The organism is Prosthecobacter fluviatilis, from assembly GCF_042655725.1.
GTDB lineage: Bacteria > Verrucomicrobiota > Verrucomicrobiia > Verrucomicrobiales > Verrucomicrobiaceae > Prosthecobacter > Prosthecobacter fluviatilis.
On record NZ_JBHSMQ010000016.1, the window covers coordinates 1 to 57,671 of the forward strand.

The 57,671-nt window shown below is 59.3% G+C and carries 39 protein-coding genes (1 of these 39 running past the window's edge); 25 read left to right on the forward strand and 14 right to left on the reverse strand.

Going from position 1 to position 57,671, the window contains the following annotated elements:
- Window positions 1-236: 236 nt before the first annotated feature.
- Both ilvE and ACFQDI_RS24580 read left to right on the forward strand, forming a co-directional pair.
- Entirely contained in the window at window positions 237-1,124 is an 888-nt protein-coding gene (ilvE, locus tag ACFQDI_RS24575; RefSeq protein WP_377172041.1) for a branched-chain-amino-acid transaminase, read from the forward strand.
- A gap of 145 nt (window positions 1,125-1,269) precedes the next feature.
- Complete coding sequence (locus tag ACFQDI_RS24580; protein WP_377172043.1) at window positions 1,270-1,974, forward strand: L,D-transpeptidase family protein; 705 nt, start codon at window positions 1,270-1,272, stop codon at window positions 1,972-1,974.
- 45 nt (window positions 1,975-2,019) lie between these two features.
- Here the strand turns inward: ACFQDI_RS24580 and ACFQDI_RS24585 are convergent, their stop codons facing one another.
- The 3 genes from ACFQDI_RS24585 to ACFQDI_RS24595 form a co-directional block, all read right to left on the reverse strand.
- Entirely contained in the window at window positions 2,020-3,336 is a 1,317-nt protein-coding gene (locus ACFQDI_RS24585; protein WP_377172045.1) for a sodium:proton antiporter, read from the reverse strand.
- A gap of 83 nt (window positions 3,337-3,419) precedes the next feature.
- Window positions 3,420-3,899 (reverse strand): YpsA SLOG family protein, encoded by a 480-nt coding sequence (locus tag ACFQDI_RS24590; RefSeq protein ID WP_377172047.1) that lies wholly within the window; start codon window positions 3,897-3,899, stop codon window positions 3,420-3,422.
- Window positions 3,900-3,950: 51 nt separating this feature from the next.
- The gene (locus tag ACFQDI_RS24595) at window positions 3,951-4,982 is read right to left on the reverse strand and encodes a hypothetical protein (RefSeq protein ID WP_377172049.1); all 1,032 of its coding nucleotides are present in this window, start codon (window positions 4,980-4,982) and stop codon (window positions 3,951-3,953) included.
- Window positions 4,983-5,104: 122 nt separating this feature from the next.
- Between ACFQDI_RS24595 and ACFQDI_RS24600 the strand changes: the two genes are divergently transcribed.
- Window positions 5,105-6,292, forward strand: coding sequence for a fatty acid desaturase family protein (locus tag ACFQDI_RS24600; RefSeq protein WP_377172051.1), 1,188 nt, complete (start codon window positions 5,105-5,107; stop codon window positions 6,290-6,292).
- A 10-nt stretch (window positions 6,293-6,302) separates the two neighbouring features.
- On the opposite strand, the gene ACFQDI_RS24605 is transcribed toward ACFQDI_RS24600, so the two are convergent.
- A complete protein-coding gene (locus tag ACFQDI_RS24605) occupies window positions 6,303-15,113 on the reverse strand; it encodes a thioester reductase domain-containing protein (protein WP_377172053.1) in 8,811 nt (2,936 codons plus the stop codon).
- A 150-nt stretch (window positions 15,114-15,263) separates the two neighbouring features.
- Here ACFQDI_RS24605 and ACFQDI_RS24610 point away from each other — a divergent pair, with 150 nt between their 5' ends.
- The 7 genes from ACFQDI_RS24610 to ACFQDI_RS24640 all read left to right on the forward strand — a co-directional run bounded on the left by ACFQDI_RS24610 (window position 15,264) and on the right by ACFQDI_RS24640 (window position 27,255).
- Complete coding sequence (locus ACFQDI_RS24610) at window positions 15,264-17,630, forward strand: ABC transporter permease (protein ID WP_377172055.1); 2,367 nt, start codon at window positions 15,264-15,266, stop codon at window positions 17,628-17,630.
- 17 nt (window positions 17,631-17,647) lie between these two features.
- Window positions 17,648-20,014, forward strand: a complete 2,367-nt coding sequence (locus tag ACFQDI_RS24615) for an ABC transporter permease (protein ID WP_377172057.1) — start codon at window positions 17,648-17,650, stop codon at window positions 20,012-20,014.
- Window positions 20,015-20,156: 142 nt separating this feature from the next.
- The gene (locus ACFQDI_RS24620; RefSeq protein ID WP_377172059.1) at window positions 20,157-21,116 is read left to right on the forward strand and encodes a type II secretion system minor pseudopilin; all 960 of its coding nucleotides are present in this window, start codon (window positions 20,157-20,159) and stop codon (window positions 21,114-21,116) included.
- Between the two features lie 131 nt (window positions 21,117-21,247).
- A complete protein-coding gene (locus tag ACFQDI_RS24625) occupies window positions 21,248-22,330 on the forward strand; it encodes a hypothetical protein (protein WP_377172061.1) in 1,083 nt (360 codons plus the stop codon).
- Window positions 22,317-22,862, forward strand: coding sequence for a hypothetical protein (locus ACFQDI_RS24630; RefSeq protein ID WP_377172063.1), 546 nt, complete (start codon window positions 22,317-22,319; stop codon window positions 22,860-22,862). Before ACFQDI_RS24625 ends, ACFQDI_RS24630 begins: the two co-directional genes overlap by 14 nt.
- Before the next feature lie 32 nt (window positions 22,863-22,894).
- Window positions 22,895-25,288 carry a secretin N-terminal domain-containing protein gene (locus ACFQDI_RS24635; protein WP_377172065.1) on the forward strand — a complete coding sequence of 798 codons (2,394 nt, stop codon included), beginning with the start codon at window positions 22,895-22,897 and terminating at the stop codon, window positions 25,286-25,288.
- Between the two features lie 104 nt (window positions 25,289-25,392).
- Window positions 25,393-27,255 carry a hypothetical protein gene (locus ACFQDI_RS24640; protein ID WP_377172067.1) on the forward strand — a complete coding sequence of 621 codons (1,863 nt, stop codon included), beginning with the start codon at window positions 25,393-25,395 and terminating at the stop codon, window positions 27,253-27,255.
- A gap of 30 nt (window positions 27,256-27,285) precedes the next feature.
- Here ACFQDI_RS24640 and ACFQDI_RS24645 read toward each other — a convergent pair whose 3' ends face one another.
- Window positions 27,286-28,695 carry a sulfatase family protein gene (locus ACFQDI_RS24645; protein ID WP_377172069.1) on the reverse strand — a complete coding sequence of 470 codons (1,410 nt, stop codon included), beginning with the start codon at window positions 28,693-28,695 and terminating at the stop codon, window positions 27,286-27,288.
- Between the two features lie 143 nt (window positions 28,696-28,838).
- Here ACFQDI_RS24645 and ACFQDI_RS24650 point away from each other — a divergent pair, with 143 nt between their 5' ends.
- Complete coding sequence (locus tag ACFQDI_RS24650) at window positions 28,839-31,121, forward strand: hypothetical protein (RefSeq protein WP_377172071.1); 2,283 nt, start codon at window positions 28,839-28,841, stop codon at window positions 31,119-31,121.
- A gap of 53 nt (window positions 31,122-31,174) precedes the next feature.
- Here the strand turns inward: ACFQDI_RS24650 and ACFQDI_RS24655 are convergent, their stop codons facing one another.
- Complete coding sequence (locus ACFQDI_RS24655; RefSeq protein WP_377172073.1) at window positions 31,175-32,575, reverse strand: hypothetical protein; 1,401 nt, start codon at window positions 32,573-32,575, stop codon at window positions 31,175-31,177.
- A 21-nt stretch (window positions 32,576-32,596) separates the two neighbouring features.
- On the opposite strand from ACFQDI_RS24655, the gene ACFQDI_RS24660 reads away from it, so the two are divergent.
- The 3 genes from ACFQDI_RS24660 (at window position 32,597) to ACFQDI_RS24670 (ending at window position 36,474) form a co-directional block, all read left to right on the forward strand.
- The gene (locus ACFQDI_RS24660) at window positions 32,597-34,918 is read left to right on the forward strand and encodes a hypothetical protein (protein ID WP_377172075.1); all 2,322 of its coding nucleotides are present in this window, start codon (window positions 32,597-32,599) and stop codon (window positions 34,916-34,918) included.
- Entirely contained in the window at window positions 34,915-35,481 is a 567-nt protein-coding gene (locus tag ACFQDI_RS24665; protein ID WP_377172077.1) for a hypothetical protein, read from the forward strand. The genes ACFQDI_RS24660 and ACFQDI_RS24665 overlap by 4 nt, the downstream gene beginning before the upstream one ends.
- A gap of 135 nt (window positions 35,482-35,616) precedes the next feature.
- Window positions 35,617-36,474 (forward strand): sugar phosphate isomerase/epimerase family protein, encoded by an 858-nt coding sequence (locus ACFQDI_RS24670; RefSeq protein ID WP_377172079.1) that lies wholly within the window; start codon window positions 35,617-35,619, stop codon window positions 36,472-36,474.
- On the opposite strand, the gene ACFQDI_RS24675 is transcribed toward ACFQDI_RS24670, so the two are convergent.
- Window positions 36,475-37,578, reverse strand: a complete 1,104-nt coding sequence (locus tag ACFQDI_RS24675) for a Gfo/Idh/MocA family protein (protein WP_377172081.1) — start codon at window positions 37,576-37,578, stop codon at window positions 36,475-36,477.
- A 44-nt stretch (window positions 37,579-37,622) separates the two neighbouring features.
- A complete protein-coding gene (locus ACFQDI_RS24680; protein ID WP_377172083.1) occupies window positions 37,623-37,982 on the reverse strand; it encodes a DUF3147 family protein in 360 nt (119 codons plus the stop codon).
- A 99-nt stretch (window positions 37,983-38,081) separates the two neighbouring features.
- On the opposite strand from ACFQDI_RS24680, the gene ACFQDI_RS24685 reads away from it, so the two are divergent.
- On the forward strand, window positions 38,082-39,326 hold the full coding sequence (locus ACFQDI_RS24685; protein WP_377172085.1) for a di-heme oxidoredictase family protein: 1,245 nt from the start codon (window positions 38,082-38,084) through the stop codon (window positions 39,324-39,326).
- A gap of 86 nt (window positions 39,327-39,412) precedes the next feature.
- Here ACFQDI_RS24685 and ACFQDI_RS24690 read toward each other — a convergent pair whose 3' ends face one another.
- A complete protein-coding gene (locus ACFQDI_RS24690) occupies window positions 39,413-40,660 on the reverse strand; it encodes a serine/threonine protein kinase (protein WP_377172087.1) in 1,248 nt (415 codons plus the stop codon).
- 88 nt (window positions 40,661-40,748) lie between these two features.
- Between ACFQDI_RS24690 and ACFQDI_RS24695 the strand changes: the two genes are divergently transcribed.
- From ACFQDI_RS24695 to polX, 5 genes are all read left to right on the forward strand, one after another.
- Complete coding sequence (locus ACFQDI_RS24695; protein WP_377172089.1) at window positions 40,749-41,855, forward strand: ABC transporter ATP-binding protein; 1,107 nt, start codon at window positions 40,749-40,751, stop codon at window positions 41,853-41,855.
- A gap of 269 nt (window positions 41,856-42,124) precedes the next feature.
- Entirely contained in the window at window positions 42,125-42,712 is a 588-nt protein-coding gene (locus ACFQDI_RS24700; RefSeq protein WP_377172154.1) for an ABC transporter permease, read from the forward strand.
- Between the two features lie 38 nt (window positions 42,713-42,750).
- Complete coding sequence (locus tag ACFQDI_RS24705) at window positions 42,751-43,479, forward strand: ABC transporter permease (protein WP_377172091.1); 729 nt, start codon at window positions 42,751-42,753, stop codon at window positions 43,477-43,479.
- Entirely contained in the window at window positions 43,476-44,252 is a 777-nt protein-coding gene (locus ACFQDI_RS24710; protein ID WP_377172093.1) for a YdcF family protein, read from the forward strand. The genes ACFQDI_RS24705 and ACFQDI_RS24710 overlap by 4 nt, the downstream gene beginning before the upstream one ends.
- Before the next feature lie 75 nt (window positions 44,253-44,327).
- A complete protein-coding gene (polX, locus tag ACFQDI_RS24715) occupies window positions 44,328-46,073 on the forward strand; it encodes a DNA polymerase/3'-5' exonuclease PolX (protein ID WP_377172095.1) in 1,746 nt (581 codons plus the stop codon).
- Between the two features lie 126 nt (window positions 46,074-46,199).
- Here the strand turns inward: polX and ACFQDI_RS24720 are convergent, their stop codons facing one another.
- The 3 genes from ACFQDI_RS24720 to ACFQDI_RS24730 all read right to left on the reverse strand — a co-directional run bounded on the left by ACFQDI_RS24720 (window position 46,200) and on the right by ACFQDI_RS24730 (window position 49,311).
- On the reverse strand, window positions 46,200-47,027 hold the full coding sequence (locus tag ACFQDI_RS24720) for an NlpC/P60 family protein (RefSeq protein WP_377172097.1): 828 nt from the start codon (window positions 47,025-47,027) through the stop codon (window positions 46,200-46,202).
- A 26-nt stretch (window positions 47,028-47,053) separates the two neighbouring features.
- Window positions 47,054-48,355, reverse strand: coding sequence for a M20 metallopeptidase family protein (locus ACFQDI_RS24725; protein WP_377172099.1), 1,302 nt, complete (start codon window positions 48,353-48,355; stop codon window positions 47,054-47,056).
- A 77-nt stretch (window positions 48,356-48,432) separates the two neighbouring features.
- Window positions 48,433-49,311: a hypothetical protein gene (locus ACFQDI_RS24730; protein ID WP_377172101.1), complete on the reverse strand. Its 879-nt coding sequence runs from the start codon at window positions 49,309-49,311 to the stop codon at window positions 48,433-48,435.
- Between the two features lie 169 nt (window positions 49,312-49,480).
- Between ACFQDI_RS24730 and ACFQDI_RS24735 the strand changes: the two genes are divergently transcribed.
- Entirely contained in the window at window positions 49,481-50,227 is a 747-nt protein-coding gene (locus ACFQDI_RS24735) for a lysozyme inhibitor LprI family protein (RefSeq protein WP_377172103.1), read from the forward strand.
- Window positions 50,228-50,246: 19 nt separating this feature from the next.
- Window positions 50,247-50,525 carry a VF530 family protein gene (locus ACFQDI_RS24740; protein WP_377172105.1) on the forward strand — a complete coding sequence of 93 codons (279 nt, stop codon included), beginning with the start codon at window positions 50,247-50,249 and terminating at the stop codon, window positions 50,523-50,525.
- A gap of 36 nt (window positions 50,526-50,561) precedes the next feature.
- On the opposite strand, the gene ACFQDI_RS24745 is transcribed toward ACFQDI_RS24740, so the two are convergent.
- The gene (locus ACFQDI_RS24745) at window positions 50,562-51,314 is read right to left on the reverse strand and encodes an ABC transporter ATP-binding protein (RefSeq protein WP_377172107.1); all 753 of its coding nucleotides are present in this window, start codon (window positions 51,312-51,314) and stop codon (window positions 50,562-50,564) included.
- 154 nt (window positions 51,315-51,468) lie between these two features.
- Here ACFQDI_RS24745 and ACFQDI_RS24750 point away from each other — a divergent pair, with 154 nt between their 5' ends.
- Window positions 51,469-53,121 carry an alkaline phosphatase family protein gene (locus ACFQDI_RS24750; RefSeq protein WP_377172109.1) on the forward strand — a complete coding sequence of 551 codons (1,653 nt, stop codon included), beginning with the start codon at window positions 51,469-51,471 and terminating at the stop codon, window positions 53,119-53,121.
- Window positions 53,122-53,195: 74 nt separating this feature from the next.
- Here the strand turns inward: ACFQDI_RS24750 and uvrA are convergent, their stop codons facing one another.
- The gene (gene uvrA, locus ACFQDI_RS24755; RefSeq protein WP_377172111.1) at window positions 53,196-56,087 is read right to left on the reverse strand and encodes an excinuclease ABC subunit UvrA; all 2,892 of its coding nucleotides are present in this window, start codon (window positions 56,085-56,087) and stop codon (window positions 53,196-53,198) included.
- Window positions 56,088-56,209: 122 nt separating this feature from the next.
- Here uvrA and ACFQDI_RS24760 point away from each other — a divergent pair, with 122 nt between their 5' ends.
- Complete coding sequence (locus tag ACFQDI_RS24760) at window positions 56,210-57,169, forward strand: hypothetical protein (RefSeq protein ID WP_377172113.1); 960 nt, start codon at window positions 56,210-56,212, stop codon at window positions 57,167-57,169.
- Between the two features lie 283 nt (window positions 57,170-57,452).
- Window positions 57,453-57,671, forward strand: the beginning of a protein-coding gene (gene hisD, locus ACFQDI_RS24765; RefSeq protein WP_377172115.1) for a histidinol dehydrogenase. Its footprint extends 1,068 nt past the window's final position; 219 of the gene's 1,287 nt are visible here — the first part of the coding sequence; its start codon is at window positions 57,453-57,455; its stop codon lies beyond the right edge, outside the window.

The window sequence follows — 57,671 nt, forward strand, 5'->3', positions numbered from 1 at the left end:
GGTTCTTGAGACCCCAGTCATACTGGTGGCAGCCCTTGAGGAAGAAGCCTGGGGCCTCCTGGGGGACGTCGGTGAAGAATTCCTTTTCCTTCTTGTCTGCAGCGCTGGTTTGGATGTCGGCCATGGTATTTTAGGGTGCGGTTTGAACGGGCGCGCAGGATGGGCGTGAATCGGTCCTGCGCAAGCACATTGCCTGCGCTTGCAAAACCCTTCAGCCTGTGGATTCTACATATCCCATGTCCGCTAATCTCCTTATATACCTTGATGGCAAGCTCGTTCCTGAATCCGAGGCGAAGATCTCCGTCTTCGACCACGGTCTGCTTTATGGAGATGGCGTATTTGAAGGCATTCGCATTTACAATGGCCGTGTTTTTCGGCTGACTGAGCATCTGCACCGCCTCTACGACTGTGCCAAGGCCATCTGCCTGACGGTGCCGCTTTCCTTTGAAGAGATGGAAAAAGCCACGCTCGACACGGTGGCCGCCAACAACCTGCGCGATGGCTACATCCGTCTGGTGATCACACGTGGTGTCGGCTCCCTGGGGCTGAACCCTTACCAGTGCCCGAAGGCCAGCGTGTTCATCATCGCCAGCAGCATCACGTTGTACCCGGCGGAGCGTTATGAGAAGGGGCTGGAGCTGATCACCTGCGGCACCCGCCGCCCGAACTCCTCCGCGCTGAGCCCGCAGGTCAAGAGCCTGAACTATCTCAACAACATCATGGCCAAGATCGAGTGTCTGCAGGCCGGGTGCGACGAGGGCATCATGCTCAACGACCAGGGCTTTGTGTCCGAGTGCACAGGGGACAACGTCTTCATCGTGAAGAACGGCAAGGTTTTCACGCCGCCGGTCTCTTCCGGTGCGCTTGACGGCATCACCCGCCGTGCAGTGATGGAGCTGCTCGCTGAAATGGGCAGCCCCTGCACTGAAGCGGTGATGACCCGTTTTGACATCTACACCGCCGACGAGTGCTTCCTGACCGGCACCGCCGCTGAGGTGATCCCGGCCGTGAAGTATGACCGCCGCCCAATCGGCGACGGTACGCCTGGCAAGCTCACGCAAGAACTGACCAAGCGCTTCAAGGTGCTGGCCAACAGCACCGGCACACCTGTGACGTATGCATGAGGGGGGCAGATTCTGATTGGAAAATGGTGCCCACAATGCAAGTTTTCCTAGAATGAATTCGAAAAATCCATTCATCTTTTGGGGCAGAGGGCTGCTGCTGCTGGGGTGGTCCATGGCCGGTCTTGGCTGTTCAAATTCTGAGCCCGTGGCAGAAAACCCACTCAGCAGCCGCGCGTGGTGGAAGGGGGATGGGGTCGTTGGAAAACCCAGGATAGTGATCAACCTCAGCACGCAGCGTGTGCAGTATTACAAGGGAAAGGAGCTTGTCGGTGTATCGCCGATCTCCTCCGGACGTGAGAGTCATGGCACGGTGACGGGCTCTTACAGGATTTTGGACAAGGACATCGACCACCGCTCCTCGCTCTTTGGATCCTACGTGGATAAAGAGGGCAATTTAGTGCAGGGAGATGTGGACACCCGCACGGATCCTGCACCTCCGGGAACGAAGTATTTGGGGGCGAATATGCGCTACTTCATGCGCATCGTGGGGGGCATTGGCATGCATGAGGGGTATCTGCCCGGGTATCCTGCCTCTCATGGCTGCATCCGCCTGCCCACCAAGATGGCTGCCATTTTTTTCAAGGAGACGCCAACGGGGACGCCGGTCGAAATCATGGGTGAAAGCGCTCTGGCAGCGACGGAGTCAGAAATCCCAATCGGTGTGGACAAGATCACGGATGTGGCAAGCCCGGAGACCAAGCGTGACGTCAAAAAAAAGTCTAAAGAGCCTTTGAAAGGCCAGCCTAAAACAACTGTGCGCCGTGCTGTCGTAGATGCGTCAAAGCCTTCATGGTTCAAGTGGACCCGGAGGCCACCGCGTGGGGCGACCATTTATTTGAGCGAGGAGTGATGTTAAACATCACGCTCAGAGAGCGGGCTGGCTGGGAGACCAGGCTTACTTTACCATGACCCAGCCCACGACGGTGAGAATGGGGAGCAGAATAGGAATGGAGAAGCGGAACATGTAGGCCAGGAAGGATGGGGAATGGACCTTGGATTTGTCGGCGATGGACTTCACCATGAAGTTGGGACCGTTGCCGATGTAACTGCCCGCCCCGAAAAAGACGGCCCCCAGAGAGATGGCGATGAGGTGCGGAGCGTGGCTGGCGGCGAATTTTACGACATCTGCATGGGAATCGACAGAAAGATGCTCCTGGCCCATGGCTGCGGCAAGGAAGGAGAGGTAGGTGGGGGCGTTGTCCAGAAAGGCGGAGAGCGCACCCGTGGAGAAGTAATACTCCATGGGGCTGCTGATATCCACAGCCTGCCCGCTTTGCAGAATTTGCAGGGCTGGGATCATGGTCAGAAAGATGCCAATGAACAGAAACCCGACTTCTTTGACCGGTCCGAAATTGAAATCGTTTGCCTCGTGGACTTCGGGCTTGGTGGTGAAGTATGACGCCACGGCTGCCGCAAACATGAGCAGGGCGGGGATGGAGAAAACGCCGAGCAGGGTGGTTTCCTGAACACTTTTGGGCAGGAAGACGGCAGCCAGCACCACTCCAAGCCACAGGATGTTCAGCAGTCCACGGAAGAACCAGTCCTCCTGCGCTGTTTCCATGTCACGAACATCCTTGGGAATGCGGCTGAAGTTTCGCGTGTCGAAAATGAAAAAGACAACAAGAAGCAGGGTGACGGCCAGCGCCCAAGCCTGCCAGCAGTGCTGGAGCACCCAGAAGAAGGAAACGCCACGCAGGAAGCCGAGAAAGAGCGGCGGGTCTCCGATGGGGGTGAGGCAACCGCCGACGTTGCTGACAATGAAGATGAAGAAAACAATGTGAAAATGGGTGATGCGGAATTTGTTCATCTTGATCCACGGACGGATCAGAAGCATCGAGGCCCCAGTGGTGCCGATGAAATTGGCCAAAACGGCTCCGATGAGGAGGTAGAGAGTGTTGACCATGGGGGTGGCTTCACCCTTGACGCGAATGTTAATGCCTCCGGAGATGACAAACAGTGATCCCACCAAGGCCATAAAACTGACATATTCATGAGCTGCATGGTGCAGAGGATGCCAGTCGTGCTGGACGAAGGCGTAGTAAGCTGCGGTGACCAGTCCAAGTCCAACGGCGACCTTGGGGTAGTGATGCTCCCAAAAATGCGCTGCGAACAGAGGCATCAGGGCGATGCAGAGAAGAAGAATGGCAAAAGGTGCGAGCAGCCCCGCTGGGGGCAGGACGACATGAGCCGTGGAAGTGGCAAGAGTCAGCATGAACTGCGGAATAGGAGATCTGAACAGACGTTAAGGTGTATTTGGGGCTACCGAAAGCTGTGAGAGCAGTCGTCAGAGTGAGTCTATTCCGGGCGGCGTTCCAAAATGGCCTTGGCTTTTTCGAGCTCTCCGGTGGCCCAGTCGCTCACACCTGGCTCATCGGCGTCTGTAGAGCCGGTGATGTGCATGCGGCGGATATAGTGCTTGTCCATGAAAGCGACGATTTTTTCTGAAACACCGAGGATGCCGCGGTGCACGTGGAGGACAGGTTTTTTCTGTTTTTTGGCAGAGCTGACGGCCTTCTGTGCGGTGCCTGCAGCTTTGGGATTCAGGGTGAAGACAAGTGTGGCTTCCGCGTCTCGTACATTTGAAGTAACAGCCTCCAGCACGTTTTCTGTCTCGCCTTCCTTGAGCTTGTAGCGGGGGTCCAGCGGTTCTTCAGAACCGAAAAGGCCTTTGGGGCACCAGCCGCCGTGGGGGCATTCGTGTTTCAACGCCCACTCCAGTGCAGCGCGTTCGACGCCTGTCTGGGCGCCTGTGATGATGACAAGTTTGAAAGCCATGGAACGGTCAGAAGAAATCAGGACAGCGCCCACGGCAAGCACGATCTCGCTTTATTCCAAGTGACGGCCCAGCATAAGGTCCAGATTTCGCTCCACGATTTCTCCCATGGACTTGCAGGTGTCGAAGGCATGAGAGCTGTGGTACTGGCCGAGCTCGGAGCGTAACTGGACGACTTTTTCAAAGGGCTCGACTGCGTTGTTTTTCATGCAGTGCAGCAGGGAGGTGATGCGTTGGTGCTCAGAGAGGTAGCGGCGGGAGATGAGGCTGCGCTCCTCCTCCTGGTACTGCTTCATGGTGGGGAAGTTCAAGCAGGATGAGCAAAGCTGGACGACAGGGTTGTTCTCCTTGAAAAACTGCGGGAGGTAAAGGCTTTTGCGGCCTTCATAGCTCTGCTGGTCAAAGTCAATAGCGCGGACCCGATACTGGACCTCTTCGAAATCCGGGGTCATGTCCACGACGTAGTTGTAGCTGCGCATGTCTCCGAGAAGGCGGATGAAGCAGCGCTCGCTGAATTTGACAAATTCCTTGGCCAGACGGACGCCATTGAAGTCAGGCCGGCCGAGATAGTCGCGAATGAAGGCGTCTCCGGGAACGCCGGCTATATGCTCCTCAACGAGGGTGCCTCCGCGATGCATCAGATAGTTGATGCGGTTCGGGGAGAGCAAGTGCTCAAGTTCCAGCCCATAGACGCGGGACGCGTCAGCTGTTTTTACATAAAAATGGTCGTAGTTGTCATTGTACTGATTGACCACGCGGACCCTGAAGGGGCGGGAGTTGCCAAATTCACAGTAGTCCACGCGTTCAACGTAGAGATGCGGGACGGCGTGAAAGTCCCCAGTGCGGAGCAGGGAGTAGATGCTGGTCAGCTTCGGGTAGAGCTCCTGCTGAAGTTCGCGCGGGTAGAGAACGCTGCTCCAATATGTGGCATTGCCCTCTTTGTCGAAAAGCGGGTAGCTTTCGGAGAAATTGCGCAGTTCATCATAGTGAGTGGGAAGCGAGTAGCAGCGGCCGAACTGGTCGAGATAAGAAATCAGCTCGTCCGTGACGGTGATGAAATTTTTGCGCTTGGTGATCTCGTTCATGCCGGGGTGTGTGTCGCATTTCGCATTCCAAGTATCAAGAATGGAAAAAAGAAGACAATCGTGGTGGGATGATTCCTTGATTGAGGCTTGATTCTGCACTTTCTTTCTGAACCTTCACCTATGTGAAACTTTTAAATCACCAGCGACTTCGAGAATGGTCTAAACTGCGGTCCTGGCGAAATTTTGGCTGGCTGCTGGCAGACTATGGCTGCCTGCTGCTGGGATGTGGATGCGCAGTGTGGTTTTATACTTCACGCAGCGACCTGGGAGTGCACTGGGCCTGGGATGTGCCTGCGGTGATGCTGGTGGTTTTTTTTGTGGGTGTTTTGCAGCACCGTATTGCCCTGATGGGGCATGAGGCTTCCCATGGATTGCTGCTGTCCAGCCGGAAATGGAATGATCTGCTGGCAAACCTGCTGATTTTTTATCCGCTGTTTTCTGACATCAGGCTCTACCGCCAGAGGCATCTGGGGCACCATCTGCACCCGAATGATCATGAACAGGATCCGAATCTGTTCGGGGGCAAGATGAAGTGGGTCTATGGCAGGTTCCCTATGGGCAAGAAAAAATTTGCATGGTGTTTCTACCTCATGTTTTTCTGGCCTCCTTTTGTGCTGAGAAATCTGAAGGATTTGTTTCTGACATTGACTGCAGGAACACGAAGCAAGGCCGACGGCGTGGATTCAAGGAGGTGCCGGATTCCTTTCCTCGGGCGGCTGTGGTTCATCCTTTCATCTCTGGTGCTAGTGTCTTTCGCCTGGGCCGGAATCCCCAGCTTGCCTTTGATTGGCTTTATGTTTCTGGTGGCGGTGCTGGTGTGGGCCTGGATTCCAGCAGCGGCATTCTGCGGCGAGACAAAGGGGGATGGAGGGGCGATGAAGCGGGGCGCACTGCTCAAGCTCGTCTTCAATGCGTTTGGCCTGCTGGTCCTGAGCGGGCTGAGCCAGCGGTTCGGCGGTCAGGTGGTCGCTGGTTTTGTGGTGCTCTGGATTTGTCCGTTGATCTATGTTTTTCCGTACCTGATGCTGCTGAGAGAGGTCTATCAGCATGCCAATGCCGGGACGGGAGACCTGGACAACACACGCATCATGCATGTGGACATCTTCACACGCTGGGCGCTGCTGGGCTATGGCAATGACTACCACGCGGTCCACCACCTTTACCCGAACATCCCACATGACCGTCTGGCTGAGGTGCATGCTGCCCTGGCCAAAGAGTCTGCCGAATACGCCTCCTGCGTGGCAGAGAGTCACGGCGTGGTTCTTGCACCCCAAGGCAGGCGCAGCATTTTGGACATGCTTGCAGAGTAAGCTGTGTTCGTCAGGCTTTTGGAGCGGGCAGAAAATGGATTTGAGCGAGGTAACGAAGGTACACCTGCATGCGTGTCTGAGTTATTGGCGGGCAGGTGATGCCTGTGCCTGTGAGGTCCTGCAGCATGTTGCTGCAGAACTGCGCCGATTGTTCCTGAACAAGATTGGAAAGCACCTGGCGAGGAATGAACAGCTGATAGACGGCAACGGGATTGTACTGAATCTCGAGACTGCTCTGGGCGAGTTCGCCCTCCCATTGTTTTTCGGGTACCTCGCGTATGGGGTAGCCGCAGGCTCGTGAGTGGTGCAGCAGCTCGCGGAAGCCTGGTGCGGAAGGATTGATAAGGTGGTAAGTACGCCCGGAACCTGCAAGACCGAGCGACAGCTTCGTGATAGCGGCCGCCACAAAATCGACAGGGGTGAGGAGGCTGCTGTAGCTGGAGTCTGGGCCCGTGCCGCTGGCGATGCAGGTTTTGAGGAAAAGCCAGATGATGTTATCAGTAGGGCATATGCCGGTCTGATCATCTCCCACGAGGAGGCCGGGACGAAAAACGTGGACCGGCAGACCTTTGGCGCGTGCTTGTACAAAAAGCTGTTCCGAGACCCAGCGGCTCTGACTGTAACCTACGAGGAGTTTGTCATAATGCGGCAGCGGTGAGTCTTCGCGCAGAGGCCGCTCTGCAGCTGCTTCACCAGCAGCGAGGACGCTGGCACTGGAGAGGTAGTGCACGGGTTTGAGCCTGCCCTGGGTGGCCAGGCGGATGATTTCCACAGAGCCCATGACATTGACCTTCCGCAGCTGTCCATAGGCTGCGATGTGGTTGATGTGCGCCTCAGTGTGATGGATGGCATCCAGGGTGAGTGCGAGCTGATCAAAGAGTGCTGGGTCGAGCCCGAGCAAAGGCAGCGCCAAGTCTCCCAGCACAGGAATGATGCGCTGGCTGAAGGACTCCTGCCAGCAGCCATGCTTCCTCAAGTGTGCCTCGATCTGCCGTGAGGCCTCCGTCGTATCTGCAACGCTAATGAGGCAGTGCACTTTGGCAGGGGTCTGCAGCAGCAGATCACGCAGCAGGTAGGCACCGAGGAATTCCAGGGCACCTGTGAGGAAGAGGTGCTGCGGCCGCTGAATCTGTGCCTCCGAGACGGAGTTTGGGGCAAAAGCAATGTTCCAGTGCGCAAGGTCGGCATCCTGTACCAGTTCGCTTTCAGCGGTGGCAGCAGGCTGAGATTCTTGTGCTGGTGCGGTGGATTCTGTTTTGCCGCCAGTCAGTGTGTGGAGCAGGATCTCCGCAAGTTTCAGTGCGGTTGGCGCTCCTCCCATGAGCTGTCCGGTGGGGATGGCGATGCCTGTCTGGCTTTCGATCTGATGAATGAGCTCGACTGCCATGAGGGAGTCGATGCCAATCTCATTGAGAGGGCGTTTGGAGTCGATCTTGGCCGGGGAGGTGCGCAGGATCTTGGCCACCTGCTCACGCAGGAAGGTCTCCAAAATGCCGATTTGGTCTGCTGGTGCGGCACTTAGAACGGCATTACGCAGCCAGTTGGCGTCGTCAGACTGATGGTTCTTGAGCGCATCTTCGGTGGTAAGCAGCGCATAACGTGAAGTCGTGATGATGGCGGGTGTGACTGAAGCCCACTTGGACCAGTCAATGCGTGAGACCATCATCTGGCTGATACCCGGCTGCTGCATGAGGCGACCGAGAATGGGCAGAGACTCTGCCGGGGTGATTCCTGACCAGCCAATGCGTGCAAAGTGCTCCTCCAGCTTTTTATGGCGTGCGACGTAGCCGACGCCGGCCATGACACCCCAGTTGATGGTGAGTGCGGGGAGGCCCTGCATGCGGCGGTGATTTGCCAGGGCGTCAAGGAAGGCGTTTGCTGCCGCGTAGTTTGCCTGGCCGGGGCTTCCAATGATGGAGGCCACCGACGAGAACATGACGAAATGATCAAGCGCAAGATGCTGAGTCTGCACGTGCAGATTCCAAGCACCGTTGATTTTTGGCGTGGTGACCTTTTGAAAACGCTCCGCATTGAGCTGGGAGATCAGGCCGTCATCCAGGACCATTGCCACATGAAAGACACCGCGCAAAGGAGGATGTGAATGCGCGATTTCCTGGAGAAGCGATGCCACGCTGGAAGGGTCGCTGACATCGGACTGGATCACGGTGATTTTTGCGCCTGCAGCCTGCATCGCTGAAACGCCCGCCCGAGATTCCTCCGTGGAGGCACCGCTGCGGCTTGAAAGCACAAGATTGCGAGCACCTCTTTCCACCAGCCACTGTGACATGGCGAGGCCAAAGCCGCCCAGTCCTCCGGCAACGAGGTAGGTGGCCTCAGGATTTAATCGAAGCGCAGAGTCCGGTGCTTCGGCACTCAGCGAGACTTTGGAGCCGGACATGGTGAGCACCACTTTGCCGATCTGCCTTGCCTGCGTGATGTAACGGAAGGCGTGAGCTGCATCCGCTGTGGCAAAGGTGCGGTATGGGAGCGCTGGAAGCTTGTGTGAGTTGAACAGCTTTTTCAGGCTGGTCATGAGGGACTTCGAATTGCGCGGATCGAGCGCATGTCCGAGGTCAATCGCGTGATACGAAAGGTTTTTGCGGAAGGGGAAAAGGCCGACCTTGGTGTTGCCATAGATGTCCCGCTTGCCGATTTCGAGGAAGCGCCCGTACTGGCGCAGCAGGGAAAGGCTCTGGTGGATGGCTTCACCTGCAAGCGAATTGAGCACGAGGTCAATGCCTTCGTCCTGGGTGATGCGCCTGATCTCTCCTGCAAAGGCAAGGGTGCGTGAATCCAGCACATGCTCGACGCCGATCTTTTTGAGGAATGCACGCTTTTCCTCACTGCCTGCAGTGGCGAAAATCTCAGCGCCGACAGCCCTGGCGATGCGGACCGCCGCCTGGCCGACGCCGCCGGTGGCGGCGTGGATGAGCACGCGCTCTCCCCGGGTCATACGGCCCTGATGCGAGAGCGCGTATGAGGCGGTCAGGTAAGTGACCATCAGGGTGGCAGCCTCTTCCATGGTGAGGTGTGCGGGCTTAAGCAGCACGGCGTGCTCCACCGTGGTGACGTGAGTGCCGAAGCACCCTGCCGCCAGGGCCATGACTTCATCACCGGGCTTGAACTGTGTCACGCCTTCACCCACACGGACGATGCGGCCGGCACATTCGTCGCCGAGCAGCATGGCATCTGCCGCTTCGGCTGGGTAGATGCCAAGAGCTTTCATCACATCCCGGAAATTCAGCGCAGCAGCGCAAATCTCGATTTCGACTTCCTTGGGGCCAGGTGCATGTCGAGTTTTTGCACGGAAGACCAGCTTGTCCAGCGAGCCGGGCTTGGCGGACTCCAGACGGAAGCATTGCTCTGCGGTGAGGGTGGAAGTGTCAGATTGAGCCAACTGGTCCAGAGAGCCATGCACCAGACGGTGGGCATAACGAGCTTCACCGCGCCAGGAGACCTCCGCTTCCTCATCCGTATGAAGCAGTTCTTTGACAAGTATGGTGCTGTCCTGGGCACTGGGAATGGCATCGAGATCAACCGTGCGGCAGTGCAGGTCGGGGTGCTCGCTCATGATGACGCGTGCCATGCCATGCAACGGCGACTGCGTGAGCGAGAGTGAGGACATCTGGCCGCCGGCAGGCTGTGCACCACGAGTGACCAGCCAAAAGCCGGGCAGCGAGGCTTGGCCAGATGCAATCAGGGCCTGTGTGAGATACAGCGGGCTGTGGCAGACGAGTGTCTGAGATTGCGCGAGTGCCGTCGTGTTGAGGTCCGAGGCCGAGGGGGCGTCGAGACTCCAAAGATGGACGGCACCGCGCAGGATGGTGGCCGGTGGAAGTTCAGAAAGCAGGCGGGCATGGTCCTCCGCTGCGGATGCTCTCAGCGAAACCTCATCGGCTGAGATACGTGCGAATTCATCTGCCGGGATGACTACCTGGCAGGTGTCGCCACGCTGGCGCAGAGACGCGGCCAGTTTATGCCCCAGCCCCTGCTGGTCGGCAAAGATCAGCCAGAATCCGGGTTCTGCAGATGGTTCAGCGGGGGGGGCGGAAGCCTGCTGCAGTTCGGGGCCGCGTGCCAGGAGGACAACTTGCGAGGCGCTGCTGTGATTGGTAGCATCCGCAACGGTTTCGACGCTGGTAAACCCTGCTGAGACGAGGAGCTGCTGCCAGTCTGCAGAAGGCAGCAGGGGATGCTGCGAGCGCAGGGCCGTGTCCTGGAAATGCCACCAGCGTGAATCTGTGCCGCATACCACATCATGCCACGGTGTGGGGCGCTCGATTTCCAGCGTCAGCAGCAGGCCGCCTGAGGAGAGCAAATGACGCACATGCTGAAGCGAACGCTGCACATTCTGCGTCAGCGACAGCGAGTTGGACAGGATGATGATGTCGAAACGTTCATCGGCAAAACCTTGCTCCGCCGGCGGCAGATCCAGATCAAGCACGCGATACTGGACGGAGGCATAATCGCTGAATTTTTTCCCTGCCTGGTCGAAGCCGCGATCCGAGACATCCGTGAAGCAGTACTGGACGAGAGCGTGTGGCAGGCGTGGCAGGACGCTGGAGGCGACGCCACCCGTGCCTGCGCCGATCTCCAAAATGCGGATGCTACGTCCTTCCGGGGCATGGGCCAGCGCTGCAGAGACCGCCTCGCCAAGGATGTGATTGTAAACACGGGTGAAGACGGAGGCTGACTGGTAATGCTCAAGCATGTTGGCAGAGAGCACTGCCGAAGAGTCGCATTTTCCGCGCAGAAGATTGGCCAGGCCCGCCGTGCAGCGGTCCAGCAGGATGAGTTCCGGATGAAAGGCCGGGAAGTAGAAGACCAAGTCCTGCCATGCCTTGTCGCGATTCAGCGTGGTGGGCTTGCCCACGACCTTCCAAGTTGGGGCAGCGGCGGATGTGTCTGGCTGCAGCCACCCTTCCGTTTCCAGCAAGGTGAGCAGGCGGTGGATGAAGCGTTCATGGGCGGGATCCACCTTGGCACGTTTCAGGAATGCGGGCAGTGAGATGGATTCGCCGGGTTTGGGGCGCCAACCAAGCTGTTTGAACACTGCCACAATGGAGCTGCGGCAAAGCTGGAGGAAACGCGGCTCCCACTCCTGATAGCGGGCGTTCATGCCCAGCTCTGCGCTGAAGCGAGAGGCGTGAGCGCGGAGGGTGGCTGCCAGGGGGGCGTTATCCGGCAGATAATCAGCGGAGGTGTGCGCCACCGGCAGGCTGGCGAGCGGTTTGAGCTGCCACTCGGACTGGTAGAGCCAGTCGGCCTGGGCACCTGAACCTGGTGCGCTGCTCATGGCGGTGTGCTTGCAAAGGAAGCCAGTGATCTCCAGCTGCACATTGCCGGCATCATCGAGAATGTAGAGGTCGATGACGATGATCTTTCTGGCAATGGCCTGCGTCCTGCGGACGTAGGCCCAAACTTTGGCGCCAGGCTTGGAGTAACAGCGGATGCGCTCCATGCGCGCAGGCAGGTAGAGACCGTCTGCAGGAATGGCGATGGTGGGGTGGATGCAGGCGTCGAGCAGCGCTGGGTGCACCATGTAGCGGTCCATTTCTGCCACGACGGCTGCGGGGAGTGCGATCTGGCCGAGGGCTTCGTCCTGGCCTGCCCACACATGTGACAGCCCCTGAAACTGCGGGCCATAGTGCAGCTCGGCTGCGGCGGCTGCTTGATAGAAGGCTTTGCCGTCCAGCTCCAAAAGGCAACGTTGTTTGATCGCTGTGAGATCAAATGCCGCGGGCTGTCTGCGTTCGGGCTCGGCGCGCAGCCGGCCAGTCACGTGCTGCATCCAGCTGGGGGGGGCCTCTGTAAGCGTGCTCTGAATGACAAAAGTGTTTTCCTCCGGGAGGCAGGAAATCTGAAGCAGCGGCACATCATCACCTGCGGGCAGGATGCAGCCGCGATGAATTTCGAGCTCCTCGATCAGCACCGGCTTGTCCGGATGCAATTCACGACCGGCGGCCAGTGCCATGTCCACATAGCCTGCTCCAGGGAAGATGAGGTGCTGGCCCACACGGTGGTCTTTGAGCCAGGTCAGCACACTTTTGTTCAACGCAGTTTCCCAGGTGGGATGAAGTCCGGGAAGTGCAAGGGAGATGAGCGGATTCAACCCTGGGCGGGTGCGCAGCTGGAGCGAAAAAGCGGGTTCGTGCCAGAAGCGCTCTTTCTGCCATGGGTATTCGGGGAGTCGCAATGCAGAGCTGGCCTGAGGGTAGAGAGAGGACCAGTCCACCTCGTGGCCGTTCACATGCAAATTTCCAAGGGTGCTGAGCAGCGTCGTGCGCTCCGGCTTCTGGCGGCGCAGGGAAGGCAGCACGAGACCTCCGACCTCAGCTTCAGCAAGGCATTCGGACATCGAATTGGACAGCACGGGGTGCGGACTGATCTCCAGGAAGTGCGTCTGTCCTGCTGCGATCACAGCATCAATGGCGGGTGCGAAGAGCACGCTCTGCCGCACATTGTGCCACCAGTAGCCAGCGTCGTAGTCGGTGCCTTCGGCCAGCTTGCCGGTGACGGTGGAGTAAATTTTAACCTTGCCGGGCTGAGGCTGGAGACCAGCCAGAGACTCGGCAAGCTCCTGCCGCACAGGGTCCATGTGGGCGCTGTGGAAGGCGTAGTTCACAGGCACGTAGCGTGCGAAAAGCTGGCGCTGCTCGACTGCGTGAAAGATTTCATCCACGGCATCACTGTCTCCGGAGATGGAGACCATCCTCGGGCCATTGACTGCAGCGAGAGATGCCCTGCTGCCATAAGGGGTGATCAGCGCTTCTGCCTCTTCGCGGGTCAGCGCTGCGGCGATCATTTTGCCGCGCAGCGGGGTCTTTTCCATGCAGCGTCCGCGATGGTGGATAACGCGCACAGCCTCGGGCAAGGAAAGGGCTCCGCATATGTGCGCGGCTGCGACTTCCCCCATGCTGTGACCGACGACCGCGTAAGGCTGCACCCCCCATGACTGCCAGAGTGCCGCCAGTGCCACCTGCAGGGCGAAGAGGGCGGTTTGCGCGATCTGAGTTTCGTTGAGACGTGTGGTCTTTTCGTCACGCAGCAGTTCATCCAGAAGTGAGCAGCCCCCTAGTTTCAGCAGCTCATCATGGCAGGTCTGGATGGTTTGACGAAACACGGGCTCCTGCTCGAGAAGCTCACGGCCCATGGCCCACCACTGGGGGCCCTGGCCGCTGAAGACAAAGACGAGGCGGGCGTTTTTGACGGGCTGCCCCACACTGAGTCCTGGGGTTTGCTCTCCGTTCAAAAAGGCTGAAAGCGCGGCACTCATCTCTATGCGGTTGCTGGCAACTGCTGCGAGACGAAACTCATGATGAGTGCGCCGGCGGCTGGCAGCAGCGCAGATTTCTCTGATCGAGACAGAGTCATCCGCCGACTCCAGAAAGGTGAGGAACGACTGTGCGACAGCCTGCAGAGCTGCATCGCTGCCACGCGCCGATAGAGGGAGAATCAGCTCAGGCGGTGCATCGGCATGAGCCAGGGCTGGCAAACAGGGCGCCGATGGCGGTGGTGCCTCCAGAATGGCATGAGCATTGGTGCCGCCAAATCCGAAGGAATTGATGCATGCCAGCAGGCGGTGCTGCGCATCCTGCCTCAGGGGTGTGGCCGAGACGGGGACCTTCAGGCGCAAGCGCTCAAAATTGAGCGAAGGATTGGGGTTTTTGAAATGGAGATTGGGCGGCACCATGCCGTGCTTGAGGCAGAGGGCCACCTTGATGAGACCGGCAATGCCGGAGCCGGCCTCCAAGTGGCCGATGTTGGTCTTTACCGAGCCCAGGAGGCAGTCCTCCCCTGGCTGGCGACCAACGCCGAGGATGGTGCCAAGGGCGCTGCCTTCGATGAGATCCCCAATGGTGGTGCCTGTGCCATGGGCTTCGGCATACTGAATCTCATGCGGAGCCACACCTGCGAGTCTGCATGCGGTGGCAATGAGCTCCTGCTGGGAGCCACGGCTGGGCACTGTCATGCCCGAGGTGCGGCCATCCTGGTTGACGGCGGTGCTGCGGATGACGGCATAGATGGGGTCTCCATCCGCCAGAGCGGCGGAGAGGGGCTTGAGGCATACTGCACCGACGCCTTCCCCGCGGACGAAGCCGTTGGCGCTGGCATCGAAGGCTTTGCAGCGGCCATCCGGAGACAGCATGCCCATGCTGGAGAATGCGACGAAAGGATAGGGGGTGATGATGCAGTTCACCCCAGCGGCGATGGCGCGGTGGCATTCCTTGTTCCAGAGGGCCTGGCAGGCCATGTGCACCGCCACCATGGATGATGAGCAGGCGGTGTCTACGGCGACACTGGGCCCCTGGAAATTCAGCGCATAGGAAATGCGGTTGGCGGCGATGCTGGCTGCGACTCCCGTGGCGGAATGCGGATAAGCCACGCCACGACCTAGGGAATTTTGCTGAATATCTCCGTAGTCGTGTGTGGAAATGCCTACAAAGACACCGGTGTCCTCGCCTCTGGCGATGTCCACCTGCTGGCCGGCATCCATCAGAGCCTCCCAGGTAGCCTCCAAAAGAAGCCGCTGCTGAGGATCAATGAAGGGAGCCTCACGCTGGGTGATGCCGAAGAAGCCGGCGTCAAAGTGGTCGATTTCGTCGATCAGTCCTGCCCACTTGGAGTAAGTCTTGCCGGGTTTGCCCTGCTCGGGGTCATAGTAAAAACGATGATCCCAGCGGTCTGGGCTTACTTCGCTGATAGCGTCCACCCCACTCATGAGCATCTGCCAGAAGGAGCGCGCGTCGGTGGCTCCTCCAGGCAGGCGGCACCCGATTCCAATGATTGCGATAGGGTCGGCGACGGTTGGTTCTGGCATGGGTTTTACTTGCTTACTTGCACACGGTGCGGCTTGTCAAGAAACCGGCTTAGAAATAGCATGATCTCCGTTGTTGCATACTCGACCCGGAAGGGCTTGAGCAGAGCATGTGACGCCCTTGCCTGTGCAGCCGTTGCAATTTTTTACTGAATGATCACCACACTTGACCGTAAACTCCTGCGCGACATCGGCGGCATGAAGGGACAGGTGCTGATGGTGAGCCTGGTCATGGCCTGCGGAGTGGCCATGATGATCGTGTCTCAGAGCGTGATCATGAGCCTGGAGGCTACACGGGACAGCTACTATCAGCGCTACCAGATGCCGGATGTCTTCGGGCAGGTGAAGAGCGCCCCGCTCTCCATGAAAGAACGCATGAGCCGCATCCCCGGCGTGGCCACGGTGGATCTGCGTGTGGTCAAAGGCGCGCTGCTGGACATGCAGGGCATGCAGGAGCCGGTCAGGGCCCGGCTGGTCTCCCTGCCGGATGACGGAAAGCTCAATCTCAACCAGATTTTTTTGAGGCGCGGTAGGCTGCCTGCAGCAGGTGGGCAGCGTGAGGCGGTGGTGAGCGAGGCCTTTGCCCAGGCGCATGGGCTGCAGATAGGTGACCGCATTTCAGCCATATTGAACGGTCACCGTGACCATCTGGACATTTGCGGCATCGGGCTTTCTCCGGAGTTTGTCTTTGAAGCGCCGCCTGGGCAGACTCTGCCGGACAACCGGCACTATGGCGTCTTTTGGCTGCGCTATCAGTCCCTGGCTGCCGCTTTCGACCTGGATGGGGCGTTCAATGACTTTTGCATGGATCTTTCTCCGGGAACTCAGCCGAAGAAGGTCATCGAGGAGGTGGACCAGCTGCTGGTGACCTACGGATCTCCCGGCGCGTATGCTCTGAGTGACCACTCCAGCTCCAAGCGTCTCGGGGACGAACTGAGAATCGTGCGTGCGCTCGCCCTGGCCTATCCGGTGGTGTTTCTTTGTGTGGCTGCCTTTATGGTGAATTCGGTCACTTCGCGGCTTGTGCGGCTGCAACGCGAGCAGATAGCCCAGCTCAAGGCGCTGGGGTACACTTCCTGGCAGGTAGGCGGGCACTATCTTAACTACGCTCTGGTGATCGTGGTGGCCGGCACGGCGGTGGGGATCTTTGCGGGCTGGCGGCTGGGGCATGTCATGCTTGGTGTGTACACGCTGTTGTTCCATTTTCCTGATCTCCAGTTTCAACTTGATCAGGGCGCTTTGGTCATGGCCCTGGTCATCAGCATTCTGGCGGCGGTGCTGGGGGTGGCAGGGGCGGTGTGGCTGGCAGTGAGGCTCTCCCCGGCAGAGGCGATGCGTCCAGAGCCTCCGGCGAATTTCAAGCCTTCGCTGCTGGAGCGGCTTGGTTTCACACGAGGCACAGGGCTGGTGTTTCGCATGGCTTTGAGAAACATCGAGCGCCGGCCTGTGCAGTCCGGATTCACGGTGGCAGGTCTGGCGCTGGCCACGGGCCTTCTGGTGCTGCCTGGTGCGTTGGCTGACAGTGTGGACCAGTTGCTAACCTATCAGTGGAATGATCAGTTTCGGCAAAATGTCGTCATCCACATGCAGGATCCTGTTTCACGCAACACCTTGCATGATCTGGAGCATCTGCCGGGAACCATACTGGCTGAGCCGGTGCGTGGATTCATCGCCAGACTGAGCAACGCACACCATGAGCGCAGGCTGTTCATCCTGGGCTGTGCACAAAATCACAAGCTGATTCATCCGCGCGACTCGCAGGGGCGGCCGATCAAGCTGCCGCGAGAGGGGGTGGTCGTTTCTCAGAAGCTGGGGCAGGTGCTGGGGGTGAAGATCGGGGACCAGCTGCAGGTTCAGGTGCTGGAAGGGCGCTGCGAACACCAGGTGGTGACCGTCAGCGGTTTCATGGCGGATTTCTATGGCATGACGGCCTACATGGACATTGATGCGGTGCGTCGTCTGCTGCGGGAAGGGGAGACAATGACGGGAGCGTTTCTCACCGTGGATGAAAAACGCTGGGATGAGTTCATGCGCGAAGTCAAAGACCAGCCCAAAATCGAGTTTGCCAGCGTGAAGAAGAATGAGCTTGCGGCGTTTCGCGCATCCACGGGGCAGAGCATCGGCACGCTACGCCAGCTGTTTCTATGGATGGCTGTCATTGTGGCCTTTGGGGTTGTTTACAACAGCGCGCGGATTGCGCTCTCGGAGCGCGGGCGTGATCTGGCTACGCTGCGGGTTGTGGGGCTGACGAAGCGCGAAGTGTCCGGGGTGCTGCTGGGGGAGCTCACGCTGCTGGTGCTGGCGGCACTGCCGCTGGGGCTGGTGTTTGGCAGCGTTCTGGCCTCTTATGTGATCAGTGCCGTGAGCAACGAAACCGTGCGCCTGCCGCAGTACATCAGCTCCATTACCTATGCAAAATCCGTGCTGGTGGTGCTGGCGGCAGCGGGTGCCTCGTTTGGCATGGTCGGCTTTATGCTCAACAAGCTGGATCTGGTCAGTGTGCTCAAGGCACGTGACTGAACGTATAGACCTATGGCATGTTCACTCCGCTTGATTTAAAACTCTTCCGCGATTTGGGTCGCATGAAGGGGCAGATGGTGGCTGTGAGCCTCGTGATGGCCTGCGGGCTGGCGATGATGATCATGACACGCAGCATCGTGCTGACTCTTGAAAGCACGAGGGATGCCTATTACCAGCGCCAGCGTCTGGCGGATGTGTTTGCCACGCTGAAACGGGCACCTTTGTCGTTGGCGGATCGAGTGGCGGAAATCCCGGGAGTAGCGGCAGTGGAGGCCCGTGTTGTGGTCGATGCCACGCTTGATCTTGAGGGGATGACCGAGCCAGCGTCGGCACATTTGGTGTCGTTGCCTGAAGGGAGGTCTCAGACGCTCAACCAAGTCTTCATCCGGCAAGGGCGCCTGCCGCAGCCTGATGAACGGAGACAGGCGGTAGTAAGTGAATCCTTCGCGCTTGCCAACAAGTTGCAGATAGGCGACAGCCTGGTGGCCATTATCAACGGTCACCGCGATACTATCATTGTCTGCGGCATCGGTCTTTCACCTGAGTTTGTGTTTGAAGCGCGGCCCGGTCAGACATTGCCTGATAACAAGCGGTACGGGGTTTTCTGGATGAACTACAAGGCCATTGCCGTGCCCTACAATCTCGACGGTGCCTTCAATGACATTTGCGTGGATCTTTCTCCCGGAGTGCAGGCTGGTGCGGTGATGTCTGAAATGGACCGTCTGCTGATTGATTACGGTGCCTTGGGCGCCTACACCCGCCAGGAACACAACAGTGCCAGACGTTTGGATGACGAACTGCGTGTGGTGAGGGCGCTGTCCGTGGCATATCCGGTGGTGTTTCTGAGTGTGGCTGCCTTCATGGTGAATGCAGTGCTGGCACGGCTGGTGCGGCTGCAGCGGGAACAGATCGCGCAGCTCAAGGCGCTGGGCTACTCCTCATGGCAGGTCGGGCGGCATTATCTGAGCTATGCGCTCGTCATTGTGCTGCTGGGCACTTTGACCGGCGGTTTGGTTGGCCGCTGGATGGGGGGCGGCCTGGTCGGCGTCTACGAACTGTTTTTCCGATTTCCGGTGCTGAGCTTCCGCATGGATTACAGTGCTTTGGTGATCGCCCTGGCCGTCAGCAGTGTCGCGTCATTTTTGGGTGTTGTCAGTGTTGTCTGGATGGCGGTGAGGCTGCCACCTGCGGAGGCCATGAGGCCAGAGCCTCCGGCAGACTTCGAGCCTTCGGCTCTTGAGCGCATGGGGCTGACCCGCGGCAGCAGTCCGGCGTTTCGAATGGCCCTGAGAAACATCGAGCGCAGGCCTGTGCAGGCGCTGTTCACCGTATTCGGCCTCGCTCTCGCGACCGGGCTGATGGTGCTGCCCGGTTCCATGGCAGATAGCATCGACTACATGCTGACTTACCAATGGAATGATGTGCAGCGGCAGGATGTGGTGGCGTTTTTTGCCGAGCCTGGGTCTGGTGATTCGCTGCACAATCTGGAGCAGCTGCCAGGTGTGCAACTCGCCGAGCCCGTGCGCAGTGTCCAGGCACGCATTCACTACGGGCACCATTCACGAAAGCTCGCGGTCACGGGACTGCCGCGGGATGCTGACCTGAACCGGCTCATGGACGCAGAACGCCGCCCCATCGTGCTGCCGGAGGAGGGAATCGTGATGTCCGCGCAATTGGGCAAGATCTTTGGTGCGCGCATCGGCGACGTGGTTCAGGTGGAGAGCCTTGAAGGCCGGCGTGAATCCATTGGCGTGCCCATCCGGGGCTTTCTGGAGGATTTTGCCGGCATCTCCGCTTTCATGGACATCAATGCCCTGCACCGCCTCATGCATGAGGGGGACACAGTGAGCGGCGCCTACATGACAGTGGACGCAGCCCGCTGGACTGACTTCATGCGTGCGGTGAAGGACACGCCGCGCATCGCCATCACGCTAGTCAAACAAGACCAGCTGGAATCCTTCCGCAGCACGACAGGGCAGAGCATTGGCATCCTGCGCAGGCTTTATCTCGTGCTGGCCGTCGTGGTGGCTTTCGGTGTGGTGTACAACAGCGCCCGCATCGCTCTCTCAGAGCGCAGCCGGGATCTGGCGACGCTGCGTGTCATAGGCTTCACTCAGAGGGAAGTGGCTGGAGTCCTGCTCGGGGAGCTGCTGCTGCTCATCCTCACAGCGCTCCCTGCGGGGCTTTTTTTTGGCAAAGGTCTGGCCACCTTCATCATTGCCAGCGTGAGCACTGAAACGATCCGGATGCCGCTGGTCATCAGCGTGCATACTTACACGATGGCCGTTCTGGTGGTGGGGGCGGCATCCTGCGCTTCTTTCATGGTGGTGGGGCGCATGCTGCGAAAGCTGGACATGGTGGGAGTATTGAAGGCGCGAGACTGAGCGGGGTGGAAATGTGACAGAACTGTTGCCGACACCCGGGCGATTGAAGGCCGCTGCCCGGCTGTTCGGAAGCTGGGCCATCGTTTGAATGTGAAGATTCCGTAACTTGAGCATGCCGCCTGATGCATGCCCATTCGTGATCGTGACATATGTCTGCCAATTTCACAAACAGCCTGCTGCTGCCGGTTCGGTGCTGCTGGCCGTGCTGTGCCTGACTGCGGTGCTTTCGTTTCTGGTCATCACCACTGCCGTCATGTCCAGAGAGCATGGTGAAATGCAGTATGCACGCACAAGCCGCACTCGCGCACGGCAGCTCGCAGAAAAAGGGATTGCTGTGGCCGCGCATCCGCTGATAAAAGCCGGAGATCCGCTGCTGCGGAGCAGCGTGGCAGGAGTCGAAGGGTATGAAGCCAGACTGAGCACCGAGGAGCGCAAGCTGAACCTCAACGCATTGCTGACGCCAGACAAACTGCCGCTGCTGGAGCGTGTTTTTATGTCCTGGGGGCTGACACTTGCCGATGCTCAGGACATCGCCGCCAGCTTCATGGACTGGACGGATGCCGACGACTTGAAACGCCGCCCCGGCAGTGCTGAAAAGGTGGACTATGACCTCCAGGGCCGTTCGGGACTGCCGCTGAACCGTCCTTTCAGCAACTTCTCCGAAGTGGGGCTTGTGGCAAGAGCGGATGAACTGGATGCGGTAAAGCCTGGCTGGCGTGACTGGTTTACTCTCCGAGGCAACGGCCTGCTGGACGTCAATACGGCATCTGCGGAAGTTCTCTCAGCCGTCTCTGGAACAACATTGGAAACGGCTGAGCAGGTGGTGAGTGCTCGCAATGGTCCGGACAGGCTGCCTCATACGGCTGATGATGTTCCATTCCGGAGTCTTGAATCAGTCATGTCTCTTTTAGGAGGGGCAGCAGGAGCCCGGGCAGATCTTCTGCCGCAGCTGACTCTGCAGGGAACGACAAGGCATGTCGAAAGCATTGGCATGGCAGGAGATGCCCTTTGTGGCATTGCAGTAGTCCTGGACACTAAAGAGGGCGCTCCGCGCATGATTGAGTGGAGCGAATTTCCCGTGAAAGGAGAAAGGGGGCCGTGAAGAAGGCTTTGGTGCAGCCGGCAGGACATTCCCTCTGCTTTCCAGGAGAAGAGGCCCGCGAAATCTGGGCTTGCGAGGACGGCGTCTGGCAGCGCTCAGGACGAACCGGCGGAGCGTTGATGGGAGTCGAGATGCTGGCCTTTGACAGCGCTCCTTTCTGGTGTCTGAGCCAGGACAGCGTAGATCAAGAAGCCGTGGCTTTGCGCTGGGAGGCGCTGGGGGTGTTAGGAAGTGGAGACGCTTCCTTGTGCATGCACTGGACTGTTTTGCGCAAGGGGCCTAGGTCTCTGGTGGCCACTTTGGCTCTGACAGAAGAAACCTTGTTTTCAGAGGGCTGGAGCAGCACTGCGGAAAGATTTGAACCCACTGTCCGCATGCTGCCTCTACCAGAGAATGGTGCTGCTTTATGGATGGAAATGGGGCGCTATGTCGCAGCCTTTACCCGGGATGGCATGCTGCTTCATGCTTCTGTTCTGGCTTCACGTGTTCTGGATGTGGATGCGGCTTTTGAGCTGCGTGATCTTTGTGCTGCTCTTCAGGCTCATGACTTCATGGAGGAGCCTGCGGTCATTCATGTTTGGACAGCATGCGAGAGCGATTTCGTGCCACAACTAGCCTGCCTCTTTGTGGAGGCATCCGTGATCAAGGAGCCTCGCCCCAACCCACGTCCGCCTGCAGCCGCGAGTGGCCTGGTGCCGCTGCAAGTGGCGGTGCTACGGAGACAAAAGCAAACTCGGCATGCCAGACTGCTGTTGTTTGCTGCTGCGGCCATCATGTATCTGTGTTTTTTTGGGGCGTGGTGGCTGCGCTTGCAGGGGCGGGACGGCGGCCTGCAACAGGCCGAAAGAGAGCTCGCCATGCGGCAGCCTGAAATCGATCGGGTGGCCCAGGCCCAGGCTCAGTGGCTGGCGATGGAGGGAGCCATCAATCCTGACATGTATCCTGTGGAGATTTTTCATCAGATCGTGGCGCTTCTCCCGGACGAAGGCATTCGGCTGAAGGAGTTCGGGTTTGAAGACGGCAAAATCATGGTGAGCGGAGAGGCTACAACTGTGAACCATGCCCTTGAGTTCAAAGGAAAGCTGACGGCATGCTCTGCGTTGCAACACTACGTGTGGAATTTTCCTGTGCCTGCGATCCGCGAAGACAATCGTGCGGATTTTCGCGCGGAAGGGACTCTTGATTCGGGAGGTGTCAGCCATGAAGGCCAGTGAAAAGCGGCTGATCATGATTCTGGGCGTGCTGGTTGCGGTATGCACAGGCGCTTTGCTGTCTCGTCAGCTGCTGCGACTTCAGCATGGCATTGATCGTCGCGAGCAGGCGCTTGAACTCCGGCAAATGGAGGCCTCGGCTCTGCTGGCCGAGGCGGGGCTCTGGCAGCAGCGCCTGGAATGGTTGCGGGCTTCGCAGCCACCGATGACCAGTGAAAGCGTGGCCAGCCAGGAACTGCTCGAAGACCTGCTGGCATCGGCTGCGGCACAGGGGCTTGTGGTGCAGAAAAAAAAGCTGCATGAGCTGGTCAGGACGGAGTTTCAAAATGAGGTGGCTGTGACACTCACAGTGCGCGGAGGGCTGCCTGCGTTGTTCCGCTGGATTCACCAGCTTCTTTCTCCTGAGGCTTTCTGCTTGGTGACGGAGCTCAAGGTGACGCCCGATGCCGCCGATCCTGCCAGTGTGGTGGCTCTGATCAGCTTCAGCCGCCTGCATGCGCCGGTCGTTGCTGGCGCGCAAGCCCCCTCACGATGATGCCGCTACCAGATGACCGCCGCCCCTCTTTTATGAACTCCTCAGCACTGTCACTTTTTATCATCGCGTTGTTTTCCCTCGCCGGAGTGCAGGCGCAGATTCCAGCACGGCCTGCGGTGCCCGGTCCTCTCCCGCCTGCAGGCCTGAACCCTCCCCCTGTGCAGTCAGCGACCAGCGGCTCTGGGGGCAATCTGATCAGTTTCACGGCTACGCCGGTTGCTGAAGTGCTGGCTGAATACTTTCGTGTCACCGGTCGCAAAGTCTTACGTGACCGCGGGTTGGAAAATGCCGTTGTCACCATTGATGTGCCTGGTGAATTCAGCGACGAGGAATATCGGGCTATCATCGAAAAGGGGCTGCTCATGCACGGCTATGCGTTGGTGCCCAGCGGGGGCAATCTCTTCAAGCTGATCGCCACGGAGGGAGGCAGCCTTCCGTCTGCGCAAAACGTGCCGATGATTCTGAGGGCGGAAGATCTGCCTGATTCGGATCAGGTTGTGACGCATGTGCTTCAGCTTAGCCATCTGGGGGCGGAAGAAGCCAGCACGGCATTTCAAACCATCATTCCACTGCACCCTTATGGCCGGATTTTGGCCGTGCCAAACTCGCAGTCGCTGGTCATTACCGAAGCCTCGCAGACCATTCGCGCCTATCTTGAACTTTCGCGTCAGGTAGATCAGCCACCGGTGGAAACCGTGCAGAAAAGCATCCGTATTGAGCGTGCTGAGGCCCAGGAGGTTGTCGAGCAGCTTGAGGTGCTGCTTGGACTCGACAAATCTTCTGCCGGACGGTCTGCTGAAGGCGCGAGTGATCCTGGCGCGGCATCAACGGCTGCAGCAGCCGTGCAAGTTTCAGGCATGGCACAGCATACGGCCAGGCCTCTCATGCAGGCAGTTGCCAGAACCAATACGATTGTCGTTGTGGCCCGCCCGCTCGACCTGCAAAAAATCGAGGCGTTGGTGCGGGAGTTGGATGCAGAAGCTTCGGCCAGCCGTTACTTCTCACGCAAGCTCAACTACCTCGATCTCTCCGTATTCCTGAGCATCGCCGAGAAGGCGTTGATGAGAAACGACCCCCGGCAGCAGGACAACAGTCTGGAATCGCAGCAGAAATCGCAGTCATCTGCGCCAGCGCAGCCTGCCAATATTCCCCAATCTTTCGGTGCGGGAGCTGCACTGGGCACAGGTGGGGGCACGAACGTGGGCGCTGGCATTCAGGGTGGTGGCGCATTGTCTGGTGGAGGAGCTGCGGGGCAGGGGTTTGGCACAGGCAGCATCGCTACAGATCTGCAGATCACCAGAAAGCCCATAAGCATACTCATCGCCAACACGCTGGTCATAGCGGATCCGGCCAGTTCAAAATTTTTTGCCAGCGGGCCGCCAGATCAGATCAAAGCCTTGCAGGATCTCGCGGAAGAACTCGATGTGCGCCCACGGCAGATTCTGCTTTCCGCGATCATCGGCGAGTTTACGCTAAGCGACAATTTTAACTTTGGCCTCGACTGGATTCAAACCCTCAAGCAGGTGGGTGACGACGGGCTTGTCGGCGGAGTTCTCAACACTCAGGGAACGGCTTTTGCCGATCCATCCAATTTGAAAAACATGGCCGGTTTTCTGGCTGCGGGAGGTCCGGCCACTCTGGGAGGGCTGACTGCCTACGGTCAGATCAACAAGAACCTGAATGTCTTTCTCCAGACCTTGGAAAGCACCAAGCGATTTCATGTGCTGCAAAAGCCCACGCTTACCACTCTCAACCATCAGCCTGCGCGCATTTACATCGGTCAGCAGGTGGCCATCGCCGGCCAGAGCTATACCAGCGGTGTGGTTGGCGGTGGCTTCACATCCACCACACAGTACATTCCCGTGCGCCTGCAGCTCGACATCACACCGCACATTTTCAACGACGCGGAAGTCATGCTGGAGTTCAAGCAGCAAAACAACGACATCTCGAACTACACCACCATCAGCGGCAACCAGGTGCCCAACATTTCGGAACAGGGCATGGCCAACAGCCTCATCGTGGCTGATCGTGCCACGGCCATGCTTGGCGGGCTCATCACTGAACGTGACACCAATAACAAAAGCGGCCTGCCTTTTTTGGTCCGCATCCCGATTGTCAAAAACCTTTTCGGCAGCACCAGCAAGGCCAAGGAAAGGCGGGAGATGATGATCTTTGTGCAGCCACGCATCCTGCCTGACAGCGCCTCCCACTACCTCGAGCAGGCGCGGTTCGGTGACTACAGCGCCAGCTTTGACGAAGCTGCCCAGTTTGCAGGAATGCCTGAAACCATTGTTCCCAGGGCCATCCCGGCTGCCGCTGGCAAGCCCAACGCTCTGCTGCCCCCGCCTGATGCGGTGGAGAGTGAGCCGAAAAAAGGGCTTCTGGGCAAGATGAAGGGCTGGTTTCAAAAAACGAAAACAGAGTGAGCGGCGGGCCATGCGGCTCCGGTGTTCCTTTGTCCGCCAAGGAATTCAGGCCGGGGGCTTCAAAATGCTTGGCCCCACCTGCGTTTTAGGGTGTAATGCCAGGCATGAGTCAGACTGCATCCTCCGCCCAGGCCTTTGCCTCAGTGGCCCAGCGTGTACAGGTCTGGGTGACGCTCAGGCGATGGCTTGCAGTGCTGCGCATGACGCTCATTCCCGCCTCTCTGGGGCTTGTTTTGCTCATGCTCGCTGCGCTACGCGGGTCAGGTGCAGTTTTCTCCCCATGGGCGGGGCTTTTAGTGTGGCTGACCGGCTGCCTTGGCTACGCATGGTGGCAGAGGCCTGGTGAATTCAGCGCGCTGGCCTTGTGGGATCAGGCGGCGGGGCGGCGAGAGGCCTTCGCTTCTGCCTGGTGGTTCGAGAAAAACGCCGAAGAAGGCGAGGAGGCGCGCGCACACATCGAAGTCCAGCGTGAGGTTCTGGTGCGGGCATGGCCGGCCTCTTTGAGACAAGACCTTCCGCTGAGGCCTGACCGCTGGCTGGCGCTGCCACTGCTGGTTGCCATGCTAAGCACTTTCCTCAGCGCCGTCACCTCACCGCCTTCGGAGGCGTTGATGATGGACGGGGAAATGTCGCGCACAGCCGCAGAAGAAGCGAAGAGGCTCACGCAGGCAGACTGGGAAAAGAAAAAGCTTGCGGGGCTGAGGGATGATGAGGCCAAAAAGCTGGATGAGCTCAATGACAAGCTGCAAAAGACTGCTGCAGATCTTTCCAATGCAGCAGGCAAGGATGCGCGTGATGTGCTGGCCGAACTGGAACGGCGCGCACGCGAGGCGGAGAAGCTTGCGGATGAGCTTGGCGATGGCAAGGAACCCTGGGCTTCGGAAAAACTCATCGAGTCACTTCGACAGCACGCCGACACGGCAGATCTTGGGGATGCCGTGGCTGCGAAGAATGCTCAGACGGCAGCGCAGGCGGCTGAGGCGCTGGGCAGCAAGCTCAAATCCCCCCAGCTCAATGCCGAAGCGAGAGACCGCATGAGCGAGACGCTCAAGGACGCGCAGATGCATTCGGACCAGGAAGACCGCCAGCGTGCCGTCGGCCAGAATGTTCTTGCGGCTGGAGATCAAATGCAGCAGGGCAAAGCCGCAGGCGCTGGCGCAGAATTCCAAAAACTTGCCGACAAGCTGCGTGATCTCGCTTTGCGTGAACAGGCGCGCAAGGAGCTGCAGCAGCTTGCCCAGCAGTTGCGTGATTCGGGCAGCAAGATCGCAGGACAGCAGGACGGCAGCAATGGGGCGATGCAACAGATGAGCCAGGCGGGGCAGGATGCCTCACCCCAGCAGCAAGGGCAGCAGAGCCCCCAGCAGAACGGCCAGGCTCAGAACCTTCAGCAGCCACTCAATCCCCCCGGTATGGGCCAATCGGGGCAGCAAAATCAAATGCAACAGCCCCAGGATGGACAAGGCCAGGGGCAGCAGCAGCCCATGATGAGCATGGGGCAGGGCCAGCAAGGGCAGGCTGGCAAGCAAGGCCAGCCTGGAGAGGGACAGCCGATGCTGCTGGCACCCATTCCTGGTGGAGCCAAGCCTGATGAAAAAGCCCCCATCGTTATCATAGAAGGTGATGGGGTTCCGCCTGACCCAAATGCTCCCATGCTGACCATGCCTGGCTCCGGCCTGCCTCCAGGCCAAGGCAAAGCCGACCTCAAGAGTGCTCCTACAAGCGCGCAGAAAACTGACAAACAAAGTGTGGTGCGCGCCCAGCAGAACAGTGAGGGGCAGAGCACCGTGCGCAGTGTGGAGGGTGGTGCCCGTAGCGAAAAGTCCGCCCGCGGCTCAGCACAGACCGCTCTCGAAGCGATTCAGGCTGAGGAAGCCGCGCTGGACGAAGCCTCCCTGCCGCCTGCTCGCCGTGAGCAGGTGAGGCGCTACTTTAACGAGCTGCGAAAGAGGTTTGAGGGCAAATAAGGCTGCGATTTTTTCAGCGCCTCGAGGTCCTTATGGTGCATGCCTCTTCGCTTTTGATCCGCCGCCTTTCCAGATGTCATATTTTGGGGCGGCGTAGCGGCTGAAGAAAGAATCCAGCTGCTTGGAAAGCTCCGACTTGAGCTCTTCAGTACCGGGCTGGCCGTACTGATTGAAGCGTTCATGCGGGTCCGTCTGCATGTCATAAAGCTCGTAGGGGCCGGAAGGAAAACGAGCCACGTATTTCCAACGCGCAGTACGGATGGCCCGGGTGGACTCCATTTCGTAGAAGACGGTGTTGTCCCAATCCGCCAGGGGCTTGCCGCGCAGGGCAGGGGAAAAATCACGGCCTGGGGATGGCGGCTGCTTTGGCATCCTGTCACCAAGCCCGAGCTGGCTGAGCACACTCGGCATGAAGTCGTAGTTGCTTATCAGCGCATCACAGGTCTGAGCCGCAGGGATGGTTCCTGGCTGGCGGAAGATAAGTGGGATCTGCATCATCAGTTCATGCGCGCCAATGGGGCGAAAGTGGTCCCCCATGCCCCACATGCCGTTCTGGCCGCCCATCCAGCCCTGATCGCTGGTGTAAACAACCAGCGTGTTATCGTCCAGGCCATTGGCTGCCAGCGCTGCCATGATCTCACCCACGCCATCATCCACACCGCTCACCTCACTGGCCATGCGGCGGCGCGCGGCGTCGGTGTTGTGAAAAGACTTGTTGTCATGTTGCCAGGGGTGCATCGCATCGCGGGGAAATGAGTGCAGCGGTTTGTCCGCGTAGTAGTCCGCATGACGGTTTTGAGCCTTGTTGAGCATCAGCCGGCCTAGGGAGTAGGGGCCGTTGTAGGCGAGGTAAAGGAAGAAGGGCCGGTCTTTGTTTGCTGCTATGAACTCCACGCCCTTGCGTGTCCAGAAGTCCGTGGTGTAGCCGTGTTCCACCCGGAGTTGGCCGTTTTCGATGACCTTCTGGTCATAAAATTCCTGCGTGCTGCCGTCTGGCTTCGTCGTCCAGGTGGTGAAGCCTTCGCTTGGTGTCATGTTCGCTCCCAGGTGCCATTTGCCGCTCAGTCCGCAGGTGTAGCCCGCCTTTTGTAAAACTTCGCCCAGAGATGTGAACTCTTGCAGCGTATTGTAGGCTTCCGGGCCCATCATGAACTTGGGATCCAGAAAAGAATGCACACCATGCTGGGATGGGAGCAGTCCTGTGAGAAATGTGGCCCTTGTGGGCGAGCATACCGGATTGCTGCTCAGCGCGTGTGTGAAGCGGATGCCTTCAGCCGCGAGCCTGTCGATGTTAGGTGTGCGGATCTCCGGGTTTCCGTAGCAGCCCAGCGTCCAAGCTCCCTGATTGTCAGTCAGTATGAAGACAAGATTTGGAGGGCGTGAAGCTGCGGCGGCGGTAAGCGCGACAATTCCCAAGGCCAGAATACAGAGCCGCTTCATTGCAGAGGAACGACTCAAGGTGGCTAAACCTGTCTTCAGAATGCACCTAAAACCCCTCTAAACGTCAACAATTAACTAGAATTACCATATTTAAAGGGGTTAATTATGAGGAGGGATGCCGCTTTCAGTTATCCCAGATTTTCATGCCCGCCCCCACAGTCACTCTACAACGGCCCGAACAGCCGGTGCGCATCGCACCGTGGCGTGGGCCCTTGCATTTTGGGCTGCTGCTGTTTTCCGCCACCTGCGCATTGGCTCTTCAGCTTTGTTACCTGCTGCTGGTGGGAGGGCTGCTGGCATGGATAGGCTGGCAGTTCTGGCTGATCGTCAGCCACAGGACTTGGGCCGAATGGGGGCTCTGGCGCATGCTTTCGGAGCTTTTGAAGTTCGTCTTCATGGGCATAACCTGGGGGTTCATGCTTCGGCCTTTGCTGCCACGGTCAAAGCCTGCAAAGGTGGCGGTGCAGGTCAGTCCTGCCACACAGCCGCAGCTTTTTGAGCTCATCCATCTGCTCTGCTGGCATTTGCGTGCTCAGCCCCCCGTGCAGGTCTGGCTGGACACCACAGTCACAGTCCGCAGCTCCATGCTGGGCGGCTTGTCAGGCCTCCTCAGCGGGCAGACGGTGCTGCACCTCGGCCTGCCGGTGGTGTCAGTGATCACCGCCCGCGAGCTTGGCGGTCTGCTGGTGCAGGAGCTTAGCCACAATGCGGGCGGCCTTTGCACCCCTCTGGTGCACGCTGTTCGGGAAATTAACGCCTGGTTTTTCCGCGCTGCACTCGAGCGCAATCCATGGGAGGTTTACGTTTATCTGACTCCGCAGCGTGAACCCGAATGGCACCATCTGTGGCGCAGGCTCATGCGGAGCTGGATGTGGGTGGCTAAAATCCCTTTCATGGTCTTTGCCCTGGCCGCCCGGCTTGTCAGTGCCGCCACGATTTGGAGCATGCAGCGTCTGGCGGTGCGTTGTTGCTCCAATGTCATCGGCGAGGCCATGAACCTGCGCATGCAGCAAAAGCTTTCCCTGCTTCGCAGATCATGGGAGGTGGCGCAGCAGGAAATAAGCAGCGGCATCAGCCAGCATCACCTTCCGGAGAATCTTTCTCTGCTCATGGCACGCCATGTGGCTGCCCAGGCAAAGGAGCGTGCTTTGGCCCGTGCTGATGCGGGAGAGGTGCTTGCCGTGAAGCAGGCAGATGAGCCTGCTGCGAAGGGCGAGGCGATCGTTGCCCATTTGTCCCATGCACAGCCTGCTGCATCGGCTTTGCGTCAATTTGTGGATCTCTCCCGGCAGGTGACCTGCTTCTATTACCAGCATGGGCTGGGCTTGAACCTGCATGAGCACCGCATGGTGAGAGATGATGAGGCGATTCATCAAAACCGGAACGAGGAGGAGGCGCTGCTGGTCATCCGCCGTTATTTCGGCGGGCTGGCCCACCCGGAGCGCACGATGTGCGGTCTGGGCAGCACTCCCACAAGCGCCACGACGCTTTCTGAACTCAAGCGCGAGATTCTGCAGGTGCGCGAGGAAGTCAGTGTCTGGGGACCTCAGTTCAAAGTGGCCTTGCAGGAATGGAACCAGGCCTGGCAGCGCCGTCGTGATCTCGAGGCTGCCGCCACGCTCAGCCTCGCGGGATTCAGCGTTTCAAGAATGCAGTTCGGCACGCGGGATGCCAGTTCGAGCACCCTCTATGAGGAAGCCAGCTGCCAGCGCATGGTCATGGAGCATATGGAGGGCCCGCTGCAGGAGCGTGAGCGGGTGCTTGAACGCCGGTTTGCCGCAGCGCTTGGCATGCTCTGGTGGAGCGATCCCGCAGAGCTCAGTGAATGGCTGCGTGTGCGGCGTCGTGACCTGACCGCCTGGGTCACCATCTATGAGGCCATGAGCGGTGCGCTGCGGTCATTCCGTGAGCTGCTGATCTCGTTTTTTGCTTTTCAGACTCTCACGACCAAGTTTGCAAACGTGGATGACCCCAGTGCTTTTCTCACTGCGCTGCAGTCGGTGGTGCCGAAAATGTTCAACCTCCTGCGCCAGATCACAGCCACCATGGACGGCGCGCCGTTTCCTTTCACGGATGACGGCAAGACTGTGAGCCTGAACCAGCATCTCATGCCCATGCCTATGCCGGAGATGCCGGGGGTTTCGATGACCCTGGCAGATGCTGCCAGCATGCGCGGCATCGGCATGCAGATGGCATCACGCACTTCCGAGTGCATCGCCCCCTATGTGGAAACCTTTCTGAGCCACTACCACCGTGCTTTTGCCTGGCTGGCGGAGTCAGCAGAACGCACTGAAACGCACTTTCTAGGCTCTCTTGGCTTTAACACAGCAACCGAGATTCTGCTGCCCGATGAGTTCACCACCCAGCGTCTCGGTATGAAATCCCGCTCTCCCGATGCCATAGCAGCATGGAAGCCGACAGCATAAAAATGACGTGTGTCACGTCCGCTGCGCAGAGGGCAGCGGCTGCGACTTTGTTGCTATTTCCTTTTTTCGGGTGTGCTTTTTTGGGCATCCAGGATCATTTTGAGACTGGATTGAAATTCATCAACCGTCTCAGGTGCCAGCTTTCGCGCCTGCATGACGCTGATGGTCATTTTCATGGCTGCTGCGTCATCTTCAATCATGGCATTGTCTGCAAATTCCACCAGCCCGTCTTCAGCAGGGGTGATTTTCTCCAGCAAGGGTTTTATCCTGCCCTCACGCTGAGCTTCGGGCAGGGCCTGCCAAAAATTCCAGAGCGCCGTTGGCGAGTTGGGGTAGTCCGCTACCCAGCCCTCACTGGCAGCGAGGTATTCTTTGTCTTCTTTAAGCTCACGATAAGAGTCCGCAAGCATGGACCATGTGTCCTCGTCATGGCCCACGCTGGCGCCAATTTTTTTCGCCCAAAGGATGGTGTTCTTATAGTCTGACGCATCGTAGCTGGTCGCGGTGCGCATCAAAAAAAGAACGGGATTGGTAGGCGCTATTTTTTCCAGATCGCGCAAAGCGGTCTCGAGTTCGTCCTTTTTGCCATCCATCTGGGAAAGCACGCCTAGCTTGGCAGCCAGAAATACCTCTGTGAGCACCGCAGGCAGTTTGGAGGCGTCGAGTTCTTTGACGAGCGTGTAGGCTTTGTCGATTTCACCATCCTGCATCGCTATGCCCATTTGTATAAATTTTGAGGCCTGTTCCTTGCTGAGTCCCTCTGGTGATGATGCCGCCTGGAACCCCATCAGCAAAAGCGCTGAAAAACGGGTGCTGACGGTGATGTTTTCATAATCTGTCATCTGCCAGTGGCTGCCATGGCGCTGCAGCCACCAGCGCAGCTTGAATTCGGAGCCGCCCTCATCGTGGGTTCTTGCGATGATCACCGCCTTGTCGCCATCAACATCAATGCGACGTATCTCGGCGTCCAGAAACAGAAAAAACGGGCGCATGACCGGAAACATGCGCTCGCTGGTCAGGATCATGGCTTTTTTGAGCAAAAGCTTTTTGGAAAGGTCTGGCTGGACGGCAGAACCGGCGTAGGTGGCCTCAATGAGGGCGTCCCAGTCAACCATTTGCAAATAATCACGGATTTTCATCCGGTAGATGGTTCTTTGAAATTGAGTCAGCCAATCCGTCAGCACAGCCTGCGTGGCAGCGTCCACATCCGGCGTGCCGGGCAGCAGTGACACGCGGATTTTAGAGGGTGAATCATCCTCTGGCGGTGTCTGGGCAAAAACCGCCAGTGGAAAAATGAGCAGGAGGCTTGCCAGGAGGGAGGTGACGGGGCGGTGCATTTGCTCAAAATGTGCCCGAAACAAAAGGAACGGGCAAGTTTTGGCACGCCATTTGTTATTCACCTTACGAGGAAACGCTGGCTTGAACATCCGTCGCATGGAAGGATAGTCGGCCATTCCTCCTCAAAACAGCCCCCCATGTCGGAGCCGAGTCTATTCAGACATTATCAAATCGTTCAAGACGTCGACGGCAACAACGTCGAGCTGGTCCGCAACTCCGAGCAGGTGGCGGTGCTGGCCTTTGATATCCAGCGGATGGAGTACGTCCACTGCCATGTGCTGCTGGAGCCCCTGCAAAGCCGAGCTGCGTTTGAGGAAGGCTGCAAAACACTGCAAAAACGAGGCCACCCCGGGCTCGCCCGCATGATCGAATTTGGTGAAGACGAAGGAAACCCCTTTTATATCACCGGCAATGTGGATGGAGAGGCTCTGAGGACCTATCTCGCCCGGCTTCAGGACATTCCAGGCTGGCTTGCCATCATGATCGCCACCCGGGCGCTGGAGACTGCCATAGCACTGTGTGAGAGAGGCGAGTTCCTTGCCGAATCCCCTCTCGATAACCTGAGAATTGTGCAAACCGCATCGCAGGCTGTCCAGGTGCTGGCGGCTGACTTCAATGTGCTCAGCAACAGCGATGGCAAAAAGCGTGCCCTGAAGGCCGGTTTTGAAAAGCAGGGCAAAGCTCTTCGCACCTTCCTTGTGGAACAGGGCGGCATGCTGCCGGACCACAGCCTTGCAGTGGCAGATTTTGCCGAACTTCTCAGCGCCTGCCTTTCCTGTGCAGGTGGCGGTGTCATCGCGGCCATGCGTGAGTTGCGCGCCAGTTTGCACAAACTTGCGCCCCAGCAGCTTTCCGGGGAAATACCCACGGCGCACAAACCTCGTGCTCTGCTCGCTCCGCTGCTGGCTGGCTATCAGGATGTCGCACGTGGCATGGTCAATCTGGTTCGCATTCAGAGCCAGCGCCTCGACATGGCCAACCCCTACAGCATGCGCGGCACGCTTACCAAGACAGGCCGTTCCGTTCTAATTGAGCAGGTTCCGCCTGCCCGAATTTCCCATGCAAGTGTGAAACAGGCGGATGAGTCCGCCTTCAAGATCACCAAGCAGCGTGACAATTCGTGTCTCATAACTCTGGCGCTCGTGAATGAGGCCGAGGAAATCACCTGTCTCGCGGAAGAAGTCGCCGAGGGGATCAGCCTCGCTGAGCTCTTGCGGGAGCGGCAGTGCCTGGAAGTGCAGGAGGCCTACCTTGTGCTTGCCGGGCTCGACACTGCGCTGACTCAGCTCGAACGCTCCACTCTTCCCTCCAGCAAGCTGCGGCTGGAAGACATCTTCCTGCTCACCGGATTCGCGCGTGAGGACTCACGCAGCACGAAGCTGCTTGTTTCCAAGCTCAACGAGTGGCCGGCCTTCAATGTCATTGTACGCGCGCATCCTACGCTTGCATCCATGTCTGGCAGGGGCTGCGACCCCGCCGTGCTGCTGCCTCCTGCGCGAGGCACGACGCCCACGCCATGGCATGGCGGCTGGCTTGCTGCCATGTGCAAATTCCTTCTGGGCTTTGTGTCTCCTCTTGGTGTTCACGCCGAACCGCGCCCAGATACGCGTGAGCGCGAAACTGTTGCGCGACTGCTTGATGACGAAGTCGCCAAGATGGCAGAGGCAAAGCCCTCCCAGCGCAGCGACTTTCTCGCCCGTTACGCTCGCATCATTCAGCATCGTGACCCCGCACCCAAAGCCAGCGAGCCTGTGCGCACAGGCGTTGCAGAACCTGTGGCAAAGACTCGCGCTCAGACTGTGCCCGTCGCCAAACCGCCTGTGAAGCCTGAGGTCTCGGTGCCGCTGGTCGCTGAATCATCCCGTGCAGCTCCGGGAGCCCTCACATCTGGAGGCGCAGCCAGGGGCGGAGACGAGCCAACCATCGGCTTTGCCGAGCTGCTTTTCCGCAACGGCGGAAGCGAGCCTTCGCCACCAGATGCGCCTGACTGGGCGCTTGCTGCCGCGAATGTCCCCCCCACGCTGCCCGCTCATCTCATTCCGCGAGAGGATGTGCCCCTGTGGCTGAAGGCCGCCGTGTTTCTGAGCGGTTCCATGGTCATCGGGGCCATGTGCGCCCATCTCTCTGGCTCCGCCCTTTGGCAAAAAAAGCATGTGCCTGCACCTTTGGAGGCGGCTGGAAATCCGTCTGTCATTGTACCCGTGCCCGCCAAACAAGTGCTGGCGCCCCAACAGGCCAAGGCTCCTCCTTCGAGTGTGCCTGGGGTCAAAGTCGCTCCTGGAGAGTCTGCTGTGCCCAAAGCCATTCCGGTACCGAAACCGCCGTCTGACATCGCCGCGCCTCCGGAAAGCAGTGATGCGCGCAGCAGCGGCATTTCTCTTTCTCTGCCGCCTGGAGCCACCAGCCAACTGCGTGACCAGCTCCCGTCAACCCCGCCCCCCACTCCGCCACGGCCATGACTCTCATGCTGCGCGTTCTGACCGCCGTTTTGCTTGCCTGCCTCCTCACTTCCTGTCCCGAAACGACCGTGGATGAAGACTTTGGCCTCAGGCCGGTCGCTCTTGATGTCGCTGACTGGAATGGTGCCTGGACTACAGTGAATGAAAAAGAGGAGGACGCCGTGCAATTTGCCGTAACTGACTCTGTGCAGGGCAGGATTCTCATGACAGAGCCCGGCAACAAAGAGGACAAGCCCGTCGAGTTGGCCATTCGCCGTGCCTCGGCCGACTCCAAGGTCAAGCTCTGCTTCGCAGTCGCCAAGGAACGCGATGTCAAAAAGGCCGGACCAGTCTCTCTCTTCTTGATGCGTGTCGCCGAAGGCGGTGTGCTCTACACTTGGAGCATCGACCACGAGGCTGTTGCCGCTGCCATCAAGGCAGGTCATCTCAAAGGTGTCGTAAAGGCTGACAAGAATGGTGCCCATAGCCACTTGGATTCCGCTCCGCAAAATTATGCGAAGCTTCTGGAGCCGCAGTTTTGGAACTGGTCTGAGCCGACTTGCCTCACGCGGACTCAAAAGTGATGCTGATGCCTGCTAGGCGGAAGTGCATGGGGCCAGTCATTTTCCGACTCGACAGCAAGCCCGGTTTGTGATGGCATCGTGCTTTCACTGCCCCTTGGTAAAGGGGGCTGATTTAATCGCCGATCTGTGCATGACATGAAACGCCGCTGCTTCATTCATCAAACTTCCGTGCTGTGCAGCCATGTCATGCTTGCACCTTCTGCGGTGCTTCTCGCTGGAAGCTTCACTGGAAAGATCCGCAAGTCGCTCAAGTGGGGCATGGCGCAAAAAGCCGCGCAGGGGATGCCTCTGGCGGAGGCTTTCAAAAAGCTTCGGGCCTGCGGCTATGAGGGTGTGGAGCCCAGCCTGCTAGGGCATGTAACCGAGCAGAACGCGAACGAATGGATCGCCGCCAGCAAGGAGAGCGGACTGATCATCGACGGCACCGTGGGCGGACGAAGCGAAGGACTTGAGTCAGGCATTGATCTGACGAAAAAGCTGGGTGGAGATTCCATGCTCGTGGTGCTGGACTATCCGCAGGACCAGCCGCTGCAGCAGACATGGGATGCATCAGTGGCGCGCATGAAGCGGGCCTCTGTGCATGCAGAAAAGCAAGGCGTTCGCATTCTCATCGAAAACGTCTGGAACACCTTTCTCATCAGCGCTTTCGACATGGCGCGGTTCATCGATGACGTTGGCAGCCCTTGGGTGCAGGTGCATTTCGACATCGGCAACATGATGCGCTGGGGCGTGGCGGAGCACTGGGCGCAAGTGCTGGGAAAACGCAGCCTGAAGCTGGACGTGAAGGAATACGACCTCGAGCGCGCCATGAAGGAAGGCATGCGCAAAGGCTTTGACGCACCGCTCGGAGAGGGCAGTGTCAACTGGCCAGCCGTCCGCGCAGAGCTGGCCAAAATCAACTACACCGGCTGGGCCGCCGCCGAGGTGAAGGCCGGAGACTGGGACTATCTGGCAGATGTGGCCCGCCGTATGGACAAGGTGCTGGATCTTTGACTAAAAATCCAGCTTCACTGTTCTGCCGCCGTCCTGCGCAGACGCCAGACAGGCATCCAGCACGCGCTGCGTCAGCAGGCTGATGCGCGGCCAGTGAGCATCCAGTTTTTCGGAGAGCACGAGTTCAGAAAAAGTGCGGAACAGGTTGGACTCCTGCGAGCCCGGGGCGTTGCTGCTTGGCTCGTCGATCACTTCGACTTTGCGGCCTTCGTGCATGCTGGCCTGGCAGCGGTCCAGCATAAAATCGGAGCGCGTCAGGCTGTACTTCGTCTCGCTGCCATGAAAGGGCAGCACAAAGTCGGACACCTGCAGCAGCCCCTTGCCGCCGCTCACGATGGCCCACTGCGCATTCGTGGTGGTGAAGGAACAGTAAAAGGACGCGCTGGCGCCATCCGCAAAGGTCAGCGCGCCGGAAAACTCGAGCGGCACAGGAGGCGTGTCGTCCGTCTGCTGCGTCTCCGAATGGATGCGGCCTGTCACCTGCAATGGGGTGGCGTAGTTCATGGCCCAAAGCGTGAAGCGCAGACAGTACCAGCCCAGATCTCCGAGGCAGCCCAGTGGCTCCAGCTTGCCGTGCGCACGGATGTTGCTGCGCTGAAACTCATCGTCGCTCATGAAGCTGAACTGGGTGGCAATGTGGCGCACTGGCCCCACATCGAGGTCCACTGCATCGCGCAGCTTCTGCAGGCGGCGGCCGTGCATGAACATCACGCCGTCCATAAACTGCACGCGATGCTTTTCACACGCGGCGATCATCTCCGCCACATCGGCCGCATGCACACCCACGGGCTTTTCCGCCAGCACATGCTTGCCGGCCTCTGCGGCGCGGATGACCCATTCCTTGCGCAGGCCGGTGGGCAACGGGATGTACACGGCGTCGATGTCCCTGCGTGCCAGCAGCGCGTTGTAGTCATCCATGGCCTCCGGCACGACCGCATGCGGAGCGCTGCTCTGGCATTCATCAATGAAGGTCTGCGCACGCAGGAGGTCACGGCTGGCCACCGCCACCAGTGTGGCGTTTCCGGCATCACGGATGGCCTGCCAGTTTTTGCGGGCGATGAAGGCGGCACCCAGGATGCCCCAGCGACAGTGGTTGGTGTTCATGCCGGATCAAGCACGCGGCTGCGACACCCGTCAAGCCCGCAGCCTTACAGCATCAGGCCAAATCGTGCGCTGACGGCGCGCAGCAGCGCAAAGAGCAGCAGCGTCAGCACTGCGCTGCCGCCCAGGGCACCATAAAAACCCCACCAGCGCTGAAACGCGGGAAAGAGCAGAAACATCGGCAGCGTGGGTAGCACATACCAGAAGATGTAATACATGTGGTCTGCCGTCTTTTGTGCCCGCACTTCCGGACCGCTCTCATGGTGCACCCAGAAGAGCGTGATGATGCTCACAAACGGCAGCGCTGCCAGCAGCGCACCCAGCTTGTCGCTCCGCTTCACCATCTCGCTTACGAGTGTGATGATGCCGGCGCTGAGCAGGTACTTGATGATGATTTTCAGGGTCATGGTGTGTGTTGGAAAAAGTGAGTAACGAATTTTGAGGCAGGGGATTTCCAAGATCAACGATATCACGCATGGGCGTGATTGCAGCCAACCCATCCTGCCATGAAAGCGACACGTCTCACCTCTTATCTTGCGCTCCTGACGGCATGCTCTCTTGAGACGCATGCCGTGGCTCAAATGCCGCCCCGTCACCCCGCGCACCGGGCTCAGCATCCGCCGCACACTACGCCACCGCCGACAAATGCCGCAAAGCCACAGTTTGGTGATCCGCTGCCGGGGCTCACGAGGGCTCAGCTGGCCGCCTTTCTGGATGGAAAGGATGACTTTGAAGACACGGAAACAGAGACTGGCGGTCTCGGGCCCATCTTTAATCGCAGCTCCTGCGTCACCTGCCACAACGCGCCTGCCACAGGCGGTGCAGGCCCCATCAATGTGACACGCTTTGGCCGCACCGACGGCGGGGGCTTTAATCCGCTCACGTCTCTGGGCGGCTCTCTGCAGCAGGAAATGGAGATCAGCCCCGCTCTGCATGAAGTGGTGCCGCAGGAGGCCAACGTGGTGGCGCATCGAAACTCCACCCCGCTCTTCGGCCTGGGCTTGGTCGAAGCCATCCCGGACGATCAAATTCTGCAAAATGTCAGGCGTACCCCCATGGATGGTGTGCTGGGAAAAGTGGCCAGGGTGGCGGACCCGGCCACAGGCAAGATGCTGATCGGCCGCTTTGGCTGGAAGGCGCAGCAAGCCACGGTGCTGAGCTTTGCCGGAGATGCCTATCTCAATGAAATGGGCATCACCAACCGTCTCTTTCCGGTTGAAAACGCACCCAATGGCAATGCGCAGCTCCTCGCACAATATGACACCGTGGTGGATCCCGAGGATGTCGTCGATCCCACGACAGGCAGGGGAGACATTGACCGTGTGGCTGACTTCATGCGTTTCCTTGGTGCGCCGCCGCGACTGCCTTTGTCGAACTCTGCTGCGGTTGGACGGAGTGTGTTTCAAAACACCGGATGCGCCGTCTGCCACGTGCCGCTGATGATCACAGGCCCCCATAAAATAGCCGCGCTCGACCGCCAGGAGGTCTGGCTTTTCTCAGACCTGCTCCTGCATGACATGGGGGCTCTGGGAGATGGCATCGCCCAGTCCGCCGCTGATGTGAGAGACATGAAAACTGCGCCTCTGTGGGGGCTGCGCGCGAGTGCGCCCTACCTGCATGACGGTCGCGCACAGACTGTCGATGAAGCGATCAAGGCTCACGATGGCGAGGCGAAGGCCTCCAAGGAACGCTACCTCAGGCTGAACAAGCAGCAGGTCCAGCAGCTCCTCGACTTCCTCATGTCGATCTAAATTGGAGTAGATAACTGGGCCGAGCGTGAAGCAGGTGGAAACGCCTGCTTCACATTTGTCATCCGAATGGCCGCTGATAAAACAGTTCAGCGCTTCACCTGGCCTGCTTTCGTTTTTACCGCTTCAGGCTTCCCACCACAGCGCGAAACCACAAACAGGCACAGCAGCACCAGCACCACTGCCGCAGCGATTGCGACGGGCTTTTGCTGCTTGAGTTTGCCCATGAGCAAGGGGGCGGTTGCCGGTGCTGGTCTGATACCCGAAGGACGTGGTCCCGGAGCGGGGGTAGGGGCCCTTCTTGGTGCGGGGACGACGGGATTGGTGGCTTCAGGTTTTGGACGGTTGGCAGCCACGTGCGGACCAGCGGCTATGGGGATGGTGCTGGAGGTCGCATTGTGAGTGCCAGGCTGCGTTCTGGGCAGCATGACGGGTGCGGAGCGCAGATTCTGCGGTGGCGGCATTGCCACACCTGGAGGTGGCGCAGCGGTGGCGGCTGCTTGCTGTACAGGCAGAGGACGCGGTGTCTGCTCCACAGCCTGCGGGGCCTCTTGTTTTTCAAACTGCGTGCGTGCAGCACCAGCCTTGCGCGGACGTTGCTCCGGATCGAGTGACATCAGGTGCATCACCCATGAGGTCATCCAGGCTGGCACATGGGAGGCGAGCTTGGTCAGGGGTGGGATGTCGTGGCTGAGGTGCTTCAGGCGGAGTTCCTTCATCACCCTTGCATCAAAGGGGGCGCGCGCGGTCAGCGCCTCATAGAGGATGCAGCCCAGCGCATACACATCTGTGCGACGGCGCGTGGAGCCATCCTGCCACTGCTCCGGGGCGGCGCAGCGGTAGGCACGTATCTGCTCCTCGGGGCTGTCGTCTTTCGAGGCAAATCCCTGCCCAAAGCCATGCAGTGTCACCTGCCAGTCAGCGGCGGACTTTCCGCTGATGCGCACGTATTCCGGTCGCAGGCTGCCGTGCACGATGGCGCTTTCGTGCAGAGCTGAAAGCGCTTCCAGCAGTTGCACGGTCAGCGAGGTGAATTCCTTTTCCGTAAGCGGGCCGCGCTCCAGGATCTCGGGCAGTGTTTCTCCCGGCAGGGGGCCGGCTACGATGGTGTAAAAGCCGTCTTTGTCCGCTCCGTAGTCGATCAGCCGGTCCAGGTGACGGTTCTCCAGCCCGGCCAGCTGACGGAAAAGCTCCCTCAGCCCCTCGATCTCCTCCGGCTTCTGGGTCTTGAATCGACGCAGCCGCAGTTCGTTTTCGCGCTTGTTGTCGCGCACGAGCAGCAGCTTGCTGGCGGTGTCTTCTTCAAGAGGGCGCAGGATTTCAAAACGGTTGGACATTCGGTAAAGTTCGCCTGTTCCTTTCAATCCCGCAAGCTTCTTGCCACCGCCATTGTTTTCAGGCTAAAGTATACCCTTATTCCTTTTAATGGACGAATTTCTCGTCATTGACCATGTTTCCAAATCCTTCGGCACGCAGCTTGCCGTGGGGGATGCATCCTTGGCAGTGGCAAGGGGGGAGTCGTTTTCACTTTTAGGACCGAGTGGCTGTGGAAAAACCACGCTGCTGCGGATGATTGCAGGCTTTGAACGCCCTGACTGCGGCAGGATTATGGTCGCGGGCAGGGACATCACCGCGCTTCCGCCTGAGCAGCGGCCAGTAAACACCGTCTTTCAAAATTACGCCCTCTTTCCTCACATGAGTGTATGGGAAAATGTGGCCTTCGGCCTGCGCATGAGCCGCCGCCCGCGTGAGGAGATACGCAGCAGCGTGGACCACATGCTGGACCTGGTGCGTCTCAATGAGCACGTGCGCAAGCGCCCCTCACAGCTGAGCGGTGGGCAGCGGCAGCGTGTGGCCATTGCTCGAGCTTTGGTGAACAATCCGCAGGTTCTGCTGCTGGACGAGCCGCTGGCTGCGCTGGATCTCAAGCTGCGCCAGCACATGCTCATGGAGCTGAAAACCATTCATGAACAGGTTGGCACCACGTTCATCTACGTGACACACGACCAAGGCGAGGCCATGAGCCTGAGCGATCGAGTTGCAGTCATGAATGAGGGCAGGGTAGAGCAGGTGGACTCACCGGGGCATCTTTATGAAAATCCCCGCACCCGCTTTGTGGCCTCCTTCATCGGCGATGCAAATTTTTTCACAGGCGTGGTGGTGGAGATACAGCACGAAGGATATGTGCGCGTGCTGGTGGATGGACTGGGCAGTCCGCTCGTTCTGGGTAGCGGCGACATCGCTTCCGGTCACCCCTTGCGTCTGATGGTAAGGCCGGAAAAAATCAGTCTCACGCTGACGCGGCCGTCCAGAGTAGAACGGGTTAACGCCTTCCCCGGAGTGGTGGAGGACGTGGCCTATTTCGGTTCGCACACGCGCTATCGTATCCGCGCCGGGCAGCACAGCATTCTGGCGCAGCTCCAGCGCAGCCGCTTTAGCGGAGGGGAGATCGATCCGGTGCGTGGAGCGGAGGTGTGGATGAGCTTTCATCCGGATGAAGGCCGGGTCGTGCACATGGAGGATGCCTCATGAGAGCCGGATCCGGCTCTGCCAGACAGTGGATTGTCACCCTGCCGTCACTTGCTTGGCTGGCTGTCTTTTTTGTGATTCCTGCAGGTTTGGTCATCAGCACGGCATTTCGCCCTGCCGATTTGCAGGGTGGTGTCGGGCCGGGCTGGACGCTGGACACCCTGCGGGAAGTGATGGACTCCGCCTATGGTCCGATTCTCTGGCGCACGCTATGGCTCAGCGGTGTGACGACTTTGATCTGTCTGGCTCTGGCGCTTCCGGTGTCTTTTCATATGGCGCGTGCAAAGCGGCGCATGCGGCAGATTCTGCTGCTGCTGGTTGTCATCCCCTTTCTGTCGAATTTCCTGATCCGTATTTTTGCATGGAAGTCTCTGCTGCACCCCGAAGGTCCGCTGACCAGGCTTCTCATCGGGATGCATCTTTTGCCGGAAAATGTCACGCTGTTGAATCATTCAGGGACGGTGCTGCTCGTGCTTGTTTACACGCAGCTGCCCTTTGCCATCCTGCCGCTCTACGCAGCTGCCGAGAAATTTGACTTCGGCTTGCTGGATGCAGCCCGGGACCTCGGGGCCGGCCCATGGCGCGCTTTTTCGAACGTGTTCGTTCCTGGTGTCAGTCGCGGGCTGATTTCTGCATCCGTCATGGTTTTTGTCTGCTGTCTTGGTCAGTACGTTATTCCGCAGATGGTGGGCGGCGCTTCGGATGAAATGCTCGGAAGCAAAATCGCCCAGCGCGTTTTTTCAGACCGCAACCTGCCGCACGCCAGTGCGCTTGCTGGCGGGCTCATGCTGGCTGTGCTGCTTCCGATGCTGCTCGTTGTGCTGAGGCAGAAGTTTGGCAGGGGAAAGGAGGCTGAATGAAGCACTCAAGGCTGCCGGCTTTCATCACCTTGGGGGTGATGGTCTTTCTGTTTGCTCCGCTGGTGGTTCTGGTTGTTAACTCCTTCAATGCCTCGCGTTTTGGCGGTGAGTGGGAGGGCTTCACCTGGAACTGGTATGAAAAACTCTGGGCTGCGGGAGAGGTGTGGGAGTCACTCTGGATCACGCTCAAAATTGCCGTTTCGGCCTCCCTGGTTTCCATGATGCTGGGCACTCTGGCCGCATATGCGCTGCATCGGTTTCGCTCTGGGCTGCAGGATGTGCACCACATGCTGGTCACTCTGCCATTGGTCATGCCGGACGTGCTCATGGGCATGTCACTGCTGGCCCTTTTTGTTCTCACAGGGTTTGAAACCGGCATGCTCACCATCTGGATCGCGCATGTCACCTTCTGTTTGAGCTTCGTGACAATGGTGGTTCTCGGCAGGCTTCAGGACTATGATTTTACCCTGCTTGATGCTGCTCGTGATCTGGGTGCCACTCAGGCCATGGCTGTGAGAAAAGTGCTTTTGCCGCTCATTATGCCCGGTGTGCTTGCAGGCGGTCTTCTGGCCTTCACTCTTTCAATTGATGACTATGTCATCACCTTCTTTGTCTCGGGTCCTGGCACCACGACTCTGCCTCTCCGCGTCGCCAGCATGATGAAAACCAGCCGCAGCCTGCCGGTGATCAATGCACTGAGCACTCTCCTCATAGCCAGCACCTTTATCTTTGCCGCATGCAGCTTCCGTCTCCAACGCAAAACATGACCTCGTTTCTCAGATCTCTGGCAGACTTTATTGAGCCGACCGGGCTTGTCTGGCTCCTCCTTTCTGCACTTGTAGTGATCAAGCTGAAGCACCGGAAATGGAGGGCTTTGATCTTGCCAGCCACCGCCTGGCTGCTGCTGACACTCACCGCAGCCACTGCTCTGCCGCACGCTTTGGTGGCATCACTGGAGGCTCGTTGGAAGCCCGTGGAAATCAGCACACTGCCAGAGTGCGACGCCATCATAGTGCTGGGTGGCGGCATGGAGCCCTCGATCAGCGAGCCAGCAGGAATCCATATGAAAGGTGCTGCAGACCGGCTGTTTACGGGGCTGATGCTCGCAAAAAAAGGCCGGGGCAGGCTGTTGGTATTGGGTGGTGGCATGTGCAAGATGCGGTCCGGCATCGAGTCCGAGGCGGATGCTGCAATGCGCTGGGTGGAGGAGTGGCAGCTCTCCCCTGTTCCAGTGCAAAGTCTGGGCAACTGCACCGACACCCACGATGAAGCCGTAAAAGTCTCCGCCCTGGCCGCCAGGCATGGCTGGAAAAAGGTGGCGCTGGTGACATCAGCCTATCACATGACCCGCGCCAAGGCGGTGTTTGAAAATGCGGGCACGGCTGTTGTTGCTGTTCCGTGCAATTACGTCAGCATGACGTTGCGTGAGCAGAAGGCAAAATGGATCGAGGTGCCAAACGCAGGCAATCTGGCCCATCTTGAGGCATGGATGCACGAAATGATAGGATGGTGGGCCTATCGTTTTTGCGGCTGGATTTGATGATTGCTGTGGAGAATCAGATCCGTAGGGCGAATTCCCGCTTCACCTCGCGCCATCTCACGCCATCATGCACACATGACCCGTGAAGACGCCGCAACCATCTTTGAACGCATTGCCCTGCTCCTGGAGCTGAAGGGGGAAAACACCTTCAAGGTGCGCGCCTACCGCACCGGCGCGGAGATCGTCGAGAGCTTCAGTGGCGACATCATGAAACTGGCCGCGGAAAACCAGCTCGCAGGCATCAAGGGGCTCGGTGAGGCCCTGCGCGACAAGCTTCATGAAATGGCCACCACCGGAAAGCTGGAGTTTTACGAAAAGCTCAAGGCGGAGTTTCCAGACACACTCTTTGAGCTCTTCGACGTCCCCGGCCTCGGTCCCAAAAAGGTGGCTGCTTTGCACTCAGAGCTGGGTGTGTCCTCCATCGCCGATCTCAAGCGCGCATGCGAAAGCGGCGAGGCCGCCAAACTCTCCGGATTCGGCGGCAAGACAGTGGAAAAAATCCTCGACGGCATCGCCTTTCGCGAGCAGCACGCGTCTGAGTTTCGCCAGGATCAGGTTCATGCCCTCGCGCAGGAGATTCTGGAGGCGCTGCGTCAGCATCCGCAGGTCTCGAATGCCGAAGTCTGCGGCAGCTTCCGCCGTGGCAAGGAAACCGTGCACGATCTCGACTTCCTCGTCTCCACCAAGCAGCCCGAGGAGGTCATCGAATACTTCGTACAGCTCCCCATCGTCGTGGACGTCATCGCGAAGGGGCCTACCAAAGCCAGCGTGCACGCCACGCACGGCGTTCAGTGCGATCTCCGCGCCGTCTCCCGTAAGGAGTACCCCTTCGCCCTGGTGTACTTCACCGGCAGCAAGGAGCACAACGTCGTCATCCGCCAGCGTGCCCTGGCGCGCGGCTGGTCGCTCAATGAGTATGCCTTCACCCCGGTGCCGGATCACGCCGATGCGCCCGTCATCCCACCCGTGCACGATGAAGCCGAGCTCTACCGCGCGCTGGATCTCGACTTCATCGATCCCGAACTGCGCGAGAACAAAGGCGAGATCGAGGCCGCCGAGCACGGTGGTCTGCCGCACCTCATCCAGCTCGAAAACCTGCGCGGAGTCTTCCACAATCACACCACCGCCAGCGACGGCGGTGCGACCCTCCGCGAGATGGCCCATGCAGCCCACGAGCTGGGCCTGCAGTACCTCGGCATCGCCGACCACAGCAAGTCCTCTTTCCAGGCCAACGGCCTCGATGAAAAGCGCCTGCTCGCACAGATCGAGGAGATCCAGGCGCTCAATGAAGAGATGAAGGAGGAAGGCTTCCGCATCTTCACCGGCAGCGAGGTGGACATCCTTAAAGACGGTAGTCTCGATTTCAGCGACGAAATCATGGTACAGCTCGACTACGTCGTCGCCTCCGTGCACAACGTCTTCAATCTGCCCGAGGCCGAGATGACCAAGCGCATCATCCGCGCCATCGAGAATCCGCACGTCACCATGCTAGGCCACCTCACCGGCCGCCTGCTGCTGCAGCGCCCGGCTTACAATGTCAACATCGCCGCCGTGATCGATGCCGCCGCCGAGACCGGCACCATCATCGAGCTTAATGCCAGCGCCTGGCGTCTCGACATGGACTGGCGCTGGTGGAAGCTCGCCAAGGAAAAAGGCGTCAAATGCAGCATCAATCCCGACGCCCACAGCGTGCACGGCCTGCAGGCCGTCATCTACGGCATCAAGGCCGCCCGCAAAGGCTGGCTCACCCGCAAAGACGTCATCAATTGCCTCCCCCTCGGCCAGATCGAAGACGCGTTGCGTGCCAAGCGCGCAATGTAACTCCTGCAAGGAGCCAGGCGATCAGTCCATAGTGGTCCGCACAGTCCTCTGTGCGGCACGCGCGGACCTGCATGGTTCGAGAAGTTCCACAACTTCGATCGTGCTTGTGTCCTCCCAAAGCCCCTCTCACTTCTCCGGAATAATCCTCAGCGCGTGGCTCGCCTTGCTGGCATACCACCAGCCTTTTTTAAAGGGCCGCAGGTGCACGCCGTTTGGGATCTCCACCCCGTTGCTGTCCTTCGTTCGTGTCCCCGTGCTGTCCAGAATCAGCGGCGCACCCTCCGGGCTGTGGCCTATCTTGCCCACCCACAGCACCACGTGGGAGACCTCGCCTTTGTTGCTCTTCACAAACAGCAGATCCCCCGTGAGCAGCGTCTTTTCAAAGTCCTCGTAGCGCTCGGGCAGCTCGATCCGCTTCACCGCGATGCTTCGCCCTGCACCCGGCCCGGGGGTCTCCGTCAGCATGGCCTGATCCTGCACATCTCCGGTGGGCTTGATCCCCAGCGCCATGTTGTACACAAAGGCGGTGAAGTTGCTGCAGTCCACCCCCTTCGTCACAGGCGTGGTCTGCCTCTCATCCTTCGGCCAGCCCGCTGGTGGCTCCCAGTCCGGCACGTGATGATGCTGGTACGTGTAGCCTACAAAGCGCATGGCGGTGGCGATCACTCGCTGGCGCGACCACTCCGGGCTTTTTGAGCCCATGCCCTCAGGCGGGCTGAAGTGCTTCGCCGCAGGTCCCCAGTATTTCCAGCGCGGTTGGTTGGCGTCATCATACCATTCGCGGTAGGGCACGTTGGCCTCCTCCTTCCAGTTGCCACGCGGTCCTTTCAGGAGGTCGCCTATCAGCTCCTCATCGCTGAAGGTGAAGGCCACCTTGTAGGGTGACTTGTAATCAGCAGCGTGCAGGGCGCTGCAGCAAAGCAGGAGGGAAAGCAGAAGCCGGCGGATCTTCATGGTGCCCCCCTTAAACGCCGCCACCGTCAGCGGCTTGCATCCAGAAAATCACAAACAGCGGCTGCCATCACGGCCACGCCGGTTTTGATGCTCTGCTCATCACAGTCATACATCGGCGTGTGGCCGCCATAGGTCATGCCTTTCTCCTCGTTCGCCACGCCCAGGCGGAAGTAGAAGCCCGGAACCACCTGCGCGAAAAAGCTGAAGTCCTCCCCACCCATGCCCGGGATGAGCTCGATCACGTTCTTTTCTCCCACGACCCGGCGAAAGACCGGCAGCGTGACATCCACCAGCTTTTGATCATTGTGAATGCTCGGGTACGTCTTCCGGTACTCCATCTCATAGGTGGCCCCATGCGCTGACGTGATGCCCTTTAGGATGCGCTCCATCTGCTCGATGATTCCGTCTCGGAAAGCTGCGTCATAAGTGCGCACCGTGCCGCCCAGCTCCACTTTCTCCGCGATGATGTTCTCGCGGTCGCCACCGCTGATCATGCCGATGCTGATCACCAGCGGCTGCCGCGTGTTCGTCTGGCGGCTCTTGATCATCTGCAGCGCCATGATGGCCTCCGCCGCCACCGCGATGGCGTCCACCCCTTTGTGCGGCGTGGAGCCGTGCGCCATCTTGCCATGGATGGTGATGTGAAAGCGGTCGCTGTTTGCATTGTCATAGCCTGGCGTGTAGCCGATCTGCCCCGCCTTGAGGTAATGGACACCGTCATCTGTGATCCCCGCCGGCTGCACCACCGCCGTGGTATGCAGGCCAAAGACAGCCGCAGGCTTGGGGTTCTCCATCACGCCCTCCGCCACCATCAGCTTAGCACCCCAGTCGCCTTTGTAGGTGGCGGGCATGGCCTCCTCCGCTGGTTGGAAAAGAAACTTCACACTGCCTTTCACCTTGTCCCGGTGCCTCATGAGCAGCTCCGCCACGCCCAGCGCACAGGTCGTGTGCACGTCATGTCCGCAGGCATGCATCACCCCCGGGTTCTGCGAGCGGTACGGGGTGCTGCGCAGCTCCTTGATCGGCAGCGCATCCATGTCTGCGCGTACCGCCACGCAGGGGCCATCCTGCGTGCCTTTCAGCACCGCCACCACGCCATGCTTCGCCACACCGGTCTTGATGTCCGTAAAGCCAAGTTCCTTGAGCCGGTCCGCCACCAGCTTCGAGGTGCGCACCTCCTCATTTGGCAGCTCTGGGTGCATGTGGATGTCCCGCCTGATCTCCACCAATCGTGGAAACATCTGCTCAATGCTCTTTTGAAACGCCGCGTCACGGGTTTCTGCAGCGTTGAGTGGGATGGATAGCAGCAGCAGGAAAAGATGTTTCATTACAGCCAGACGTTGGAGTCACGCCGATTTGTTCAAGCTTTGCTCCATTCTGTCTGTTTGTCTTTCCTGGGGCCTCCTTACGCACCTGGAGGTGTATTCAGGTCTAGCCCCAGTTTCTTCAGCTCCCATTCCTTGGAAGGCCAGTCGATCTCCGTCGGCATGCCCACGGGTTTCTCGTTGGTAAAGATGCCTGCAGACATCGCACGCACGCGGCGGTGGGTGGCGTGCTTGTCCACCAGCGGCATCCCCTGCGTTTTTGGGTTCGGATTCTGCGTGGCTTTTTCCTCCTCCTGCCACACGGTGGCTAGCTGATGCAGCGCCACGATACGGTACCAGTGCCAAGGCTGTTCGCACACCACGTTGTCGCGGCACCAGCGCCAGTTCGCAAAGCGCTCCAGTTCGGCGGGGCGCACCAGGAAGCAGCGCACGCATTTGCGTCGCACCACCTGGCGGTCTTCGCAGGTCATGGCAAACATCCATGTTTCGCGGGGGAATGGAGTGATGGCCAGATGTCCGGCGATGTGATTGAAAGCGTCGTTGAGCACTTCAAAACCCAGTGTGCCCTCTGTTCGCAGCACAGGCTTCCGCAGCGTGGTGATGTCTGCCATTTCTCGCACAATTTTCCGCGCGGCAGGATTGTCATAGAGATCATTGACCGTGGTGCTGGGCATCAGGTTGCGGAAGAGCAGCATGTATTTGTCGGATCCCGCAATCGGAGCAAGAAAGTGTGCCTGAAATAAGACGTCATCCGAGTCTCCGCGGCGCAGCCGGTCCAGCGCCCTCAGGTGCCGGCGAAACAGCAGAAACCAACTCGCGCCAAATCCAAGGAGAAAGCCGATGAACTTGCCCGAAATTTCTGGCACCACGCGATTCCACTCCAGCTGTCTCAGCCAGTCCGCCACCTGCTGTGCATTCAGGCTGCCGGCCCATTGGATGAATTGATCGTAGAGATGCATGAAAATAGGAATAAAAAAGGGGCTGAGTCGGCGGAGGCTAGAGACAAAACATTGTTTATCAAGGCGTGAAGATGTATTCAAAATCAGCCGCTTCCTGATGATCAGGAAACCAAAAGAAACCCGAGGCAAAACGTGGACACTCCCAAGCCCTCAGCTAATCTGATGCCACATGCGCCATGCGATTTCAGCTCTCTCCCTGCTGCTGCTCATCACGGCTGGCACAGGCTCCGCTCGCGCTGAAGAAAAACCCCTCACCCGTGATGCTGCAAAGGTGCTTTTCGACAAAGCAGACCGCGCCCTGAATGAAGCCTGGGCGGCGGTGAAGCGGAAGCTGCCGGAAAAGGATTTCAACAAGCTTAAGGAAGACCAGCGCTCCTGGGTGGAATATCGAGACTGCCTCGCGCGCTCACCGCTGTTTACCGGGGCCGGCGGCCAGGATGATCTGCCGCTGGATGCGCCGGAGTATCTGGAGGCCGCCGCCGGTCTGGAGGATGAGCGCTCCGAGTGGCTGAAGGGCTTGATCCATGAATGGAAGGATGAAACACTCAGCGGTGTCTATTCCGACAGCAGGGGCGGGCGTGTGGAAGTGGCGGAGGAAGGCGGGCATCTCTATTTCTCCATTTCGGTGGTGCGCGGGCCTACTTCGCATGGTGGGGATATCTCGGGTGTCGCCGTTTGGAACGCCCCCATAGGATGGTACAGTGACAAAGGGATCGACAAGGATAAGTCTGATGAGACCAACCTCAGTTTTGTGCTGCGTGAGCGAAAGCTCGAAATCACAGGGGCAAACACAGGCTATTATCTTGGCGCTCGCGCCTATTTCGACGGCAGTTATGTCAAAGTGAAAACTTTGGATGTGAAAGCGCACTCAGAGATGGTCAAAGCCGCGAAGAAAGGCCAATTGCCGGAAAAATAAAACCAGGTAAACATTCACCATGCACGCCGCAGGCCCCAAAAACCCCCTTCATGGCATCACCCTCCAGATGATGGTCACGCAGCTCGTTGAGCATTACGGCTGGGAAATGCTTGGGCGCATGATCCCGATCAACTGCTTCAACTGGCAGCCCAGTATCAAATCCAGCCTCACCTTTCTCCGCCGTACCCCCTGGGCGCGTGATAAAGTCGAGGCCCTCTATCTTGATTCGCTTCCAGACTTCAAGCAGTCGCAGAAGGAAGGCGAAGAAGGCAGCCCGGTCGTGCCGCAATCGGAGTGAGGGAAAGCCAGTTGCGGCCCAACTGGTCAACTTTTCTCACAGCCTCTCCACATGCTTCAGATGCTCCGGCGGCGGATTGTTGGCATCCACATCATGGATCTCCACCACACGTCCGTCGTCCATGTTCGCGATCCGGTTCGCATGGTGAAAAATACGGTTGTCATGGGTCACGATCAGCACCGCGCGGTCATTCCCGCGCGCGACATGCTCAAAGAGCTCCATCACCACATGCCCGTTCTTCGCGTCCAGCGCGGCGGTGGGCTCGTCGCAGATGATCAGCTCCGGCTCATGCACCAGCGCTCGGGCGATCGCGACTCGCTGCTGCTGCCCGCCTGAGAGCTGCGAGGGGCGGTGCTTTGTGCGCTCTCCCAGCCCCACTTGCGCCAGCACCTCCTTGGCACGCTTTTCCGCCTTCGACGCGGACATTCCCTGAATGAGAAGCGGCACGCTCACATTTTCCACACACGTCAGTGTCGGGATCAGATTGAAGGACTGGAAGATGAAGCCGATGTGCTGCGCCCGGAATCGCGTGATCTGCGCAGTGGACATCTTTCGCAGATCCTGCCCCAGCACCTGCAGCTCGCCGTCATCCGCCTTCAGTGTGCCTGCGATGATGCTGATCAGCGTCGTCTTGCCGCAGCCAGAAGGCCCTACCAGCATGGTGATGTCTCCTCGCCGCACGTCCAGATCGATTTCCTTGAGCACCTGCAGCCGTGCCCCCCCGTCTCCAAAGCTCTTGGAGATGCCCTTCACATGTGCCGCCAGACGGCTGGGTTCAGCTTTGCTCATTCGTTTGGACTTCCTACGCGGTCCTGATGCCTGCGGTTGCCTGTGAGTTCAAGCAGGGACTGTGCTTCTGGTTCGCCGTGCACGTGCTCCTGCTTGCTTAAAGTCATTGAAACACTGACCTCGCTGCCTGTGTTTACTGCTCTCCATTTCCACCATGAAGCACAAGACACTGCTCCCCCTCCTGGCCCTCGTGGCTGGCCTCGCCACCGCCAAGGCCGCACCACCCAAGGCTCCCAAGCTCGTGGTCGCCATCCTCGTGGATCAGCTGCGCTACGACTACCTTGACCGCTTCCACTCCCAGTTCGTCGAGGGCGGCCTCCGCGAGCTCACAGACAAAGGGGCCTTCATGACCTTTGCGCAGTACAATTACTACCCCACCATCACCGCGCCGGGACACGCCAGCTTCTTCAGCGGCAGCTCCCCCATGATGCATGGAGTGATTGGGAATGACTGGTTCGACAAGCGCAGCGGGGGGATGATGTACTGCGTGGAGGACGCAGACGTCACCGGCGTGGGCACCAAGCCCGACGCCAAGGCCGGCAAGATGTCCCCGCGCAATTTTACCGGAGCCACCGTGGCGGACCAGATGCGCCTGCACTGGGGCTCCAAGGTGGTCAGCATGTCCGTCAAAGATCGCGGCGCCATCCTGCCTGCCGGCAAAAAGCCCACGGGTGCCTACTGGTTCGAGTCCGCTTCGGGCAATTTCATCACCAGCAGCTACTATGAAAACGAGCTGCCTGCCTGGGTGAAGGCCTTCAATGACAGCAAGCGCCCGGACGCTTTCGTGGGTCAGACCTGGGAGCGCCTTCTCGAAGAGAAGCAGTATTCCGAGTCTGACGAGTCCGCCGGAGAGAGCCACCTCGCTGGCGAAAAAGGCAGCACCTTCCCGCACAAGGTCATCAAGGAAGAGAAGGAAGGCTACGAGCCCATCCTCTCCACTCCCTATGGCAACCAGCTCCTCATGGAGTTTGCCAAGGCTGCCATCGAAGGAGAGAAGTTGGGGCAGGGGAGCAACCCCGACCTGCTCTGCGTCTCGTTCTCATCCATCGACTACTGCGGCCACAAGTTCGGCCCCTACTCCCAGGAAGTTCATGACATGACTCTGCGCCTGGACCGTCAGCTGAAGGAACTCTTTGCCTACCTCGACAAAAAAGTCGGTTTGGCCAATGTGGTCATGGTGCTTACCGCCGACCACGGCGTGGCTCCCAATCCAGAAAACGCCAAGGAGCAGGGGCTCGATGGCGGACGTCCGTCAGTCACAGACATGCTTGTGGAGTTGCAGGCCAAAGTCGCCGAACGCTTTGGCGAAGGCCGCTACTTCCTCTCTCCCAAAGGCAGCCTCAAGCCCCGCCTCGTGGAAGGTAACCTCTACTTCGACCACGCCGTCCTGGCCGAGAAAAAACTGCAGCCCGAAGTGCTCACCGACTTCATCCGTGAGTGGGCGCTTTCCACCGGCGTGGTACATGCCGTTTACGGCCGCCAGCAGCTTCTCGAAGGCCGCGCCCCCGGCGTCATCGGCCAGCGCATCGCCAACGGCTTCAATGGCGAGCGCAGCGGCGATGCCGTGATCATCCTCAAGCCCTGGCTCATTGCCGGCACTGGCAAGCCCGCCACCGGCACCACCCACGGCTCCCCCTTCTCCTACGACACCCACATCCCCATTATCTTCTACGGCGCCCCCTTCAAAACTGGCCGCTACGCCGACGAGTTCAGCATCACCGACCTCGCCCCCACCCTGAGCGCAGCGCTGGGTATCCAGGAGCCCCCGATGTGCATGGGCAAGCCACTGGTGCGGGCTCTGAAGTGAGTGATGCGGGCACTCCTGCCCGCAGTTTGGAGATATGAGGTGTTCGATGCAGGCCAGCGTGCCTGCATCATTCCTCACGCCCTCAAAAAACTCCCCGTCACACTCTTCTCATTCGCCGCCACCTGCTTTGGCGTTCCTGTGGCCAGCACATATCCGCCTTCGCTGCCTCCACCCGGACCGAGGTCGATGATCCAGTCCGCGCTGCGGATCATGTCCAGATGATGCTCGATGACGATCAGCGTATTCCCCGCATCCCGCAGGCGCAGCAGCACGCCCAGCAGTGTCTGGATGTCCGCGCTGTGCAGGCCGGTGGTGGGCTCGTCCAGCACATACAGCGTACGGCCGGTGCTGCGTTTGGCCAGCTCGGCGCTGAGCTTGATGCGCTGTGCCTCGCCGCCAGAGAGCGTCGCACCGCTCTGCCCCAGCTTGATGTAGCCCAGCCCCGTCTCCTCCAGCGTGCGCAGCTTGGGCGAGATGGTGGTGCTGCGATCAAAAAAACGCAGCGCCTCGCTCACCGTCATGTCCAGTACCTCGGCGATGTTCTTGCCCTTGAAGGTCACCTCCAGCGTCTCCGCGCCATAGCGCTTTCCTTTGCACGACTCGCACGTCACATACACGTCCGCCAGGAAGTGCATGTCGATCTTGATCACGCCATCCCCTTCGCATTTCTCACAGCGGCCACCGGGTGTGTTAAAGCTGAAGCGCCCCGCATCATAGCCGCGCATGCGCGCCAGAGGAAGTTGCGCAAACAGCTCGCGGATCGGCCCAAATGCTCCGGTGTAGGTCGCAGGATTTGAGCGCGGACTGCGGCCGATCGGCGATTGATCAATCACCACCACCTTGTCGAGCTGCTCCAGCCCCGTGATCTTCTCATGCGCACCGGGAATCTCCTTGGCGTCGTAAAAATGGCGGCGCAGCGCACGCATCAAAATGTCGTCCACCAGCGTTGATTTGCCGCTGCCAGACGGGCCAGTGACACAGGTGAAAGCCCCCAGTGGAAACGCGGCGGTCACATTCCGTAGATTGTGCGCCGTGGCATTGTGGATCGTCAGCGCGTGCCCTCGGGTCGGCTCACGGCTCTCGGCGATCAGCGTCTCAGGCAGTGCCTTGGCCTCGATCCGTTTCCGGCCGCTGAGAAAGCCCCCGGTGATTGATGCCTCGTTGGCCGCGATCTCCGCAGGCGTTCCCTGTGCGGTGATCTTCCCGCCATGTGTGCCCGCTCCTGGCCCCAGCTCGATGATGTAGTCCGCCGCGCGCATGGTGGCCTCGTCATGCTCCACCACCAGCACGGTGTTTCCCAGGTCGCGCAGCCGCAGCAGCGTGCGGATCAGCCGCTCATTGTCGCGCGGATGCAGGCCGATGCTCGGTTCGTCCAGCACATACAGCACCCCTGCCAGTCCGGCCCCGATCTGCGAAGCCAGCCGGATGCGCTGCATCTCGCCACCCGAGAGCGTGCCGCTCTCACGGTTCAGCGCCAGATACCCCAGCCCCACCTGCTCCAGAAACTCGATCCGCTTCACCACCTCCCGCTGCAGCTCGCCCACATACTGCTTCTGCTGCTCCGTCACCTCCAGCTCCCGCATCCACTCCAGCGCATCGCGCACCTGCAGCCCGGTAAACTCATGGATGTTCAAGCCCTCGGCGGCCTCCAGCTTGGAACCTGTAACCTTGAACTTGGAACTCAACCTCACCGCCAGCGACTCCGGCCTCAATCTCATGCCTGCACACGTCGCGCAGGGCTGCGGATTCATCAGGCGCGAGAGGGAGGCACGTAGCACATCGCTCTCGGCACTTGCATACATGCGCGCGATCTCCGGCAGCAGCCCCTCAAAAGGCTTGGCCACGCTGCGCTTGTTGTCTGCCTTTTTCCACCCGGTGTTGATCGCCTCGCTGCCCGTGCCGTGAAACAGCGCCTGCTTAAACTCTGCCGGCAGCTCCCGAAACGGCACATCCGTCGCCGCGCCATAGTGCCGCGCTAGCGCCTCGACACTCTGGTTGAAAATCTGCTTCACCGTCGGGTGCCGTGCCCACCAGGCCTTGATTGCCCCTTTGGCCAGAGACACGCTCTCATCCGGCACCAGCAGCGTCGGGTCCGGCGTGGGTGTGGTCCCGGTGCCCTCGCAGGCCGGGCATGCGCCCAGGTGCGTGTTAAAAGAGAAATGCTGTGGCGTCAGCCTCTCCAGCGTGTAGCCCGTGCGCGGATTGGCAAAAGCCGTCGTGTAGCTCAGCACCTCCTCGCTGCCGTCCAGGTTCACCAGAAACTGCACCTCGCGGTCGTTCCAGTGCAGCGCGCTCTCGATCGCCTCCATCAGCCGCTGGCGCGAGTCCCCGCGCACCACCAGGCGGTCGATCACCACCTGCACCTGCTGCATCTGGTCGTCATCCAGTGCAGGCGCCTCCTCCAGCTCCACCACGGTGCCGTTCAGCCGCACCCGCACAAAGCCCTGGCGTTTCAGTTTCTCAAAAAGCGTCCGCGTGTCCGCCGCACTCGCGGGCGCCTGGGGGGACAGCACCACCAGCCGCGTGCCCTCGCCCAGCGCCAGCACCTTGTCGGCGATCTCTGGCGGCGTGCTGCGGTGCAGCCGCTCCCCTGTCTGCGGGTCGTGCGGCTGCCCGGCCACCGCGTACAGCACGCGCAGGTAGTCGTAGATCTCTGTGACCGTGGCGATCGTGCTGCGCGGATTTGGATTCGAGTGCACCTGCTCGATCGCCACCGCCGGGGACAGCCCCTCGATGAAATCCACGTCCGGCTTTTCCATCTGTCCCAGAAACTGCCGGGCGTAGGCCGACAGGCTCTGCACATAGCGCCGCTGCCCCTCCGCAAAAAGGGTGTCAAAGGCCAGGGACGACTTCCCGCTGCCACTCACCCCCGTCAGCACCACAAGCCGGTGCCGTGGGATGTCCACATCGATGTTTTGGAGGTTGTGCTGCCGTGCGCCTCGCACGCTGATCACGTCTTCAGGCATGCCCGTACAAGCCGCGTGAGAAGGGGAGATCAAGCCCAAGAAATTCCCGGCTGGGGCGTTTTCAGAATGCTGCATGTGGGTGGTTGATTATCTCCGGCCACTCTCCTAGAATCCCTACTGCCATGAAACCCCTCCTTGTCATCGCCCTGGCCATCGCCGTTGGTTACGTCTCCTACGAGTATGTGTATCCGCCTTTCGCTGATGCCATGAAATTCACGAAGCACGTTCCCAAAAAGGAGGAGCCCAAGCAGGAAGTGGCCGTCGTTCCAGCGCCAAAACCGCCCAAAAAGGAGAAGGTGGTCGTGGTCGAGACCAAGCCGGAACCGAAGCCTGAGATGAAGCCCGAGGAGCCAAAACCCGAAATGACCAAGGCTCCTGAGCCGCCGCCGGTGGATCCGAACGCGTTCGTCGCTCCCGTCTTCCCGCCCGTGGACGAGCTCACCCAGAACTGGGCTGTGGTGCCAAAAGGCTTCTTTAACACGCCCAAGCAGGTCACCATGAAGAAAGACCTGGAACTGAAGATGCAGATGGGCAAGGCCACTGCGGCCACCACCTTCAAGGCGGGCACTAAAATCTTCGTTATGGGCCAGGAAGGCCCCAATCTTGTGGTGGGTGCCTCCGCAGGCTCGCCCATGCGGGGGCTGGTCGCCATGGATGACACCGACTTCAAGGAAGTCTTCACCGCCGCTTATGAGCAGGTCAAGGTCGTGCAGACGGAAAATGCACGCAAGTCGCACGAATACCGTTTGGCTGCTGCGGAGCGTGCCAAAAACGCCCCAGCCGCAGCCTCTACTGGCGGCAGCAGCAGCAACGACAAGCCCGTCAAGGATGCCGACGGCACCTATCCGCTGCTTCTTGCCAGCATGAAATCCGGCGAAGTCACCGAAATCAAACCCGACAACATCAAGTCCTGGGGGGATGTGGCGCAGGAAAAAATCGATGGCACTGAATATTGGACGGTCATCGTGAAGTACGAAACTCAGACCATGTTCGGCAAATTCGAGACTGAAGCCCAGGCCCGCATCAAAAACGGCCGCGTCGAGAAGTGGGTCTATACAGGCTCCGGCGAAGTGGTGCCGTAAACCTTTCTGAGGCTGGCCGATAATGCTGCTGCTGGTCATCCTAGGCCTGATGGCAGGCATTGCCCTTGCTTCTTATCTTCATGGGAGACGCCGCAGGGCTTTACGTGCGCGCCGCTCTGTCGATGCCGCTTCTGAGCCGGATACCTGTGGCGCGCACGAAGATTTCGGCGATGACTTTGATGCAGGCGGAGACGCAGATTGAGTTGGTGGGCGCCTTGAGTCTATTTACAGGACCACTTGACCTCTTGACTCCAATCCCGCCCCCGCCACGTAAACACCCCCGATGAAAATCATCCGCCATACCGACCCAGGCTACCCCGCCGCCGCCTCTGCTCTCAACCGCCGTGCCGAAGCCAGCGACTCCGTGCGTGAGGTCGTCTCAGGGGTCATCAAGGCCGTGCGCGAGCGTGGGGATGCCGCCGTGCTGGAGCTTGTGGAAAAGTTTGACGGTGCCAAGCTGACCGCCGCCCAGATGCGCGTGTCCCAATCCGAGCTCGACGCC

What these genes read in the sequence shown, in the direction of transcription:
- ilvE (WP_377172041.1), top strand. Translation starts at nt 237, where the DNA reads ATGTCCGCTAATCTCCTTATATACCTTGATGGCAAGCTCGTTCCTGAA.
- ACFQDI_RS24585 (WP_377172045.1), bottom strand. Translation starts at nt 3,336, where the DNA reads ATGCTGACTCTTGCCACTTCCACGGCTCATGTCGTCCTGCCCCCAGCG.
- ACFQDI_RS24590 (WP_377172047.1), bottom strand. Translation starts at nt 3,899, where the DNA reads ATGGCTTTCAAACTTGTCATCATCACAGGCGCCCAGACAGGCGTCGAA.
- ACFQDI_RS24595 (WP_377172049.1), bottom strand. Translation starts at nt 4,982, where the DNA reads ATGAACGAGATCACCAAGCGCAAAAATTTCATCACCGTCACGGACGAG.
- ACFQDI_RS24605 (WP_377172053.1), bottom strand. Translation starts at nt 15,113, where the DNA reads ATGCCAGAACCAACCGTCGCCGACCCTATCGCAATCATTGGAATCGGG.
- ACFQDI_RS24610 (WP_377172055.1), top strand. Translation starts at nt 15,264, where the DNA reads ATGATCACCACACTTGACCGTAAACTCCTGCGCGACATCGGCGGCATG.
- ACFQDI_RS24615 (WP_377172057.1), top strand. Translation starts at nt 17,648, where the DNA reads ATGTTCACTCCGCTTGATTTAAAACTCTTCCGCGATTTGGGTCGCATG.
- ACFQDI_RS24625 (WP_377172061.1), top strand. Translation starts at nt 21,248, where the DNA reads ATGCTGGCCTTTGACAGCGCTCCTTTCTGGTGTCTGAGCCAGGACAGC.
- ACFQDI_RS24630 (WP_377172063.1), top strand. Translation starts at nt 22,317, where the DNA reads ATGAAGGCCAGTGAAAAGCGGCTGATCATGATTCTGGGCGTGCTGGTT.
- ACFQDI_RS24635 (WP_377172065.1), top strand. Translation starts at nt 22,895, where the DNA reads ATGAACTCCTCAGCACTGTCACTTTTTATCATCGCGTTGTTTTCCCTC.
- ACFQDI_RS24640 (WP_377172067.1), top strand. Translation starts at nt 25,393, where the DNA reads ATGAGTCAGACTGCATCCTCCGCCCAGGCCTTTGCCTCAGTGGCCCAG.
- ACFQDI_RS24645 (WP_377172069.1), bottom strand. Translation starts at nt 28,695, where the DNA reads ATGAAGCGGCTCTGTATTCTGGCCTTGGGAATTGTCGCGCTTACCGCC.
- ACFQDI_RS24650 (WP_377172071.1), top strand. Translation starts at nt 28,839, where the DNA reads ATGCCCGCCCCCACAGTCACTCTACAACGGCCCGAACAGCCGGTGCGC.
- ACFQDI_RS24655 (WP_377172073.1), bottom strand. Translation starts at nt 32,575, where the DNA reads ATGGCCGACTATCCTTCCATGCGACGGATGTTCAAGCCAGCGTTTCCT.
- ACFQDI_RS24660 (WP_377172075.1), top strand. Translation starts at nt 32,597, where the DNA reads ATGTCGGAGCCGAGTCTATTCAGACATTATCAAATCGTTCAAGACGTC.
- ACFQDI_RS24665 (WP_377172077.1), top strand. Translation starts at nt 34,915, where the DNA reads ATGACTCTCATGCTGCGCGTTCTGACCGCCGTTTTGCTTGCCTGCCTC.
- ACFQDI_RS24670 (WP_377172079.1), top strand. Translation starts at nt 35,617, where the DNA reads ATGAAACGCCGCTGCTTCATTCATCAAACTTCCGTGCTGTGCAGCCAT.
- ACFQDI_RS24675 (WP_377172081.1), bottom strand. Translation starts at nt 37,578, where the DNA reads ATGAACACCAACCACTGTCGCTGGGGCATCCTGGGTGCCGCCTTCATC.
- ACFQDI_RS24680 (WP_377172083.1), bottom strand. Translation starts at nt 37,982, where the DNA reads ATGACCCTGAAAATCATCATCAAGTACCTGCTCAGCGCCGGCATCATC.
- ACFQDI_RS24685 (WP_377172085.1), top strand. Translation starts at nt 38,082, where the DNA reads ATGAAAGCGACACGTCTCACCTCTTATCTTGCGCTCCTGACGGCATGC.
- ACFQDI_RS24690 (WP_377172087.1), bottom strand. Translation starts at nt 40,660, where the DNA reads ATGTCCAACCGTTTTGAAATCCTGCGCCCTCTTGAAGAAGACACCGCC.
- ACFQDI_RS24695 (WP_377172089.1), top strand. Translation starts at nt 40,749, where the DNA reads ATGGACGAATTTCTCGTCATTGACCATGTTTCCAAATCCTTCGGCACG.
- ACFQDI_RS24700 (WP_377172154.1), top strand. Translation starts at nt 42,125, where the DNA reads ATGGCGCGTGCAAAGCGGCGCATGCGGCAGATTCTGCTGCTGCTGGTT.
- ACFQDI_RS24705 (WP_377172091.1), top strand. Translation starts at nt 42,751, where the DNA reads ATGGTCTTTCTGTTTGCTCCGCTGGTGGTTCTGGTTGTTAACTCCTTC.
- ACFQDI_RS24710 (WP_377172093.1), top strand. Translation starts at nt 43,476, where the DNA reads ATGACCTCGTTTCTCAGATCTCTGGCAGACTTTATTGAGCCGACCGGG.
- polX (WP_377172095.1), top strand. Translation starts at nt 44,328, where the DNA reads ATGACCCGTGAAGACGCCGCAACCATCTTTGAACGCATTGCCCTGCTC.
- ACFQDI_RS24720 (WP_377172097.1), bottom strand. Translation starts at nt 47,027, where the DNA reads ATGAAGATCCGCCGGCTTCTGCTTTCCCTCCTGCTTTGCTGCAGCGCC.
- ACFQDI_RS24725 (WP_377172099.1), bottom strand. Translation starts at nt 48,355, where the DNA reads ATGAAACATCTTTTCCTGCTGCTGCTATCCATCCCACTCAACGCTGCA.
- ACFQDI_RS24730 (WP_377172101.1), bottom strand. Translation starts at nt 49,311, where the DNA reads ATGCATCTCTACGATCAATTCATCCAATGGGCCGGCAGCCTGAATGCA.
- ACFQDI_RS24735 (WP_377172103.1), top strand. Translation starts at nt 49,481, where the DNA reads ATGCGCCATGCGATTTCAGCTCTCTCCCTGCTGCTGCTCATCACGGCT.
- ACFQDI_RS24740 (WP_377172105.1), top strand. Translation starts at nt 50,247, where the DNA reads ATGCACGCCGCAGGCCCCAAAAACCCCCTTCATGGCATCACCCTCCAG.
- ACFQDI_RS24745 (WP_377172107.1), bottom strand. Translation starts at nt 51,314, where the DNA reads ATGAGCAAAGCTGAACCCAGCCGTCTGGCGGCACATGTGAAGGGCATC.
- ACFQDI_RS24750 (WP_377172109.1), top strand. Translation starts at nt 51,469, where the DNA reads ATGAAGCACAAGACACTGCTCCCCCTCCTGGCCCTCGTGGCTGGCCTC.
- uvrA (WP_377172111.1), bottom strand. Translation starts at nt 56,087, where the DNA reads ATGCCTGAAGACGTGATCAGCGTGCGAGGCGCACGGCAGCACAACCTC.
- ACFQDI_RS24760 (WP_377172113.1), top strand. Translation starts at nt 56,210, where the DNA reads ATGAAACCCCTCCTTGTCATCGCCCTGGCCATCGCCGTTGGTTACGTC.